General features: G+C 74.5%; 49 protein-coding genes and 1 riboswitch (1 of these 50 running past the window's edge). Of the genes, 18 read left to right on the plus strand and 31 right to left on the minus strand.

Annotation, left to right across the window (positions count from 1 at the left end):
* The 5 genes from GMA12_RS18995 to GMA12_RS14015 form a co-directional block, all read left to right on the plus strand.
* Window positions 1-786, plus strand: a 786-nt coding sequence (locus GMA12_RS18995; protein ID WP_240898851.1) for a peptide ABC transporter substrate-binding protein, incomplete at its 5' end; no start/stop codon positions are given.
* 123 nt (window positions 787-909) lie between these two features.
* Window positions 910-1,833 (plus strand): ABC transporter permease, encoded by a 924-nt coding sequence (locus GMA12_RS14000; protein WP_156270093.1) that lies wholly within the window; start codon window positions 910-912, stop codon window positions 1,831-1,833.
* The gene (locus tag GMA12_RS14005) at window positions 1,826-2,803 is read left to right on the plus strand and encodes an ABC transporter permease (protein WP_156270094.1); all 978 of its coding nucleotides are present in this window, start codon (window positions 1,826-1,828) and stop codon (window positions 2,801-2,803) included. The genes GMA12_RS14000 and GMA12_RS14005 overlap by 8 nt, the downstream gene beginning before the upstream one ends.
* Window positions 2,800-3,858 (plus strand): ABC transporter ATP-binding protein, encoded by a 1,059-nt coding sequence (locus GMA12_RS14010; protein WP_156270095.1) that lies wholly within the window; start codon window positions 2,800-2,802, stop codon window positions 3,856-3,858. The genes GMA12_RS14005 and GMA12_RS14010 overlap by 4 nt, the downstream gene beginning before the upstream one ends.
* Window positions 3,851-4,882 (plus strand): ABC transporter ATP-binding protein, encoded by a 1,032-nt coding sequence (locus GMA12_RS14015; protein WP_156270096.1) that lies wholly within the window; start codon window positions 3,851-3,853, stop codon window positions 4,880-4,882. Before GMA12_RS14010 ends, GMA12_RS14015 begins: the two co-directional genes overlap by 8 nt.
* A gap of 165 nt (window positions 4,883-5,047) precedes the next feature.
* On the opposite strand, the gene GMA12_RS14020 is transcribed toward GMA12_RS14015, so the two are convergent.
* Window positions 5,048-5,989 carry a DNA-3-methyladenine glycosylase family protein gene (locus tag GMA12_RS14020; RefSeq protein ID WP_206064705.1) on the minus strand — a complete coding sequence of 314 codons (942 nt, stop codon included), beginning with the start codon at window positions 5,987-5,989 and terminating at the stop codon, window positions 5,048-5,050.
* A 335-nt stretch (window positions 5,990-6,324) separates the two neighbouring features.
* Between GMA12_RS14020 and GMA12_RS14025 the strand changes: the two genes are divergently transcribed.
* Together GMA12_RS14025 and GMA12_RS14030 are read left to right on the plus strand one after the other, a co-directional pair.
* Window positions 6,325-7,578 (plus strand): NRAMP family divalent metal transporter, encoded by a 1,254-nt coding sequence (locus GMA12_RS14025; RefSeq protein WP_156270097.1) that lies wholly within the window; start codon window positions 6,325-6,327, stop codon window positions 7,576-7,578.
* Complete coding sequence (locus GMA12_RS14030; protein WP_370831622.1) at window positions 7,575-8,378, plus strand: putative hydro-lyase; 804 nt, start codon at window positions 7,575-7,577, stop codon at window positions 8,376-8,378. The genes GMA12_RS14025 and GMA12_RS14030 overlap by 4 nt, the downstream gene beginning before the upstream one ends.
* 8 nt (window positions 8,379-8,386) lie before the next feature.
* Here the strand turns inward: GMA12_RS14030 and GMA12_RS14035 are convergent, their stop codons facing one another.
* The 9 genes from GMA12_RS14035 to xylA all read right to left on the minus strand — a co-directional run bounded on the left by GMA12_RS14035 (window position 8,387) and on the right by xylA (window position 18,694).
* Window positions 8,387-9,082, minus strand: coding sequence for a GntR family transcriptional regulator (locus GMA12_RS14035; RefSeq protein ID WP_156270098.1), 696 nt, complete (start codon window positions 9,080-9,082; stop codon window positions 8,387-8,389).
* Window positions 9,083-9,157: 75 nt separating this feature from the next.
* The gene (locus tag GMA12_RS14040) at window positions 9,158-10,108 is read right to left on the minus strand and encodes a helix-turn-helix transcriptional regulator (protein ID WP_156270099.1); all 951 of its coding nucleotides are present in this window, start codon (window positions 10,106-10,108) and stop codon (window positions 9,158-9,160) included.
* Window positions 10,109-10,157: 49 nt separating this feature from the next.
* Entirely contained in the window at window positions 10,158-10,664 is a 507-nt protein-coding gene (locus GMA12_RS14045; RefSeq protein WP_156270100.1) for an AraC family transcriptional regulator, read from the minus strand.
* A gap of 285 nt (window positions 10,665-10,949) precedes the next feature.
* Window positions 10,950-11,525, minus strand: a complete 576-nt coding sequence (locus tag GMA12_RS14050) for a hemerythrin domain-containing protein (RefSeq protein ID WP_156270101.1) — start codon at window positions 11,523-11,525, stop codon at window positions 10,950-10,952.
* 172 nt (window positions 11,526-11,697) lie between these two features.
* On the minus strand, window positions 11,698-13,425 hold the full coding sequence (locus tag GMA12_RS14055) for an acetyl/propionyl/methylcrotonyl-CoA carboxylase subunit alpha (protein ID WP_162459885.1): 1,728 nt from the start codon (window positions 13,423-13,425) through the stop codon (window positions 11,698-11,700).
* A 4-nt stretch (window positions 13,426-13,429) separates the two neighbouring features.
* Window positions 13,430-15,049, minus strand: coding sequence for a 5-oxoprolinase subunit B/C family protein (locus GMA12_RS14060; RefSeq protein ID WP_370831626.1), 1,620 nt, complete (start codon window positions 15,047-15,049; stop codon window positions 13,430-13,432).
* Window positions 15,046-15,810 carry a LamB/YcsF family protein gene (locus GMA12_RS14065; RefSeq protein WP_156270103.1) on the minus strand — a complete coding sequence of 255 codons (765 nt, stop codon included), beginning with the start codon at window positions 15,808-15,810 and terminating at the stop codon, window positions 15,046-15,048. Before GMA12_RS14065 ends, GMA12_RS14060 begins: the two co-directional genes overlap by 4 nt.
* Window positions 15,811-15,904: 94 nt before the next feature.
* Window positions 15,905-17,299 carry a xylulokinase gene (gene xylB / locus GMA12_RS14070; protein WP_156270104.1) on the minus strand — a complete coding sequence of 465 codons (1,395 nt, stop codon included), beginning with the start codon at window positions 17,297-17,299 and terminating at the stop codon, window positions 15,905-15,907.
* Between the two features lie 171 nt (window positions 17,300-17,470).
* A complete protein-coding gene (gene xylA, locus GMA12_RS14075) occupies window positions 17,471-18,694 on the minus strand; it encodes a xylose isomerase (RefSeq protein ID WP_156270105.1) in 1,224 nt (407 codons plus the stop codon).
* A 151-nt stretch (window positions 18,695-18,845) separates the two neighbouring features.
* Here xylA and GMA12_RS14080 point away from each other — a divergent pair, with 151 nt between their 5' ends.
* The gene (locus GMA12_RS14080; RefSeq protein WP_162459886.1) at window positions 18,846-20,012 is read left to right on the plus strand and encodes an ROK family transcriptional regulator; all 1,167 of its coding nucleotides are present in this window, start codon (window positions 18,846-18,848) and stop codon (window positions 20,010-20,012) included.
* A gap of 108 nt (window positions 20,013-20,120) precedes the next feature.
* Here the strand turns inward: GMA12_RS14080 and GMA12_RS14085 are convergent, their stop codons facing one another.
* From GMA12_RS14085 to GMA12_RS14105, 5 genes are all read right to left on the minus strand, one after another.
* Entirely contained in the window at window positions 20,121-21,290 is a 1,170-nt protein-coding gene (locus GMA12_RS14085) for an endo-1,4-beta-xylanase (RefSeq protein ID WP_156270107.1), read from the minus strand.
* A gap of 176 nt (window positions 21,291-21,466) precedes the next feature.
* The gene (locus GMA12_RS14090) at window positions 21,467-23,854 is read right to left on the minus strand and encodes a glycoside hydrolase family 3 N-terminal domain-containing protein (protein ID WP_156270108.1); all 2,388 of its coding nucleotides are present in this window, start codon (window positions 23,852-23,854) and stop codon (window positions 21,467-21,469) included.
* Window positions 23,855-23,880: 26 nt separating this feature from the next.
* Window positions 23,881-24,810: a carbohydrate ABC transporter permease gene (locus tag GMA12_RS14095; RefSeq protein WP_156270109.1), complete on the minus strand. Its 930-nt coding sequence runs from the start codon at window positions 24,808-24,810 to the stop codon at window positions 23,881-23,883.
* 4 nt (window positions 24,811-24,814) lie between these two features.
* Complete coding sequence (locus GMA12_RS14100) at window positions 24,815-25,720, minus strand: carbohydrate ABC transporter permease (RefSeq protein WP_156270199.1); 906 nt, start codon at window positions 25,718-25,720, stop codon at window positions 24,815-24,817.
* Window positions 25,720-27,054 carry an ABC transporter substrate-binding protein gene (locus tag GMA12_RS14105; protein ID WP_156270110.1) on the minus strand — a complete coding sequence of 445 codons (1,335 nt, stop codon included), beginning with the start codon at window positions 27,052-27,054 and terminating at the stop codon, window positions 25,720-25,722. The genes GMA12_RS14100 and GMA12_RS14105 overlap by 1 nt, the downstream gene beginning before the upstream one ends.
* Window positions 27,055-27,247: 193 nt before the next feature.
* Here GMA12_RS14105 and GMA12_RS14110 point away from each other — a divergent pair, with 193 nt between their 5' ends.
* Window positions 27,248-28,264: a LacI family DNA-binding transcriptional regulator gene (locus GMA12_RS14110; protein WP_156270111.1), complete on the plus strand. Its 1,017-nt coding sequence runs from the start codon at window positions 27,248-27,250 to the stop codon at window positions 28,262-28,264.
* Window positions 28,265-28,268: 4 nt separating this feature from the next.
* Here the strand turns inward: GMA12_RS14110 and GMA12_RS14115 are convergent, their stop codons facing one another.
* From GMA12_RS14115 to gcvP, 7 genes are all read right to left on the minus strand, one after another.
* Window positions 28,269-29,498, minus strand: coding sequence for an MFS transporter (locus GMA12_RS14115; RefSeq protein ID WP_370831631.1), 1,230 nt, complete (start codon window positions 29,496-29,498; stop codon window positions 28,269-28,271).
* A 207-nt stretch (window positions 29,499-29,705) separates the two neighbouring features.
* Window positions 29,706-30,038, minus strand: a complete 333-nt coding sequence (locus GMA12_RS14120; protein WP_156270113.1) for a hypothetical protein — start codon at window positions 30,036-30,038, stop codon at window positions 29,706-29,708.
* Between the two features lie 169 nt (window positions 30,039-30,207).
* Window positions 30,208-31,638, minus strand: a complete 1,431-nt coding sequence (locus tag GMA12_RS14125) for an L-serine ammonia-lyase (protein ID WP_156270114.1) — start codon at window positions 31,636-31,638, stop codon at window positions 30,208-30,210.
* A gap of 105 nt (window positions 31,639-31,743) precedes the next feature.
* A complete protein-coding gene (gene glyA / locus GMA12_RS14130) occupies window positions 31,744-33,069 on the minus strand; it encodes a serine hydroxymethyltransferase (protein ID WP_156270115.1) in 1,326 nt (441 codons plus the stop codon).
* Window positions 33,066-33,446 carry a glycine cleavage system protein GcvH gene (gene gcvH, locus GMA12_RS14135; protein ID WP_156270116.1) on the minus strand — a complete coding sequence of 127 codons (381 nt, stop codon included), beginning with the start codon at window positions 33,444-33,446 and terminating at the stop codon, window positions 33,066-33,068. The genes glyA and gcvH overlap by 4 nt, the downstream gene beginning before the upstream one ends.
* Window positions 33,447-33,477: 31 nt before the next feature.
* Entirely contained in the window at window positions 33,478-34,599 is a 1,122-nt protein-coding gene (gene gcvT / locus GMA12_RS14140) for a glycine cleavage system aminomethyltransferase GcvT (RefSeq protein WP_156270117.1), read from the minus strand.
* 30 nt (window positions 34,600-34,629) lie between these two features.
* Complete coding sequence (gene gcvP / locus GMA12_RS14145) at window positions 34,630-37,527, minus strand: aminomethyl-transferring glycine dehydrogenase (RefSeq protein WP_156270118.1); 2,898 nt, start codon at window positions 37,525-37,527, stop codon at window positions 34,630-34,632.
* A gap of 154 nt (window positions 37,528-37,681) precedes the next feature.
* Window positions 37,682-37,782: riboswitch (glycine riboswitch) on the minus strand.
* Between the two features lie 182 nt (window positions 37,783-37,964).
* On the opposite strand from gcvP, the gene GMA12_RS14150 reads away from it, so the two are divergent.
* Window positions 37,965-38,840, plus strand: a complete 876-nt coding sequence (locus GMA12_RS14150) for a methylenetetrahydrofolate reductase (protein ID WP_156270119.1) — start codon at window positions 37,965-37,967, stop codon at window positions 38,838-38,840.
* The gene (gene purU / locus GMA12_RS14155) at window positions 38,837-39,712 is read left to right on the plus strand and encodes a formyltetrahydrofolate deformylase (RefSeq protein WP_156270120.1); all 876 of its coding nucleotides are present in this window, start codon (window positions 38,837-38,839) and stop codon (window positions 39,710-39,712) included. Before GMA12_RS14150 ends, purU begins: the two co-directional genes overlap by 4 nt.
* Before the next feature lie 84 nt (window positions 39,713-39,796).
* On the opposite strand, the gene GMA12_RS14160 is transcribed toward purU, so the two are convergent.
* On the minus strand, window positions 39,797-42,109 hold the full coding sequence (locus tag GMA12_RS14160; RefSeq protein ID WP_156270121.1) for a bifunctional anthranilate synthase component I family protein/class IV aminotransferase: 2,313 nt from the start codon (window positions 42,107-42,109) through the stop codon (window positions 39,797-39,799).
* A gap of 6 nt (window positions 42,110-42,115) precedes the next feature.
* Window positions 42,116-42,298 carry a GntR family transcriptional regulator gene (locus tag GMA12_RS19590; RefSeq protein WP_156270122.1) on the minus strand — a complete coding sequence of 61 codons (183 nt, stop codon included), beginning with the start codon at window positions 42,296-42,298 and terminating at the stop codon, window positions 42,116-42,118.
* Window positions 42,299-42,495: 197 nt separating this feature from the next.
* Here GMA12_RS19590 and GMA12_RS14170 point away from each other — a divergent pair, with 197 nt between their 5' ends.
* Window positions 42,496-42,816 carry a putative quinol monooxygenase gene (locus GMA12_RS14170; protein ID WP_156270123.1) on the plus strand — a complete coding sequence of 107 codons (321 nt, stop codon included), beginning with the start codon at window positions 42,496-42,498 and terminating at the stop codon, window positions 42,814-42,816.
* Between the two features lie 130 nt (window positions 42,817-42,946).
* Window positions 42,947-43,744: an IclR family transcriptional regulator gene (locus GMA12_RS14175; protein WP_156270124.1), complete on the plus strand. Its 798-nt coding sequence runs from the start codon at window positions 42,947-42,949 to the stop codon at window positions 43,742-43,744.
* Window positions 43,745-43,769: 25 nt separating this feature from the next.
* Here GMA12_RS14175 and GMA12_RS14180 read toward each other — a convergent pair whose 3' ends face one another.
* Window positions 43,770-45,371, minus strand: a complete 1,602-nt coding sequence (locus tag GMA12_RS14180; protein ID WP_156270125.1) for a GMC family oxidoreductase — start codon at window positions 45,369-45,371, stop codon at window positions 43,770-43,772.
* Window positions 45,368-45,982 carry a hypothetical protein gene (locus GMA12_RS14185; protein WP_156270126.1) on the minus strand — a complete coding sequence of 205 codons (615 nt, stop codon included), beginning with the start codon at window positions 45,980-45,982 and terminating at the stop codon, window positions 45,368-45,370. The genes GMA12_RS14180 and GMA12_RS14185 overlap by 4 nt, the downstream gene beginning before the upstream one ends.
* A gap of 144 nt (window positions 45,983-46,126) precedes the next feature.
* Here GMA12_RS14185 and GMA12_RS14190 point away from each other — a divergent pair, with 144 nt between their 5' ends.
* On the plus strand, window positions 46,127-46,564 hold the full coding sequence (locus GMA12_RS14190; RefSeq protein WP_156270127.1) for a GNAT family acetyltransferase: 438 nt from the start codon (window positions 46,127-46,129) through the stop codon (window positions 46,562-46,564).
* A 10-nt stretch (window positions 46,565-46,574) separates the two neighbouring features.
* Here GMA12_RS14190 and GMA12_RS14195 read toward each other — a convergent pair whose 3' ends face one another.
* The gene (locus GMA12_RS14195; RefSeq protein WP_156270128.1) at window positions 46,575-47,501 is read right to left on the minus strand and encodes a DUF5996 family protein; all 927 of its coding nucleotides are present in this window, start codon (window positions 47,499-47,501) and stop codon (window positions 46,575-46,577) included.
* A 129-nt stretch (window positions 47,502-47,630) separates the two neighbouring features.
* Between GMA12_RS14195 and GMA12_RS14200 the strand changes: the two genes are divergently transcribed.
* The 4 genes from GMA12_RS14200 to GMA12_RS14215 all read left to right on the plus strand — a co-directional run bounded on the left by GMA12_RS14200 (window position 47,631) and on the right by GMA12_RS14215 (window position 52,776).
* Window positions 47,631-47,978: a UBP-type zinc finger domain-containing protein gene (locus tag GMA12_RS14200; protein ID WP_156270200.1), complete on the plus strand. Its 348-nt coding sequence runs from the start codon at window positions 47,631-47,633 to the stop codon at window positions 47,976-47,978.
* Between the two features lie 31 nt (window positions 47,979-48,009).
* On the plus strand, window positions 48,010-49,599 hold the full coding sequence (locus GMA12_RS14205; protein WP_156270129.1) for an MFS transporter: 1,590 nt from the start codon (window positions 48,010-48,012) through the stop codon (window positions 49,597-49,599).
* Window positions 49,600-49,907: 308 nt separating this feature from the next.
* Window positions 49,908-51,371 (plus strand): alpha/beta hydrolase, encoded by a 1,464-nt coding sequence (locus GMA12_RS14210; RefSeq protein WP_156270130.1) that lies wholly within the window; start codon window positions 49,908-49,910, stop codon window positions 51,369-51,371.
* 217 nt (window positions 51,372-51,588) lie between these two features.
* The gene (locus tag GMA12_RS14215) at window positions 51,589-52,776 is read left to right on the plus strand and encodes a PQQ-dependent sugar dehydrogenase (RefSeq protein WP_156270131.1); all 1,188 of its coding nucleotides are present in this window, start codon (window positions 51,589-51,591) and stop codon (window positions 52,774-52,776) included.
* Between the two features lie 19 nt (window positions 52,777-52,795).
* On the opposite strand, the gene GMA12_RS19595 is transcribed toward GMA12_RS14215, so the two are convergent.
* The 4 genes in view from GMA12_RS19595 to GMA12_RS14235 are tightly spaced (at most 53 nt apart) and all read right to left on the minus strand, a layout consistent with a single transcriptional unit that may run on beyond the window.
* Window positions 52,796-53,857 (minus strand): siderophore-interacting protein, encoded by a 1,062-nt coding sequence (locus tag GMA12_RS19595; protein ID WP_370831639.1) that lies wholly within the window; start codon window positions 53,855-53,857, stop codon window positions 52,796-52,798.
* Complete coding sequence (locus GMA12_RS14225) at window positions 53,854-54,732, minus strand: ABC transporter ATP-binding protein (RefSeq protein WP_240898859.1); 879 nt, start codon at window positions 54,730-54,732, stop codon at window positions 53,854-53,856. The genes GMA12_RS19595 and GMA12_RS14225 overlap by 4 nt, the downstream gene beginning before the upstream one ends.
* 53 nt (window positions 54,733-54,785) lie before the next feature.
* Window positions 54,786-55,865: a FecCD family ABC transporter permease gene (locus tag GMA12_RS14230; RefSeq protein WP_162459888.1), complete on the minus strand. Its 1,080-nt coding sequence runs from the start codon at window positions 55,863-55,865 to the stop codon at window positions 54,786-54,788.
* On the minus strand, window positions 55,862-56,267 hold the 3' end of the coding sequence (locus tag GMA12_RS14235) for a FecCD family ABC transporter permease (RefSeq protein ID WP_162459889.1). 677 nt of this gene lie beyond the right edge of the window; 406 of the gene's 1,083 nt are visible here — the last part of the coding sequence; its start codon lies off the right edge, out of view — the gene reads right to left on this strand; its stop codon occupies window positions 55,862-55,864. Before GMA12_RS14235 ends, GMA12_RS14230 begins: the two co-directional genes overlap by 4 nt.

Genomic DNA, 56,267 nt, shown 5'->3' on the forward strand with positions numbered 1-56,267 from the left:
GAGGACCAGTTCGGTGAGCGGCTCAAGACCCAGCCCCAGGGCGACATCACCTCGCTCGGCTTCCCGACCTACGACGAGCGCTTCGCCGACCCGAAGGTCCGCCAGGCCTTCTCGATGGCGATCGACCGGGAGGCCATCACCGAGTCCATCTTCCAGGGCACCCGCACCCCGGCCGCCTCGTTCGTCTCCCCGGTGGTGGACGGCTACCGCGAGGACGCCTGCGAGGCCTGCGAGCTGAACGTGGAGGAGGCCAACCGGATCCTCGACGAGGCCGGCTTCGACCGCTCCGAGCCCGTGGACCTGTGGTTCAACGCCGGCGCCGGCCACGAGGAGTGGATGCAGGCGATCGGCAACCAGCTGCGCGAGAACCTGGACGTCGAGTACCAGCTGCGCGGCGACCTCCAGTTCGCCGAGTACCTCCCCCTGCAGGACGAGAAGGGCATGACCGGCCCGTTCCGCTCCGGCTGGGTGATGGACTACCCGGTCATGGAGAACTTCCTCGGGCCGCTGTACTCGACCTCCGCGCTGCCCCCGGCCGGGTCGAACGCCACGTTCTACAGCAACGAGGAGTTCGACGCCCAGGTGCGCGCCGGCAACAGCGCCGCGTCGATCGACGAGGCGGTCCAGGAGTACCAGAAGGCCGAGGACATGCTGATCGCGGACATGCCCGCGACCCCGCTGTTCTACCGCGTCACCCAGTACGCGCACTCGGAGAACGTCAGCGACGTCTCCGTGAACGCCTTCCAGCGCGTCGAGGTCGAGGACGTGGTCGTCGGCTCCGAGTGATCCGTCCCGGGCTCGGGGCGCCCCGACCGGGGCGTCCCGAGCCCGTTCCGTTCGCGCGACACCCTCGCGCACCACCCGCGCGGCACCCTCCGCGCACCCCTCCGCACACAACCAAGGAGACCCATGGGGCGGTACGTCCTCCGTCGTCTGCTGCTGACCATCCCGGTGCTGCTGGGCGCATCCCTGCTCATCTTCGCCATGGTCTACGCCCTGCCGGGCGATCCCATCCGAGCGCTGGGCGGGGACCGCCCGCTCTCGGCAGCGGTGCAGGCGCAGCTGCGCGCCGAGTACAACCTCGACGACCCGCTGCTGATCCAGTACGTGAAATACCTGGCCGGCCTGGTGCAGGGGGACTTCGGCACCGACTTCTCGGGCCGGCCCGTCCTGACCACCATCCTCGACCGGCTGCCCGTGACGATCCGGCTGGCCCTCGTGGCCGTCGGCTTCGAGATCGTCATCGGCATCCTCGCCGGCGTCCTGGCGGGCCTGCGCCGCGGCTCGTTCTTCGACAACCTGGTGCTCGTCTCGACCACGGTCGTGGTGTCCATCCCGGTGTTCGTCCTCGGCTTCCTGGCCCAGTACGTCTTCGGCGTGCGTCTCGGCTGGTTCCCGATCGCCGGCCTCACGGACGGCTGGTTCAGCTACATCCTGCCCGGGCTGGTGCTCGCGGCCCTGTCCCTGGCCTACGTGGCGCGGCTGACCCGCACGAGTCTCGCGGAGAACCTGCAGAGCGACTACGTGCGCACCGCGCGGGCCAAGGGCCTGAGCGAGACCACCGTGGTCGGCAAGCACGCGCTGCGCAACAGCCTCATCCCGGTGGTCACCTTCATCGGCGCCGACCTCGGCGCGCTGCTGGGCGGGGCCATCGTCACCGAGTCGGTGTTCAACATCCCCGGTCTGGGCCGGGCGGTCTACGACGCGGTGCTGCGGCAGGAGGGCGCCGTCGTCGTCGGGATCGTGACCCTGTTCGTGTTCTTCTACATCTTCTTCAACCTGGTGGTCGACGTCCTCTACGCCGCCCTCGACCCGAGGATCCGCTATGAATGAGTCCCGCACGGAAACGCTCGAGGAGCCCACGCACGAGGAGGGCGTGCACCGCGAGTCCTTCTCGGACCGCGTCGACGACCGCGCCGAGGAGATCGCCTCCGCGGCCGCCGGCGGCGACATCGAGCAGGCCGGCCTGTGGCGCGACGCCTGGCGGCAGCTGCGCCGCAACCCCTTCTTCATCGTGGGGGCGCTGCTGTTCCTCGTCTTCGCGCTGATGGCGGTCGCCCCGCAGCTGTTCACCTCCGTGGACCCGCGGGAGTGCAGCCTCTCCCGCTCCGGAGGCGCGCCGCAGGCGGGCGCGCCCTTCGGCTACGACGTGCAAGGCTGCGACTACTACGCCAACGTGGTCCACGGCGCCCGGGTCTCGCTGTCGATCGGCTTCCTGGCCGTGCTCGGCACCCTGGTGATCGGTGTGGTGGTCGGAGCGCTGGCCGGCTACTACGGCGGCTGGATCGACTCGGTGCTGGCCCGGGTCACGGACATCTTCTACGGGCTGCCGCTCATCCTGGGCGCCATCATCCTGCTGTCCGTGCTGCCCGAGCGCGGAGTCCTGGAGGTCTCCCTCGCCCTGATCGCGTTCGGCTGGATGACGGCGATGCGCCTGGTCCGCTCCAACGTGATCGGGGTCAAGGAGGCCGACTACGTCCAGGCGGCGCGGGCGCTGGGCGCGGGCACCGGCCGGATCATCACCAAGCACATCCTGCCCAACGCGATGGCGCCCGTGCTCGTGTACTCCACGATCGCCGTGGGAACGATCATCGCCTCCGAGGCGACGCTGACCTTCCTGGGCGTCGGTCTGCAGCTGCCCGAGATCTCCTGGGGCCTGCAGATCAACGCGGCGCAGAACAGGCTCCGGGACGCCCCGCACCTGATCCTGTTCCCGTCGCTCTTCCTGTCCCTGACCGTGCTCGCGTTCATCCTCATGGGGGATGCGCTGCGCGACGCCCTCGACCCGAAACTGCGCCGATGACACCCTCCCCCCCCGCACCCGCCCCGTCCCCGGCGGCCTCCGCGTCCGCGGCGCCGCCCGTCCTCGAGGTCGACGACCTCGCGGTGGAGTTCCGCTCCCGCCGCCGGACCGTCAACGCCGTCAACGGCATCAGCTACTCCGTCCGCGCCGGGGAGACCCTCGCCGTCGTGGGGGAGTCCGGCTCGGGCAAGAGCGTCAGCGCCCAGGCCGTGATGGGCATCCTCGACATCCCGCCCGCCCGGATCACCAGCGGGGAGATCCGCTTCCGCGGCAACGACCTGCTGGCGATGAGCCGCAAGGAGCAGCGCGCGGTCCGCGGCCCGGGGATCGCCATGGTCTTCCAGGACGCGCTGTCCGCCCTCAACCCCGTCTTCACGGTGGGGCACCAGATCGGCGAGCTGTTCCGGGCCCACCGCGGGGCCTCCCGCGGCGAGGCCCGCGAGAAGGCCATCGAGCTCATGGAGCGCGTGGGCATCCCTGCGGCCCGCGAGCGCGTGGACGCCTATCCGCACCAGTTCTCCGGGGGTATGCGCCAGCGGGTCATGATCGCCATGGCCATCGCCCTGGACCCGGACATCCTGATCGCGGACGAGCCGACCACGGCGCTCGACGTGACCGTGCAGGCCCAGATCATGGACCTGCTCAGGGAGCTGCAGCGCGAGACCGGGATGGGGATGATCCTCATCACCCACGACCTCGGCGTGGTCAACGAGGTCGCCGACCGGGTGGCCGTGATGTACGCCGGGAGCATCGTGGAGAACGGCACGGTGGACGAGGTCCTGGCCGAGCCGCTGCACCCGTACACCAAGGGGCTGATGGCGTCGATGCCCAGCCTCGAGTCCCACGGCGACCGGCTGCACCCGGTGACCGGGACCCCGCCCGACCTCTCCGCCGTGCCCAGCGGCTGCGCCTTCCACCCGCGGTGCCCCCTGGCCCGGTTCGGGCGGACGGCGGCGCCCGGCAAGGACTGCGCGGCGGACGTCCCGGTCCTGCGCGAGGTCGTCCCCGGCCGCACGGCCGCGTGCCACTACAGCGAGGAGCTCGAGCATGAGTGAGTCACAGCCCACGACGACGGACGCCCCGCTGCTGGAGCTGCGCGACCTCACCAAGCACTTCCCGCTCACCCAGGGGATCGTGCTCCGGAAGACCGTGGGGCAGGTGCGCGCCGTCGACGGCGTGAGCATGACGCTGCACCCGGGGGAGACCCTCGGCCTGGTCGGCGAGTCCGGCTCCGGGAAGTCGACGGTGGCCAAGCTGGTCATGGGCCTGGAGCGGCCGACGGCCGGACAGATCCTGTACAAGGGCCGGGACATCACCGCGATGTCCGCCCGCGAGCTGCGGGACTACCGCCGCAACGTCCAGATCATCTTCCAGGACCCGTACTCCTCGCTGAACCCGCGCATGACGGTGGGCGACATCGTGGCCGAGGCCTGGGAGGTGCACCCCAACTCCGTGGCCCGGAAGGACCGCGGGGCCCAGGTCCGGGAGCTGCTGGAGCGGGTGGGCCTGCGGGCCGACTACGCCAACCGGTATCCCCACCAGTTCTCCGGCGGGCAGCGCCAGCGCATCGGGATCGCCCGGGCGCTGGCCCTGCGCCCGGAGGTCATCATCTGCGACGAGCCCGTCTCCGCCCTCGACGTGTCCGTGCAGGCCCAGGTGATCAACCTGCTGCAGGACCTGCAGGACGAGTTCGGGCTGTCCTTCCTGTTCATCGCCCACGACCTCTCCGTGGTGCGCCACCTCAGCAACCGGGTGGCGGTGATGTACCTCGGCAGCGTGGTGGAGACCGGGGACCGGGACGCGATCTACGAGCAGGCCGCGCACCCGTACACGCAGGCGCTCCTCTCGGCCGTGCCGGTCCACGAGCCGGCCCTGCGCGGGTCCCGGGAGCGGATCATGCTCAGCGGCGACCTGCCCAGCCCGGCCAACCCGCCGTCCGGCTGCCGGTTCCGCACGCGCTGCTGGAAGGCCCAGGACGTCTGCGCCGAGAAGGCGCCGCCGCTCGTGGACCGGGGCCAGGGGCACCCCTCGGCCTGCCACTTCGCCGAGAGCCGCGACCTGATGGTCGGAACGGTGTAGCCGGCCGCAGCACGGGCAGGGCCCCGGCCGCACACCGCGGCCGGGGCCCTGCCCGTCCGCCCGCTTCTTGCCCTCCGCCCGTTACCCTCTGCCCTTTCCCCTCTGCCCTTTCCCTCCGCGTGCCCCGGCCCGTTCGGGTCCCCGGACGCTGCCGCGCCGGCGGCCTCACCCGGGTCCGGCGGCCGGGACGGGCGCGGCGGCCGAGCCCGGGAACGCCGCGCGGGCCCACAGCCGCATCACGGCGTAGCTGCGCCAGGGACTCCAGCCGGCGGACCGCTCCGCCGCGGCGGCGGCCCCGGTCACCCCGAGGGCCCGGCGCAGGACGAGGTCCTGCGGCAGGAAGACGTCGGGCTCACCCAGCACCCGCAGGGCGATCGAGTCCGCCGTCCACGGGCCGATGCCGGGCAGGGCGAGCAGACGCCGGCGCAGGCCGGCGGCCTCCTGCACGGTGCCCGGGCCCCCGGCCGGGGAAGCCAGGTCGAGGCCGTCGCCGACCGCAGCGGCCAGCGCGTTGACCGTCGCGGCCCGGCGGGTCGTGACCCCCACGTCCTGCCGCAGCCGGGACGGGTCGGCGGCGGCGATCCGCTCGGCCGACGGGAAGGCGGTGAGCCCGTCCGCCGCGGGGGAGCCGTAGTGGCGGAGCAGGCGTCCGGCGAAGGTGCGCGCCGCGGCGAGGGAAACCTGCTGCCCGAGCACCGTCAGGACCGCGGTCTCGAAACCGTCCGGCGAACCCGGCAGCCGGATCAGCGGCCAGGCGCGCACGCCGGGAGCCAGGGCGGCGTCGGACGCCAGGGCACGGTCCGCCGCGGGGGACTCCGTGCCGTCGCCCAGCCAGTGGCGCACCCGGCGCAGCACCGGTTCCAGGGCGTCGCCCGCCCCGGACCCGACGCGCACCGGGAGGCCGGCGGGCGTGAGCCGGTCCCAGCCCACGGTGACGGTGCGCGCGACCCCGCCCACGACGACGGGCCGCCGGTGCACGCCGCCGGCGAGGTCGTCGCAGCCCGGCACGGCCTGGGACGCCAGGAAGTCGCGGAGGAACCGCGCGGACGTGGGCGGCGGGAGCAGGACGTCCACGGTCCCGCCGGGACCGCCGTCGGGGCCGGTCACCGGCGGCACCCGCGCGGCACCGGACCCGTGTCGGGGCCCGGGCCGACCGCCCGGCCCGCCCTGGGGCCGGACCTGCGGCGGAACCCGGTGCTCCCCTCGGTGCTGTTCCCGGTGCTGTTCCCGGTGCGGTTCATGCGCTCCTCCCGACGTCCCGGGGCGGGCGCCCCTGAGGGCCACCCTGTCCCCTGGGCGCCGGGCTGTCCAGGTGTCGGTCCGTGACCACCCCTGGTCAGATTGTTCAACAATCACTACACTGGCGGGAAAGTGACCGCGGCCACATCCCGGGTGGTCGACGCCGTGCCCGGCGCAGGTCGCCCCCGTCCCGAGGAGGACGCATGTCCAGCTCCGCTCCCGCCCCATCCGCGCCCGAGGGCCACGGACCCGTCACCGGCCCCGCGGCCATGCGGGCCGTGAACCGCTCCGCGCTGCTGGGAGCCCTGTTCCTGATGGCCACGAGCGCCATCGGACCCGGCTTCATCACGCAGACCGCCAACTTCACCGTCCAGCTCGGCGCCGCCTTCGCGTTCGCCATCGTCATCTCCATCGTCGTCGACATCGCCGTGCAGCTGAACGTGTGGCGGATCATCGGCGTCTCCGGGCTCAAGGCCCACGAACTGGGCAACCGGGTGCTCCCCGGGCTCGGCTGGTTCATCGCCGGCCTGGTGGCCGTGGGCGGTCTCGTCTTCAACGTCGGCAACACGGCCGGCGGGGGCCTCGGCCTCAACGCGATGCTCGGCCTGGACGCCACCTGGGGCGGCATCCTCACCGCGCTCCTCGCCGTCGCCGTGTTCGTCAGCAAGCGCGCCGGCGTGGCCCTGGACCGCATCGTGGTGGTCCTCGGCGTGGTGATGATCCTGGTGACCGGCTACGTGGCGATCGTGTCCCGACCCCCGGTGGGCGAGGCGCTGCGCAACGTGGTGCTGCCCGAGGACGTGAGCTTCCTGGTCATCACCACCCTCATCGGCGGCACGGTGGGCGGCTACATCACCTACGCCGGCGCCCACCGGATCGTGGACGCGGGCATCACCGGTGTGGACAGCGTCAAGCAGATCTCCCGCAGCTCCGTGATCGGCATCATCGTGACCGGCGTGATGCGCTTCCTGCTGTTCCTCGCGATCCTGGGCGTGGTCGCCGGCGGCGCGCAGCTCACGGGCGAGAACCTGGCCGCCCAGGCGTTCCAGTCGGCGGCCGGCGAGGTGGGACTGCGCCTGTTCGGCCTCATCCTGTGGGCCGCCTCCATCTCCTCGGTCATCGGCGCGGCGTACACCTCCGTCTCCTTCGTCACCACGTCCCGGACCAGGGCCCGGACCCGGAACCTGCTCACCGTGGTGTTCATCCTGGTCTCCGCCGCCGTCTTCGTGTTCCTCGGCCAGGCGCCGTCCACCCTGCTCATCGTGGCCGGGGCGGTCAACGGACTGATCCTGCCGCTGGGCTTCGCCGTGCTGCTGTGGGTGGCCTGGCGGCGGCGGGACCTGCTGGGCGGCTACCGGTACCCGAAGTGGCTCGCGATCCTCGGCACCGTGATCTGGCTGCTCACCATCTACCTGGGATACCAGTCCCTCAGCGGCATCGCCGCGCTGTGGTCGTGAGCGCCGTGGCCGGGCCCGTGGAGCGCTCCGCCCTGCTCCCCGCACGTGCCCGTGAGCTGTTCCGCGGCGGACTGGTCACCCCGACGGCCGGGTGGTGCGACGGCTTCGCGCAGGCGAACCTCGTGGTCGTGCCCCGGGACTGGGCCTTCGAGCTCCTGCTCTTCGCCCAGCGCAACCCCAAGCCCTGCCCCGTGCTCGCGGTGCTCGACGCCGGTGAGGTCAGCGGCCCCGTGCTCGGGGACGGGGACGTCCGCACCGACCTCCCGCTCTACAGCCTCTACCGGGAGGGCGAGGCGGCGGGCACGCGCCAGGACGTCCTCGACGTGTGGCAGAACGACTTCGTGACCTTCGCCCTGGGCTGCAGCTTCACCTTCGAGGCCGCCCTGCAGGAGGCGGGGATCCCCGTGGCCCACATCGACCAGGGCGTCAACGTCCCGATGTACCGCACGAACCGTCCCTGCGAGCCCGCCGGCCGGCTCTCCGGCCCGCTGGTGGTCTCCATGCGGCCGATCCCGGCGGACCGGGTGGCCGACGCCGTGCGCATCACCTCCCGCTACCCCGCCGTGCACGGGGCGCCCGTGCACGTGGGCGCCCCGGGGGAGCTGGGGATCCGCGACCTCTCCGCCCCCGACTACGGGGACGCCGTGCAGATCCCGGCGGGGCACCTGCCGGTGTTCTGGGCCTGCGGGGTGACCCCGCAGGCGGCGGTGCTCGAGTCCGGGGTGCCGGTCGCGATCGGGCACGCCCCCGGCCACATGCTGGTCACCGACGCGCCCAACTGGCGCTACCAGGTGCCCTGAGGGGCCGGTCAGCGGGCGCCGGGACCCTCCAGGACGGTGAGCAGCTGCTGCCGGGAGTCCTCCAGGTACCGGTGCATCTGCACGGAGGCCTCCTCCCGGCAGCCCCGCTCGAAGAGCTCCAGGATCCGGGCGTTGCGCTCGATGTAGGGGGCGTGGAAGGACGGGTCCTGCCGCATGGAGAAGAAGACGAGCCGCATCTCGGCCAGGATCCGGGACATCAGCTCGTTCTGCCGCACCGAGCCGGCCAGTTCCACCACGGTGCGGTGGAAGCGCTGGTTCGCGTCCGCCATGCCGCTGACGTCTCCCTGCCGGTGCGCGGCGCGGCCCGCCGCCACGGCGGCGTGCAGGCCGGGCTGCGGGCCGGGGTCCGTCCAGCGCAGCGCCGAGGTCTCCAGCGCGAGCCGCACCCGGTAGATCTCGCGCACGTCGTCCGCGCCCGGCCGGGCCACCGAGACACCGCGGTTGGGGATCCGCTGCAGCAGGTTCTCGTTGCCCAGGACCGTGAAGACCTCGCGCAGGGTGTTGCGGGAGATCCCGAGCACCTCGCTGACCCGGGCCTCGGAGAGCCGGGTGCCCGGCGGGAGCCGGCCGGCCATGATGCCCTGGCGCAGGACGCCGGCGGCCCAGGAGGTGGCCTCGCCCTGCGGGGCGGGCCCGGCCAGGCCGACGGCGGTCAGCAGGAACTCGTTCTCCACGGTGTTCATCAGGACACCATCCTGACATCCCGGGCGGCGGCCGCGGCCCTGCGGGCGCGGGGCAGGACCGTGTCCCTGCCGACGTCAGCTGCCGAGCGTGCGCCGCGGCGGAACGCCGTAGACGGCGCGGTAGGCCGCGGCGAAGCGGCCGGGGTGGGCGAAGCCCCACCGCAGGGCGATCTCCCGGACGGTGGCGCCGGCGGTCGGGTCGGCGCGGAGCAGGTCGGTGTGGGCGGCCGCCAGCCGGGTGCGCCGCAGGTACTGCGTGGGCGTGAGCCCCAGCGGGTGGTTGGCGCGGAAGGCCCGCACCAGGGCGGGGGTGGTCGTGTCCGCGGCGCGGGCGGCGTCGTCGATGCTGATCGGCAGCGAGGCGTGGTCGTCGAGGAACTGCACCGCGATGCGGTACCGGCGGGTCTGGGCGGCCATCGACAGGGTCCGCTCCACCGGGTCGCCCAGCAGCGGGAAGCACTCGAGCATCGCCACGGCCAGGTGCCGGGTCAGGTCGGCCCGCACCAGGTCCGCGGCGAAGGCCTCGGAGGCCACGGTGTCGCGCACGAGCCCGGCCAGGCCCGTCCAGTACCGCCCCAGCCGGGGGGTCACCGGGGCGGCGGAGCCGAAGGCCACGGGCAGGTCCTCCGTGCCGTAGACCGTCTCGGCGACCGAGCGCAGCAGCGCGGGGGCGAGGTTGACGTTGGTGACCTCCAGGGCGCCGCCCATGATCAGCGCGGGGTGGCCGGGGCGGAAGAGCACCGGTCGGCCCAGCCCGCTGCCGCTCTCGTCGCTGGTCCGCCAGTCGTAGCGGGAGGCCGCGCGCACGTCGGCGACCCCGAAGACGTCGGTGTCGCCCCAGGAGGCGAACGGTCCGCCCAGGTCCAGCGCGACGACCGTGAGCTGCCCGTCGCCGTCGTGGCGCTGACGGTAGGAGAAGCCCGGAGCGGTCGGGTCGAAGGAGAACCGCACCCCGATCTCGTGGAACAGGGCGCTCACGGCGTCCGGCTCGGTCGCCGTGGCCTCGCGGTGGAACACCGGGCTCATGCGAACTCCCTCGGGGTCGGTGGACGGTGCGGCGCAGCGGTCACGGCGGTCACCGGTGCAGGGTGCGCGCCGGGTGCTCGCCGTGGACGGCCCGGTACTCGTGCGCGAACCGGCCCGGGTGGGCGAAGCCCCAGCGGGCGGCCACGGCGCGCACGGTGGTCCCGGCGAGCGGGTCGGCGGCCAGCAGGTCGGCGCGGGCCCCGGCCAGGCGGGCGCGGCGCAGGTACTGCGTCGGGGTCAGGCCGAGCTCGCGCACGAAGGCCCGCTGCAGGCCGCGGACGGACAGCTGGGCGGCGGCGGCCACTTCGGCCACGCCGATCGGCCGGCCCGCGTTGTCGTCGATGAAGGCCACGGCCCGGCGCACCGTCGCGGGGAGCGCTCCGGTCCCGTCGGAGCGGGGCTCCGTCGTGGCGTAGGTGGTGGGGAACGTCTCCAGCAGGGCACAGGCCAGGGACTCGAAGGCGGACCGGTGCAGCAGCGGGTTGCCGAGTGCGACCGGGTCCGGCAGCAGCGTCCGGCGGAACCAGGCCTCCACGCGGGTCCAGTGCTGGAGCATCGCCGCGGAGCGGGGAGCCGTGCCCGTGGGGACCAGCCGGAACCGGCGGCCCGTGAGCTGCTGGGCGAAGACCCCGGTGGCGGGCAGGTCCAGCAGGACCGCCGAGATGTCCAGGGACGTCCACCCGGCCCGCCACGGCCCGGGAGGATAGAGGAACGCGGCCGTCGCGGGGAGGGGCTCCCCGCAGCGGGCGGCCGGCGGACATGTCCTCCCCAGTGTAGGAACCCGGACGTGTCCACGACAGGGAGATCCCGGCGGGCACCGCACCGGTGCCCGCCGAGCGGGTCAGCCCGTGTGCCGCCCCGTGAGCTTGTCCCGGAGCCGGTCGACCATCCCGACGCCCGGTCCGATCGTCTTGTGGAACAGCTCCGAGTGCGGTGCGTGCGGGTGCGGCCGGGTCGGTGCGAGCTTCTTCGCGGTCTGCACCTTCTCGCCGAGCTCCACGAGCGTGCCGGCGGGGATGCCGGCCCGCAGCTTGGGGAACTGGTCGGACTCCTCGTCGTCGATGTGGTGGCGCAGCTGCGCCTCCAGCTCCCCGACCAGGTCCAGGAACGCCGGCCCAGAGGCGTCGGTGTCCTCCAGCTTCTTCATCACCTGCACGATCTCGTCGTGCTCGCGCTTGTCGTGCTCGACCTCCTCCGCGCCGTTGGGCACGTGCTTCTCCACGGCGGGGTAGACGTACATCTCCTCGGCGACGGCGTGGCGCATCACCTCGGCGATCACGGTGTCGGCCAGCTCCCGGCGCCGGGCGGGCTCGGGCGTGCCCTTAATCTGCCCGATCAGCTCGAGCATGTCCCGGTGGTCGGCGGTGAGGATGTCGACGACATCCGTGCTCTGTCCTGCGGCGGGGGTCTCGGTCATGGGACGTCTCTCCTTCGAGTCGTGGGTGGCCGGTCGCCCAGCCCCGGGGCCGGCGCCGGGGGCGGACCCCCGTGCCGTCCCCGCGCCGCCCCCGCGGGGCGACGTGCTGGGTGCTGTCGACGATAGGCCACCCGGGCGCCGGCCGACCAGGTCCGCCCGCGGATGACGGCGCTCAGTCGAGGCGGGCGAGCACCTGGTCGGCGGTCACGGCGTCCCCGGGGCCGGCCGAGAGCTCCCGGACGGTCCCGGCGCGGGGGGCGGTCAGCCGGGACTCCGTCTTCATGGCCTCGAGCACGGCGAGGTCCTGGCCGGCCTCCACGGCGTCCCCCTCGGCCACCAGCCACGAGACGAGCGTCCCCGCGAACGGCGCGGTGACGGCGCCGTCGTCGGCCGCGGGGACGGGGCCGGGGACGCCCTCGCCCGCGGGGGCGGAGCTCAGGGCGGCGGCGAGGGCGTCGGGGATCCCGATGCGCATCCGCCGCCCGTCCACGTCCACGGTGAGGCGGGTGCGTCCCTGCTCGCCCGCGCGGGCGTAGCCGGTGTCCGGGGTGAGCCGGTCGGCGAACTCCTCCTCGATCCACGTGGTCCACACCCCGAGACCGTCGCCGCCGGCGAAGGCGGGGGCGTCCAGCACCGCGCGGTGGAAGGGGATCGTGGTGGCCACCCCGTGCACCTGCAGCTCCCGCAGCGCGGTGCGGGCCCGCACGAGGGCCTGCTCACGGGTGGGGGCGCTGACCACGAGCTTGAGCAGCAGCGAGTCGAAGGAGGTGGCCACCCGGGTGCCGCGGTGCACCCCCGAGTCCACGCGCACCCCCGGGCCCGTGGGGGTGTCCACGGCCTCGACCGTCCCGCCGGAGGGCAGGAAGCCGCGGCCCGGGTCCTCGGCGTTGATCCGGAACTCCAGGGCGTGCCCGCGGGCCGGCGGGGTCTCGAGCACCGGCAGGGGGTCCCCGGCGGCGACGGCCAGCTGGGCGCGCACGAGATCCACGCCGTAGACCTCCTCGGTGATCGGGTGCTCCACCTGCAGGCGCGTGTTGACCTCCAGGAACGAGATCAGCCCGTCCTGGGCCACGAGGAACTCGGCGGTACCCACCCCCACGTAGCCCGCCTCCCGGAAGATGCCCTCGGCGGCGGCGGCGATGCGCTCCCGCTGCCCGTCCGTGAGGAACGGCGCGGGGGCCTCCTCGACGAGCTTCTGGTGGCGGCGCTGCAGGGAGCAGTCCCGGGTCCCCAGCACGACGACGTGGCCGTGGGCGTCGGCCATGACCTGCGCCTCGACGTGCCGCGGCCGGTCCAGGAACCGCTCCACGAAGCACTCGCCGCGCCCGAACGCGCTCTGCGCCTCGCGGGCGGCCGAGACGAAGGCGTCCTCGACCTGCGCCAGCTCCCGGACCACCCGCATGCCGCGGCCCCCGCCGCCGTGGGCGGCCTTCACGATCACGGGCAGCCCGTGCTCCTCGGCGAAGGCCCGGGCGTCCGCGGGGGACTCGACCGGCCCGTCGCTGCCCGGGACCAGCGGGGCGCCGGCCCGCCGGGCGATCTCCCGGGCGGCGACCTTGTCCCCCAGCAGCACGATCGTCTCGGGCGAGGGGCCGATCCAGGTGAGGCCGGCCTCGATCACCGCCCGGGCGAAGTCGGCATTCTCGGAGAGGAACCCGTAGCCGGGATGCACGGCGTCGGCCCCGCACCGCTCGGCGACGGCGAGCACCGCCTGCGCGTCCAGGTAGGTCTCGGTGGCCGAGACGCCCTCGAGCGCGTAGGCCTCGTCGGCCAGCAGGACGTGCGGGGCGTCGGCGTCGGGGTCCGCGTAGACGGCGACCGAGGTCAGTCCCGCCTCCGCGCAGGCGTGGACGACGCGGACGGCGATCTCCCCGCGGTTGGCGATCAGGATCTTGCGCACGGTGCTACTCCAGAGGGTTCTCGGTGGCGGGACGGTCGGTGGCGGGGCGCCCGGCGGCAGCCCCGGAATCGGACGGGACGAGCTCCGGCGCCGGGACCCGGCGGAAGCGCAGCCGGGCGCCCGGGGGCAGCTGGGCCAGCACGGCCAGGTCCTGCGGGTGCACCACCCCGATCACGGGGTACCCGCCGGTGGTGGGCGCGTCCTGCAGCAGGACGACGGGCAGGCCCGAGGGCGGGACCTGGACGCAGCCCGGCACGGTGCCCTCGCTGGGCAGCTCGTCGGTGCGGGTGCGCTCGAGCGGCCGCCCGTCGAGCCGGGCGCCCACGCGGTCGGAGGAGGTGGCGAGCGCCCACTCCTGGGCGAAGAACGACTCCACCGCGGAGGCGGGGAACCAGTCGTCGCGCGGGCCCGGCACCACCCGCACCTCCGGCACCCCGGCCGACTCGGGCAGCGGCTCGGGCGGCCGGACGGCCGTGCCCGGGGCGGGGCCGACGGGCAGGGCGTCCCCGGGGCCGAGCGGATCCGGGCCCAGCCCGGCGAGGGTGTCGGTGGAGCGGCTGCCCAGCACGGGCGGGACCGCCACGCCGCCGCGCACCGCCACGTAGGCGCGGGCGCCCGACACGGTGGCGCCCACGGCCAGGCGTTCGCCGTCCCGCAGGGCGAACGGCGTGCCGGGCGCGGGGCGCCAGGGGGCCGGGCCCTCGACGGCGAGGGGCGCGGTCGCGCCGGTGACCGCCAGGACGTGGTCCCCGTGGGCGGTGAGCTCGAGGCGGCCGAGCAGGTTCTCCAGCACGGCCGCCCCCGCGGGGTTGCCGACGAGCCGGTTGGCGGTGGCCGCCGCGGCGGCGTCGAGGGCGCCGGAGGGGGAGACCCCCAGCGCCGCCGAGCCGGCGCGGCCGGCGTCCTGGACGAGGGTCTGCAGGCCCGGCCGGTCCACGACCAGGTGGGCGCCGCGGACCGGCGCCGGCGCGGCCGTGCGGGCGGCGACCTCGACGAGCTCGCGCACGGGCCGGTACCGCACGCGGTCCCCGGGGCGCAGCAGGGCGGGGTCCTCCCGGTCGAGGTCGAACATCCGGGCCGCGGTGCGCCCGATCAGCTGCCAGCCGCCGGGGGAGCGCCGGGGGTAGACCGCGGAGAACCGCCCGGCCAGGGCCACCGCTCCCGCCGGGACCGCGGTGCGCGGGCTGTCCCGGCGCGGGACGTCCGGGACGTCCTCGGCCGCGCAGTAGAAGAAGCCGGGAGCGAAGCCCGCGAAGGCGGCCGTCCACTCCTGCTCGGTGTGGGCGCGCACGACCCCGGCCGCGCCCAGGCCCGTGAGCTCGCCGACCGCGTCCAGGTCCTCGCCGTCGTAGACCACGTCGATGGTCACGGTCCGCGCCTCGCCCGTCCCCGCGACCCCGCGCGGGGCCGCCAGGGCGGCGCGGACGACGTCGCGCAGGGCGGCGGGGGTGCTCGCGCGCACCACCACGGTCCGCGCCCCCGCGACGCAGTCCACCAGGCCGGGGAGGTCCGCGGCGGCGAGCCGGGCGTGCAGGGCCACGGCGTCGTGCAGGTCCGCGCACTCCACGACGGCCGCCTGCGGTCCCAGCGGGCGGACGGAGCGCTCGGCGGCGGGCGTGCTCACAGGAAGCTGCCGACGCGCAGGCCGGCCTCCTCGAGGGCGTGGCGCACGCGCTCGGCGATGGCCAGGGCGCCCGGGGTGTCCCCGTGCACGCAGATGCTCTCCGCGTCCACCGCCACGACCGAGCCGTCGACGGTCTCGACCACGTGCTCGGTGGCCATCCGCACCACGCGCGCGGCGATCTGCTCGGGGTCGTGCAGCACCGCCCCGGGCTCGGAGCGCGGGACCAGGGTGGCCTGCGGGGTGTAGCCGCGGTCGGCGAAGGCCTCGCGGACGGTGCGCAGCCCGGCCGCGCGCGCCTGGCGCTCGATCTCGGAGCCCGGCAGCACCAGCAGGGGCAGGGTCTCGTCGACGTCGCGCACCGCGTCGACCACGGCGCCCGCGTGCTCCTCGTGGTGGACGATCGCGTTGTACAGGGCCCCGTGCGGCTTGACGTAGCGCACCCCCGTGCCGGAGACGCGGGCCAGGGCCTGCAGGGCGCCGATCTGGTACACCAGCTGGTCGGTCAGCTCCGCGCGGGGCACGGCGATGAAGCGGCGGCCGAAGCCCTTGAGGTCGTCGTAGGAGACCTGGGCGCCCACGGTGACCCCGTGCTCGGCGGCCACGGCGCAGGTGCGGCGGGCGACCGTCGGGTCCCCCGCGTGGAAGCCGCAGGCCACGTTGGCGCTGCTGACCACGCGCAGGACGGCCTCGTCGCCGTCCATGGCCCAGGCGTGGAGGGACTCGCCGCAGTCCGCGTTGAGGTCGATGTCGGAGGGGGACATGGTGTGCTCCTTGTCACGTCGGTCCCTCCAGCATGCGCCTTCCCGGCGGATTGTTCAACAATTCTGGCGTGCGGATTTTTCGGCACGTGCGCGCCTAGGACCAGGCGCCGGTCCGGTCGCGCAGCAGCCGGTACGCCTCCAGCACCTGGGGCGTCGGGTCCGCGGTGAGCTCCTGCACGCCGGGCAGCGCCCAGGCCGGGGGCTCCTCGGCGCCGGAGAGCGCCCAGGCGGCCTGCCGCGCCGCGCCGAGGGCCACGTACTCGCCCGGGGCGGGCACGAGCACGGGCCGGCCGAGCACGGCGGGGGCGAGCCGGCGCACGGCCTCGGACTGCGCGCCGCCGCCGATCAGCACGATCCGCCGGGCGGGGACCCCGGTGGCGCGCTCGAGGGCGTCCACGCCGTCGGCCAGGGAGCAGAGCAGGCCCTCCACGCAGGCCCGGGCGACGTCCTCGCGGGTGGTGGCCGAGGACATCCCGTGCAGGGTGGCCCGGGCCTCGGGGCGGTTGGGGGTGCGCTCGCCGTCGAGATAGGGCAGCAGGGTGGTGCCGCCGGCCCCGGGGCGGGCGGCCAGGGCCAGGGCGGAGAGCCCGGCGTGGTCGACCCCGAGCACCCGGGCCCCGAACTCCAGGATCCGCGCGGCGTTGAGCGTCGTGGCCATGGGCAGGTACCGGCCGGTGGCGTCGGCGAAGCCGGTCACCAGCCCGGTCGGGTCGGCCGTGCGGGTCTCCGAGACCATGGCCGCGACCCCCGAGGTGCCGACCGAGAGGGAGACGTCGCCGGGCCCGAGCGTGACGCCGAGGGCGGCGGCCATGTTGTCGCCGGTGCCGGCGGCGAGCTGCGCCCCGCCGGGCGTGCGGCCCAGCACGGCCCGGGGGTGCGGGGCGAGGTCGGGCAGCGCCACGTCGTGGCCGAGGGCCCGGCGGACGAGGTCGTGGCTCCACTGCTCCGTGCGGGTGGAGTAGTAGCCGGTGCCCGAGGCGTCACCGCGGTCGGTGAAGAAGGAGGTCGTCTCGGCGTTCAGGTGCCAGGAGAGGTAGTCGTGGGGCAGCAGCACCCGATGGGTGCGGGCGGCGTGCTCCGGCTCGTGCTCGGCCATCCAGCGCAGCTTGGTGGAGGTCATGGAGGCCACGAGCACGCTGCCGAGCTCCTCGGCGCACGCGGCCGGGCCGCCCATCTCCTCGACGAGCTCGCGGGCCTGGGGCGCCGAGCGGGTGTCGTTCCACAGCAGGGCGTCGCGCACCACGGCGTCGTGCTCGTCGAGGGCCACCATGCCGTGCTGCTGGCCGCCGACGGCCACGGCGGCGGCCTCGTCGAGGAACGGTCCGGCGGCGTCGTCGAGGGCGGCGAGCCAGGCGCGCGGGTCGACCTCGGTGCCGGCGGGGTGGGGCGCCCGGCGCTGCCCGAGGACCTCCCCGGTGGCGGCGTCGACCAGGAGCGCCTTGGTGGACTGGGTCGAGGAGTCGATGCCCAGGACGGTGGTGCGTGCCATGAGGAACCTTCGGGACGGGAGCGGGACGGGACGGGAACGGACCGGGAACGGACCGGAACGGGGCGGCGGTGCCGCCGGAGGGGCCGGCCCGGCGCAGGGGGGACGTGCGCCGGGCCGGGCCGGGGAAGGAGGGGCGGCGCCCGGAGGGGGAGGGGCCGCCCCTCGGGCGGGTCAGCCGCGGGCGCCCATGAGGTGCTCGACGGCGAGCTGGTGCAGGCGCACGAAGCCGTAGTTGCGCTCCGAGGGGCCGGTGAGGTCGAGGTCCTCGTAGGCGCTGCGGTCGGCCAGGAAGGCGGTCAGGTCCTCGCCCTCCGCCAGCGTCGGCTCCGCGAGCTCGAGGACGCCGGACTGCGCCATGGCCTCCTGGACCTCGGGGTCCTGGCGGAACGCGACGGCGCGCTGCTTCAGCAGCAGGTACATCTGCATGTTGGCGGCCGCTGAGTCCCAGACGCCGTCGAGGTGCTCGGTGCGCGAGGGCTTGTAGTCGAAGTGCCGGGCCCCCTGGTAGGCGCCCGGCTTCGACGGGAAGCCGTTCTCCAGCAGGTCGACCGTGAAGAAGGCGCTGATCAGGTTGCCGTGGCCGAAGACCAGGTCCTGGTCGTACATCGGCCCGTTCTGCCCGTTGAGGTCGATGTGGAACAGCTTGTCGCACCACAGGGCCTCGGCGAGCCCGTGGGTGTAGTTCAGGGTGGCCATCTGCTCGTGGCCGGTCTCCGGGTTCACGCCGACCACGTCGCCGTTGTCCAGCCGGTCGATGAACGCCAGCGCGTGCCCGATGGTCGGCAGGAAGATGTTGCCGCGGGGCTCGTTGGGCTTGGGCTCGAGGCCGATGCGCATGTCGTAGCCCTGGGACTTGATGTAGCCGGCCACGGTGTCGATGCCCTCCGCGTAGCGGTCCAGGGCGGCGTACAGGTCCTTGGAGGAGTCGTACTCGGTGCCCTCGCGCCCGCCCCACATCACGAAGGTGGTGGCGCCGAGCTCGGCGGCGAGGTCGACGTTGCGCAGCACCTTGCGCAGGCCGTAGCGGCGGACCCGCCGGTCGTTGGAGGTGAAGGCCCCGTCCTTGAAGATCGGCTCGGCGAAGGTGTCAGTGGTGACCATCTCGCAGACCGTGCCGGTCTCGTCGATCGTCTGCTTCAGCCGCCCGACCAGCCGCTCGCGCTCGGCCTCGGAGGCGTCGAAGGGAATGAGGTCGTTGTCGTGGAAGGTGAAGCCCCAGGCGCCGAGCTCCGCGAGCTTGCGCACGGACTCCAGGGGGTCCAGGTCCGGCCGGGAGGCCGTGCCGAACTGGTCGCGGGCCGCCCAGCCGACGGTCCACAGGCCGAAGGAGAACTTGTCCTCCGGCGAGGGGGCGACGGAGGCGGCGAGCGAGCTCGCAGGTGAGGTGACGGACATGGCAGGTCCTTTCCCAGGTTGGTTAGTTACCGTTACTTACTATAGGTCGTGGAGTACCGTGGAACCAGACCGGCGGCCGCTTTTTTCTTTCCCGCCGCACGACCGCGCCCGCCCCCGGCCCGGTCCCGCCAGCAGCGAAGGAGAGCCGTCCGTGCAGTCGAGCCACCTGCGGGAGCACAACCTCTCCACCGTCCTGCGCGCGGTGGCCGGGGCGGGGGAGCCGGTCTCGCGCGCCGCCCTGGCCAAGCGCACGGGCCTCACCAAGCCCACCGTCTCGAAGCTGGTGCAGGAGCTGCTGGACGCCGGCCTGCTGGTGGAGGGACAGCAGCCGGCCGTGCGGGCCTCGGGCCGGCCGATGATCCCGCTGGGCATCGCCCGGGGCAGCGTGCTGGGCGTGGGGCTGGAGATCGCCGCCGACCACCTGGCGTGCCTGGTCACCGATCTCGGGGGCCGGGTGCTCCACGAGGACGCCCGGTTCGGGGCGTACGCGGGGGCGTCCGTGGACGACGTCGCCGCCGCGCTGTCCGAGCTGCTCGACGACGCCCTGTCCCCCCGCCCCGACGTGCCCGTGGCGGGCATCTGCGTCTCGGTCCCCGGCCGGCTGGGCCCGGACCGGGCCACGGTGCTCTCCGCGCCGAACCTGGCCTGGCGGGACGTCCCGCTGGTCGAGCGGCTCGGGCGGCTGCCGTCCTTCCGGGGGTTCGCGCTGACGGCCGGCAACGACAGCATGCTCGCGGCGCGCACCGAGGTCCTGCGCCGGCCCGGCGAGTCCTTCCTGTTCCTGCACGGTGAGACCGGGATCGGCGGCGCCGTGGTCCTGGAGGGACGGATCCACGGCGGCGAGCACGGCTGGGCCGGGGAGCTGGGCCACGTCACGATCAGCCCCGGCGGGGAGCTGTGCCGGTGCGGGCGGCGGGGCTGCCTCGAGGCCTACGCCAGCTACCACGCCCTGCGCGGGCGGACCGGGCTGCCGGAGGACGTCCGGATCGAGGACCTCGTGGCGGCCACGGCCGAGCGGCTGCGCAGCCGGGAGGCGGTGATGGAGATGATCGGGCGGCCCCTCGGGGTGGTGCTGGCGAACTCGATGAACGTCCTGGACCTCTCGACCGTGGTGCTCTCCGGGTACTTCGCCCCGATCGCCGCGGAGCTGGAGCCCGTGCTGCGGGAGGTCGTCGAGGCCCACGCGCTGACCGCGGAGGTGGGCCCGATCGAGATCCAGCGCTCGGCGGCGGACGCCCACCCGGCGCTCAGCGGCGCGGCCGCCACGGCCCTCGAGCCGATCCTGACCGCACCGGCCCGGTGGCTCGACCGGCGCTGAGACGCCCGCCCATGCGCGACGGGCCCGCTCCCCGGGAGGAGCGGGCCCGTCGTGCGTGCACAGCCGGCGGCTGCGTCCCGATCAGGTGGTCCGATCAGGGCGGTCCGGTCAGCGGAACGCGGGGTGGTGCTTCCACTTCGCCTCGCCGCCCGGCTGGGACCGGACCAGGGTCTCCTGCAGGGCGTCGTAGGCGGGCTTGCGCTCGTAGTCGCCCTCCATGGTCAGGGCGTCCCCGTAGCCGGGGAAGGTGTTCGGCACCCAGGAGTGCTCGTCGAGCACGCCCCACACGGTGAAGGAGTTGCAGTCCTCCACGGCCAGGCACGCCTCGAGGGCCATGCGGTACCAGTCGGCCTGCTTCTGCCGCAGCTCCGGGCTCATCTGCCCGTCCGCGCCGACCGGCCCGCGCACGTCGATCTCGGTGACGGCCGTCTCCAGGCCGAGGTCGTCGAAGCGCTGGAGGTTCTGCTGCATCCGCCCGTCGAAGCCGTACTGGAGGCCGAGGTGGGTCTGCATCCCGAAGCCGTGGACGGGCACGCCCTGGGCGAGCAGGTCCTGGATCAGGGCGTAGTAGGCGTCGGACTTCGCGTTGAGGCCCTCCACGTTGTAGTCGTTGAAGAACAGCTGGGCGTTCGGGTCCGCGTCGTGGGCCCAGCGGAAGATGTCGGCGATGATCCCCGGCCCCAGCTCGCGCAGCCAGATGTTGTCCTCCGTGCGCAGCCTCCCGCTGTCGTCGAAGATCTCGTTGGCGACCTCCCACTGCTGGATCCGGCCCTCGTAGCGGCCGACCACCGTGTAGATGTGCTCCTTGAGGATGGCGCGCAGCTCCTCCGGGGTGTGGTCCCCGTTCTCCAGCCAGTCGGGGTTCTGGCTGTGCCAGAACAGGGTGTGGCCGCGCACGACCTGGCCGTTGGCCTCGGCGAAGTCGACGATGTCGTCCGCGGGGCCGAAGTCGTACACGCCCTCCTCGGGATGGATGAACTCCCACTTCATCTGGTTCTCGGGGGTCAGGGAGCTGAACTCCCGGGCCAGCACCGAGCGGTACTCGGGGTCGGAGGGGAAGGGCTCGGGGTAGTCGGCCGAGGTGTGGTGCCCGCCGCCGGCCACCGCGCTGCCGATGCGGAAGTCCTTCGGGGTGTTCCAGCGCAGGGTGTCCTGCTGGGCCAGGCCGGGCGGCGTGGCGGGGGGTGCGGCGCTCGCGGCCTGGGGGACCGCGGTGAGGCACAGGGCGGCGACGGCGCTCGCGGCGCCGATCCGCAGGACGGGGAGTCGTCGGCTCATCTCGGGGGTTCCTTTCGGGGGTCGTGCACGGGGAACTGCAGGGGGTCTCGGGCGGAGGGGACGGGGGAGGCCGAGCGGGCCGGCCTCGGGGGCCGTCCCGCGGCGTCCCCGGGCAGGCGGGGGATCCGGGAGGGGGTGGACGGGGCGCGGGCCGCGCGGCGGCCCGCGCCCCGGGCTCAGGAGGCGCCGGCGGCGAGCGCGCGGTCGGCGATCTCGACGTCGACGGGGGTGGTGAGGACGCGCTCGACGTCCTCCACGTCGCGCACCGGGCCGGTGACCACGAACCGGTCCTCCAGGGGGAGGTCCTCGCTGGAGGGCCCGGCGCGCAGGACGAACTCGCCCGGCTCGACGATCCGCCGCATGGCGCGCCCGGTGAACGCGGTGCGGTCGGCGTGCAGGTGGAAGACGACCCGGGCGCTCTGCCCGGGCTCCAGGGCGATCTTGGCGAAGCCGACGAGCATCTTCACCGGCCGGACCACCTGGGCCACCGGGTCGCTCAGGTACAGCTGGACGACCTCCTGCCCGGCCCGCTCGGACGTGTTGGTCACGGTGACGGCGGCGTCCACGGTGCCGTCGGCGCCGATCCGCCCGGCGGAGAGCTCCAGGGCGTCGTAGGAGAACGTCGAGTAGCCGATGCCGTGGCCGAACGGGTACAGCGGCCGCGGGTCCAGGTTGGAGATGCCCTCCGCGTACCCGCCCAGGGTGGGGGTCAGGTAGGTGCCGGGCTGCCCGCCCACGTGCCGGGGGATGCCCACGGGCAGCCGCCCGGAGGGGTTCACCCGGCCGGAGAGCACCCCGGCGACGGCGTGGCCGCCCTCCTCGCCCGGCATGAAGGCCTGCACCACGGCGGCGCAGCGGTCGTCGAACGCCCCGAGGCTGTAGGGGCGGCCGGTGACGAGGACGAGGACCACCGGGGTGCCGGTGGCCAGCACCGCCTCGACGAGCTCGGCCTGCCGGCCGGGCAGGGACAGGTCCACCACGTCGCAGCCCTCCCCGGAGGTGCCCGTGCCGAACAGTCCCGCGAGGTCGCCCACGGTCACGACCGCGAGGTCGGCCTCCTCGGCGGCGGCCACCGCCTCGGCGATGCCGCTGGTGTCCGGGTCCGTGAAGTCGACGCCGCGGGCGTGGCGGAACGTGGTGTCCCGGCCCGCGAACTCCTCGGTGAGGGCGTCCACGATCGAGGTGATCTCGATGCCCGTGCCGGACTCGCCGAACCGGGACAGGACGTGGTTGGTGAAGCTGTAGCAGCCCAGGAAGGAGCGGGGCTGGGCGGCGCTGGGGCCGATGACGGCGACCGTCCGGGCGGTGTCGCCGGCGAGGGGCAGCACGCCGTCGTTCTTCAGCAGGACGATGGACTCCTCGGCCATGCGCCGGGCCAGCCGGCGGTTGCCCTCGGAGTCGAGGTCCACGGCCCCGCCGGCGGTGCCGGGGTCGAAGCCCTCGTCGAGCAGGCCGAGCTCGACCTTCTGGGTCAGCACCCGGCGCACCGCGCGGTCGAGCAGGGACTCCTCGAGGGCGCCCTCCCGCACGGCCGCGGCGAGGTCGGCGAAGCAGCCGGTCTCGGGCAGCTCGACGTCCATCCCGGCCGCGAGCGACTGCACGCCGGCGTCCCGGGGGTCGGTCGCGACGTGGTGCATGGACTCGAGGAAGCTGACGGCCCAGTAGTCGGAGACGACCGTGCCCTCGAAGCCCCACTCGTCCCGCAGGAGCGTGGTGAGCAGCTCCGGGTCGGCGGCCGGCGGGACGCCGTCGACGTCCGCGTAGGAGTTCATCACCGCGCCGACCCGCCCGATCCGCACCGCCATCTCGAAGGGGACGAGCACGACGTCGCGCAGCTCCCGCGGGCCGATCGAGACGGGGGCGTGGTTGCGCCCGGCGCGGGAGGTGGAGTAGCCGGCGAAGTGCTTGAGGGTGGCGATCACGCCGGCCTCCTGGAGCCCGCGCACGTACTCGGTGGTCAGGGAGCCCACCAGGTAGGGGTCCTCGCCGACGGTCTCCTCGACACGGCCCCAGCGGTAGTCGCGCACGACGTCGAGCACGGGGGAGAGGCCGAGGTGGACGCCCACGCCCTTCATGTCGTCGCCGATCCGCCGGGCCATGGTGCGGACCAGCTCGGGGTCGAAGGCGGCGCCCCAGGCGATCGCAGCCGGGTAGCAGGTGGCCCCGAGGGTGGTGAAGCCGGTGAGGCACTCCTCGTGGGCGATCGCGGGGATCCCCAGCCGGGAGGTGCCCACGACCTGGCGCTGCAGGGTGCGCAGGTGCTCCACCCCGTCCGCCGCGGAGATCGGGGCGCTGCCGAAGGCGCGGGTGATGTGGCCCAGTCCGTGGGCGATCGCGGCCTCGAAGGTGGAGCGGTCGTTGGCGAAGGCGGACTCCATGGGGGCGGCCCCTCCGGTGGCCTCCTCCGGGTCCGGGCGCAGCCAGTAGCTGCCGAGCTGGCCGGCCTTCTCCTCGAGGGTGAGCTCCTGCAGGAGGGCGTCGACGCGCTCGCCGACGGGGCGGGACGGGTCGTTCCACACCGAGGTGCCGGGCGGGGTACTGGGCGGGGTGCTGGGCGAGGTCATGGGGTTCCTTCGGGTTGGTGGGCGCGTCACTTGCCGAAGCCGGCGGTGAGCCCGGCGACGAGCTGGCGGCGCCCGAAGACGTAGAGGACGAGGATCGGCAGCGCCGAGAGGACGACGGCGGCCAGGACGGCGGGGATGTCCGCCTGGAACTCCCCCTGGTAGGTCCACAGGGACAGCGGCAGGGTGCGCTTCTCGGAGCTCTGGGTGAGGATCAGGGGGAAGAGGAAGTTGTTCCAGCTGTTCAGCGCGTTGTAGACGCCCACGGTGGTGACGGCGGGCATGCTCAGCGGCAGGACGAGCGTGCGGAACACCTTCCAGTCCCCGGCCCCGTCGAGGGTCATGGACTCGTAGAGCTCGTTGGGGATGTCGCGCATGAAGTTGGTCAGGATCAGGACCGTGATCGGGATCCCGGAGGCGATGCCGGGCAGGATCAGCGCCGCCAGGGTGTCGTAGAGGCCCAGCTGCACGATGATCAGGTAGATCGGGATGATCGTGGCCTGGATCGGGATGGCGATGCCCAGCAGGAACAGCCGGTTCGAGAACACGGCCAGCCCGGTGCGGCTGCGCACGATCACGTAGGACGCCAGCAGGGACAGGAACACGATCCCCGCCACCGTGCCGACGACCACCACCACGCTGTTCAGGAAGTACTGGACGAACTGGTTCTGCAGCACCGTCAGGTACGGCGTGAACGTCGGCGCCGAGGGCACCAGGGGGTTGGTGGAGTAGTAGTCCTCCCGGGGCTTCGTGCTGGTGATCGCGATGTAGTAGATCGGCACGATGATGACGGCCAGCCACAGCCATCCGCCCACGGCCGCCGGGATGTTGGGGACGCCCCGGCGCCGGCGGGCGGGAGCGGCGCCCGCGGGGCGGGGATCCGCCGGGCGCGGGGCCGTGGGGCGGGTGCCCGTGCTGCCGGTGCTGTGGGGACGGGTGTCCGCAGGACGTGTGCTCATGGGGCTACGCACCTTCCGCCTGGCTCTCCATCTTGTCGGCCCCGGTGAGCCGTTGCAGGCCGAGGGCGAGCGTGAGCCCCACGGCGACGAGGATGACCGCCAGGACACTGGCCTCGCCCATCTGGTTGCTGCGGAAACCGGTCAGGTACATGTCCAGGGGCAGGATCCGGGTCGCGGTGCCCGGTCCGCCGCCGGTGAGGCTGAAGACCAGGTCGAAGTAGGTCAGCGACCCGACCAGCATCAGCGTCGAGGACGTGACGATCGTGTACTTCAGCTGCGGGAGCGTGATCGAGAAGAACTTCCGCACGGTCCCGGCGCCGTCGAGCGTGGCGGCCTCGTACATGCTCTGCGGGATCTGCCGCACGCCCGCCTGGTAGAGCAGCGAGTGGAACGGGATGAACGACCACGAGATGACGACCACGACCACGGAGAACGCCAGGTCCGGCCGGCCGAGCCAGTCCTGCCGGAGCACGGCGGCGTCGAAGGCCTGGGACAGCCCGAAGTTCGGGTCCAGCAGGGCCTTGAAGGCGATGCCGATCGCGGCGGCCGAGAAGAGCATCGGCAGGAAGTACAGCACCGAGAGGAACTCGCGGTAGCGCTGCCGGCCGGCCATGAACACCCCGAGCAGCAGGCTCAGCGGGAACTGGACGGCGTAGCTGAGCAGGGTCAGCTTCACGGTCAGCCACATCGCCTGGCGCGAGACCGGGTTCTCGAGCACCGACACCCAGTTCCCGCCCCCCGCCCACTGCGGGGTGCCGAGCCCGTCCCACTGCATGAAGGACAGCACCAGCACGCCCAGCAGCGGGCCGATCGAGAAGACGCCGAAGAAGGCCAGGGCGGGGGCCAGCAGCCAGTTGCTGGGCCCCGCGCCCGCCCGGGCCCTGCGCCGGGCGGGCGCGCGCAGGAGCATCACAGCGTCCCGTTCATCGCGGTCTGGAACTGCTCCGGGGTCATCTCACCGGCGAAGACCTGGCTGAGGTTGGTCAGCAGGGCCTGGCCCTGGTCGGCCGGCAGCGCCTGGTCCCAGGAGAGCTGGAAGTGCGGCGCGTCCTGGACCATCGAGTAGGCGAAGTCGAGGTACTCCGGGTGCTCGGTCTCGGCGATCTTGTCCTCCACGCCGTCCACCGCCGGGATCAGGCCGGCGTCGAAGAGCGTGTCGACGGCCGTGTCGTCGAGGTTCGTCTGCTCGAGGTACTCGAAGGCCGTCTGCTGCTCCTCCTCGCTGGCGTCCGCGGACACGGCCCAGAAGTTCGCGGGGTTGCCCACGATGTTCTGCGGGTCGCCCTGTCCGCCCTCGATCTCGGGGAAGGCGGTGTAGCCGAGGTTCCCCTCCGCGGTCCACTCCGGGGCGTCGGTGAGGAAGCTGGAGTACACCCAGCTGCCGTGCAGCATCATGGCCGCCTGGTCGGTGTGCACCAGGGCGACGTCGGCGCCCGCGTCGGCCACCACCGAGCCGTAGGCGTCGCCGAAGCCGCCGGCCTCCACGAGCTCCTGGATCTTTTCGAGCGCCTCCGTGATCGCGGGGTCGGACCAGGCGTTCTCCTCGCCGTCCACGATCGCCTGGAAGACCTCCGGGCCGCCGATCCGGTCGGTGAGGTACTGGATCCACATCAGGTAGGGCCACTGGCTGGAGCCGGCCACGGAGATCGGCGTGACGCCCTCGGCCTTGAAGGCCTCCACGGCGTCCAGCATCTCCTCCCACGTGGTGGGCACCTTCACCCCGGCCTGCTCGAAGAGCTTGGTGTTGTAGTACAGGATCACCGGCTGGGTGTTGTTGTTCGGGACCGCGTAGAGCTTCCCGTCCACCGTGCCGGTCTCCAGGACGGAGTCGAGGGCGCGCTCCTCCATGCCCGGGATCTTGCCGGTCAGCTCCACCACGTTGCCGTTGTCCACGTAGCTCTCGAGGTTGTCCCCGCCCCAGTTGTAGATCAGCGTCGGGGCGTTGCCGGAGCCCACGCTGGTGCGGATCTTCTCCTTGAACGCGTCGTTGGCGAAGTACTCGGCGGTGATGGGCTCCTCGGCGTGGGCGTCGTTCCACTCCTGGAAGGAGGTGCGGAAGGTCTCCTCCGCGCCGCCGGTGAGGGTCCAGGCGGTGGCGCCGTCGGCCTGGCCCGGCTGCGCGCCGCCGCCGCACCCGGCCAGGGTCAGGGCCGCGGCGCCCACGAGCGCGACGCGGGACAGCGACCGCCGGGAGAAGGGGGTCCACGGGGCGGGGGCGGGGCGGCGGGTGCGGTCGGTGGTCATGGCGTGCTCCTCAGCGTCGAGTGATGCATTGCGCTTACGAAACTTTTCGTATAGCGTTTCGTTGCGAGAAGGGTAAGTGGCGGATTTCACAGCCGTCAAGCCCTTGGTGTGAGCGAGACCACTACATGCGGCGTAACGAAACGTTTCGCCGCACACCGGCAGGATGCCCGACGTCCGAGGAGACCGTCCCGACATGAAGAGAACGACGCTGAGCGAGGTGGCGGCGCAGGCCGGGGTGTCCAAGGGCACCGTCTCGAAGGTGCTCAACGGGCGTCCCGACGTGGGGGAGGACACCCGGGAGAGGGTCCGGGCCGCGGCCGCGGCGCTGGGCTACACGGGCTCCGCCGCGCGGCGCCCCCGCCCGGCGATCGTGCTGGTGTTCGACACCCTGGAGAGCAACTACTCGCTGCAGGTCATGGCCGGTGCCGTGGACGCCTGCGGCCGCGCCGACGCCGACCTGCTGCTGAACACCCTGCCCGCCCTGGAGCAGGGCGACCTCCCGCCCTTCTCCGACGACTGGTTCGCGGTCTGCGGCCGGAAGGGGGAGACGGCGGTCGTGGCCGTGACCACGCCGCTGACCGCGGAGCAGGTGGCGGCGGCGGCCCACGCGCAGGTCCCGCTGGTGGCCATCGACCCCGTCAACAGCCTGCCCTCCACGGTGCCGAGCATCGGCTCCACGAACTGGGCCGGCGGCTACGCGGCCACCACCCACCTGGCCGAGCTCGGGCACCGCCGGATCGGCCACCTCGCCGGCGCGGGCGGATCGGTCCCGGCGCGCGAGCGCCTGGCCGGGTACCGCAGCGCCCTCGAGAGCGCAGAGCTCCCGCGCGAACCCCTGCTCGTGGCCGGGGACGGCTTCAGCTACGAGGCCGGCTTCGCCGCCGCCCAGCAGCTGCTCGAGCTCGAGGACCCGCCCACCGCGCTGTTCGCGGCCTCCGACGAGGCCGCGCTGGGCGCGTTCGAGGCCGCGCGGCAGGTGTCCCTGCGGGTGCCCGAGGACCTGAGCGTCGTGGGCTTCGACGACACGCTGATCGCCCGCTGGGCCTCGCCGAAGCTGACCACGGTGCGCCAGCCCCTGCACGCCATGGGGGAGATGGCAGTGGAGCAGGCGCTCGCCCTGCTGGCCGGCGCGTCCCGCCGCACCCACCCGCTGCAGCTGCAGACCTCGCTGGTCGAGCGCTCCTCGACCGCGCCGCCCCGCCCGGCCTGAGCGCTCAGCGCTCCTGCACCGCGCGGTCCCGCCCGGCCTGCCAGCCGAAGACCGCGGCGAGGGCGCCGACCACGGCGAACATGACGCCGGCGGCGGCGAAGCCGCCGGTGGCGTGCAGCAGCTGCCCGACCAGGAACGTGCCCGAGGAGCCCAGGCCGTAGCCGACGCCCTGCATCATCCCGGACAGCCGCACGGCCATGGCGGCGCTGCGGGTGCGCAGGGCGATCATGGTCAGGGCCACGGCGGTGAGGGCGCCCTGGCCCAGCCCCAGCAGCCCGGTCCAGACCCAGATCAGCTGGAGGGGGCCGAAGATCGAGAGCACGAACCCGCCGCCGGCCATCAGCGCCACCACGGCGTTGAGGACCCGCTGGTCGGCCAGGCGCACCGCCAGGGCCGGGGCGAACAGGGAGCCGGTCATCTGCAGCAGGATGGACACCGCCACGATCACCCCCGCGGTGGCCCCGTCGACCCCCCGGTCGCGCAGGATGGGGGCGAGCCAGGCGAAGACGCTGAAGGACATCATCGCCTGGAAGACCATGAACCCGGTGATCTGCCAGGCCACTGGCGACCGCCAGGGGCTGTCCCCGGCGGCGCCCGCGGCCGGGGCCGGGGACACGGGGCTGCGGTGGCGGGCCGCCACCGGGAGCAGGAGCAGGACCACCAGCGCGGCCGGCGCCGCCCACCCGGCCAGGCCGGCCCGCCAGGACCCCGTGGCCTGGAACAGCGGGTAGGTCAGCCCCGCCCCGAGCGCGGCGGAGGCGGCGATGGCGGTGGTGTAGAGCCCGCTCATCAGCCCGAGGCGGTGGGTGAAGTCCCGCTTCACGATCGAGGGCAGCAGCACGTTGCCCACCGCGATCGCCGCCCCGCACGCGAGGGTCCCGGCCAGCAGCAGCGGCACGGTGGCGCCCGCGGGCAGCGGCAGCCCACGGGCGGCCAGCCCGGCGGCGAGCAGCACCATGGCCCCCAGCAGCACGGCCTCCGCCCCGTACCGGCGGGCCAGCCGCGGGGCGAACGGGGCGAAGACCCCCAGCAGCGTCACCGGGGCCGTGGTCAGCACGGTCACCGCCCAGGAGGGCAGTCCGGCCGCCGCGGTGATCTCCGGCAGGATCGCCGAGAAGCTGGAGAAGACGGTGCGCAGGTTCAGCCCCACCAGCACCACGCAGACCCCCAGATAGACCAGGGCCCGGCGCGACGTCGGGGCGGGGGCCTGCTGCACGGCGGGCGGGGTGGGCACGGGGCGGTCTCCTCGGGCGTCAGGGGCTGGTCCCGGCGCCACGAGGCCCGGGCCGGGTCCCAGGGTACGACGAAAGTGGTCTGACCTCTTGTGCGTCCCGTCATCCGGTCCGTCGCCGTGGCCTGCCGCAGGCGCTGGGCGGCTGCGCTCCGGGCCGGTCCCGAGGGGGGTGGTGCGGCGCCGACCGCGATCCGCGGCGGAGGGTGCTCAGCAGGAGCCGGCGGCGGGCGGGGCCGACCGGGCGCGCGGCAGGTCGCCCGCTGAGCCGGTCGGCCCGGGAGCGCCGGGGGCGACGGCGGTGCGCCGGGCCTGCTGCCGGGCCCGCAGTAGCGCGTCCGTCTGGCTCGCCCAGCCGAGCCGGTGCTGCTCGAAGCGGGGCACCAGGCCGGCGATCGTGAGCACGACGCCGAGCACCACCGTGCCGACGAGCAGGTCGTACGAGGCCCGGCCCCCGAGCAGCGTGAGCCCCATGCCGGCCATCGCAGGGGCCGTCACCAGCACGCCGAGAGCGGCCACCACATCCGTCAAGGTCGTTCTCATATGCAAACCTCCTCTGCACGAGGCTAGACCTTTGTCCAGTCCGCGGCACAGTGTTCCCCTGCATGACGTGTCGGCCGCGGAGACGACCCCGGTCGGGCGGTTCCCGGCGGCCGCAGCGGCGAGGACGCCGGTCGAGCGGTCCCTCCGTCGCGGGACGAGGCGCCGCCGGTCAGCACTCCACGACGTTGACGGCGAGCCCGCCCAGGGCGGTCTCCTTGTACTTGTGGCTCATGTCCTTGCCGGTCTCCCGCATGGTCACGATGACCTCGTCGAGGCTCACCCGGTGCGTGCCGTCGCCCCACATGGCCATCTTGGCGGCGTTGATCGCCTTGGCCGCGGCGATCGCGTTGCGCTCGATGCACGGGATCTGCACCAGGCCGCCGATCGGGTCGCAGGTCAGCCCGAGGTTGTGCTCCATGGCGATCTCGGCGGCGTTCTCCACCTGGGCGGGCGTGCCGCCGAGGACCTCCGCCAGCCCGGCGGCGGCCATCGAGGAGGCGGACCCCACCTCGCCCTGGCAGCCGACCTCGGCCCCGGAGATCGAGGCCTGCTCCTTGTAGAGCACCCCGACCGCCCCGGCCGTGAGCAGGAACCGGACCACGATGTCCTGCCGTGCGGCCTCGAGCGCCTCCGGGCCCTCGGCGGCGGCGGCGCGGGCCGCGGGGGAGTAGTGGGTGGCGTAGAAGAGCACCGCCGGGATGATCCCGGCCGCCCCGTTGGTGGGGGCGGTGACCACTCGCCCCCCGGAGGCGTTCTCCTCGTTGACCGCCAGGGCCACCAGGTTCACCCACTCCGGCCAGAAGCCCGGGTCCCGGTCCGGGTCCTCGGTGCGCAGCCGCCGGTGCCACTCCGGGGCGCGCCGGGCGACGTTCAGCCCGCCCGGCAGCGGGCCGGTGCGCCGGAGGCTGGAGTCCTTGCACTCCTCCATCACGGCCCAGATGTGCAGCAGCCGTTCCCGGACCTCGTCCTCGCCGCGCCACGTCCGCTCGTTGGCCAGCATCACCTCGCTGATCGGCCGGCCGGTGCTCGCGCAGTGGCCCAGCAGCTCCCGGGCGGTCCGGAACGGGAGGGGCACCTGGGCGCTGGCGGCCTCCAGCTCGGCCGCGGCGGTGTCCTCCTCGCCCTCCTGGACGATGAACCCGCCGCCCACGGAGAACCAGGTCTGCTCGGCCAGCACGCCCCCGGCGCCGTCCAGCGCCTGGAAGCGCATGCCGTTGGTGTGCCGTTCCAGCACGGTCAGCGGGTGCTGCACCATGTCCTCCACGCCGTAGCGGACGTCCTTGCGGTGCCCGAGGGCGGCGCCCAGCCGCAGCGTTCCCGTGCCGGCGATGTCGGCCAGCCGCTCCTCCACCTCGTCGGGGCGGACCTGTTCCGGGTCGTAGCCCTCCAGGCCCAGCAGGATCGCGGTGAACGTGCCGTGGCCGCGGCCGGTGGCGGACAGCGACCCGTAGACGTCCACGCGCAGGTCGGCAGTGCGCTCCAGGAGGTCCTGGGCGAGCAGGGTGCCGGCGAAGCGCCGGGCGGCGCGCATGGGGCCGACGGTGTGGGAGCTCGAGGGACCGATGCCCACGGAGAAGAGGTCGAAGACGCTGATGGCCATGATGTGCTCCAGACGAGAAAGAGATCCGTGGCGGCGCCGGGCGCGCGGACGGGGTGTCCCGCCGCGCACCCGCCGCCGCCCGATGGGGAACCGGTGCTCCGGTCCTCAGCGGCCCGCGGTCAAGGGGGCCAGGCCGGGGTAGAGCGGGTGCGCCGAGGCCAGTGCCCGGACGCGGGCCCGGAGGGCGGCCAGCACCTCCGGGTCCCCGCCCTCGGCGCCGGCCACGAGGGCCTCGGCGATGATGTCGGCGACCTCGGTGAAGGCCTCCGTTCCGAAGCCGCGGGTGGCCAGCGCGGGGGTGCCGATGCGCAGCCCGGAGGTGACCATCGGCGGGCGCGGGTCGAAGGGCACGGCGTTGCGGTTGACCGTGATGTCGACCCGGGCGAGGAGGTCCTCGGCTCGCCTGCCGTCCAGCTCCGAGCTGCGCAGGTCCACGAGCACCAGGTGCACGTCGGTGCCGCCGCTGACCACGGAGATCCCGGCCTCGGCGACGTCCGGGGCGAGCAGCCGCTCGGCGAGCAGGCGGGCGCCCTCGAGGGTGCGCCGCTGGCGCTCGCGGAACTCCTCCCCGGCGGCGATGCCGAAGGCGACCGCCTTGCCCGCGATCACGTGCTCCAGGGGACCGCCCTGCTGGCCCGGGAAGACCGCCGAGTTGATCTTCTTGGCGATCTCGGCCTCGTTGGACAGGATGATCCCGCCCCGGGGGCCGGCCAGGGTCTTGTGCGTGGTGGAGGTGACCACGTGGGCGTGCGGCACGGGGCTGGGGTGCAGCCCCGCCGCGACCAGCCCGGCGAAGTGGGCCATGTCCACCATCAGGTAGGCGCCCACCTCGTCGGCGATGCGGCGGAACTCGGCGAAGTCCAGCTGACGCGGGTACGCCGACCAGCCGGCGACGATGAGCTGGGGGCGGTGCTCCCGGGCCAGGCGGGCGACCTCGTCCATGTCCACCGTGCAGGTGGCCTCGTCCACGCCGTAGGGCACGACCTGGTAGAGCCTGCCGGAGAAGTTCAGCTTCATCCCGTGGGTCAGGTGCCCGCCGTGGGCGAGGTCCAGGCCCAGGATCGTGTCCCCGGGAGTGAGCAGGGCGTGCATCACCGCGGCGTTGGCCTGGGCCCCGGAGTGGGGCTGGACGTTGGCGAAGGCCGCGCCGAAGAGGTCCTTGACCCGGTCGATCGCCAGCTGCTCGATCACGTCGACGTGCTCGCAGCCGCCGTAGTAGCGCCGGCCCGGGTAGCCCTCGGCGTACTTGTTGGTCAGCACGGAGCCCTGCGCCTGCATCACGGCGACGGCGGTGTGGTTCTCGGAGGCGATCATCTCCAGCCCGTCCTGCTGGCGGCGCAGCTCGGCGTCGATGCGCTCGGCGACCTCGGGGTCGAGCAGGGCGAGGTCCTGGTCGAGGGCGGAGGTCAGGGCGCCGGCGTCCGCGCTCATGCGAGCTCACCCCCGTTGGCGTCGGCGTACTCCTGCGCGGAGAGCAGCGGGCCCTCCTCGGAGACCTCCACCGCGAACAGCCAGCCGGCGCCGTAGGGGTCCTCGTTGAGGACGGCGGGATTGTCCACGGCCTCGGCGTTGACCTCGACCACGGTGCCGGTCACGGGGGAGAACAGCTCGGAGACGGACTTGGTCGACTCGACCTCGCCGCAGACCTCGCCGGCGGTGACGGTGGAGCCGGCCTCGGGCAGGTCGAGGTAGACGACGTCGCCCAGGGCGTCCACGGCGACCTGGCTGATGCCGATCCGGGCGGGGGAGGCGGAGTCGATCCACTCGTGCTCCGCGGAGTAGCGGAGGTCGGGCAGGACGGTGCTCATGGTGGGGTCCTTTCGGTGCAGGGTGAAGGGTCTACTGCTGGCGCCGGTAGAAGGGCAGGGGGACGACGTCGAAGGCCTCGGGCTTGCCCCGCAGGTCCACCTCGAGGACGGTGCCCGGCTCGGCGAACGCGGTCTCCACGTAGGCGAGGGCCACGGGGTGGCCGAGGGTGGGGCTCGGCGCCCCGGAGGTGACCTCCCCGACGGGTCGGCCCCCGGCCAGGACCGGGTAGTGGCTGCGGGCGGAGCGCCGTCCCCGGCCGCGCAGGCCGACGAGGGTGCGGGCGACGCCCTCGGCCCGGCGGGCCTCGAGAGCGGCGCGGCCGACGAAGTCCTCCGTCTTCTTGAAGGACACGACGGGGCCCAGCCCTGCCTCGAACGGCGTGACGTCGCGGGTGAGCTCCTGGCCGTACAGGGGCATGCCGGCCTCCAGGCGCAGGGAGTCGCGGCTGGCCAGCCCGCAGGGGACCAGCCCGTGCTCCCGGCCGGCCGCCAGCAGGGCGTCCCACAGGGCGCCGGCCTGCGCGTCCGGGACGTAGAGCTCGAAGCCGTCCTCGCCGGTGTAGCCGGTGCGGGCCAGCAGCACGGGGGTCCCGGCGACCGTGACGGTTCCGGCGGCGTAGTACTTCAGTTCCGTGACGGCTCCGTGCTCGGCGGCGGGGACCAGGCCGAGCAGGATCGCCTCGGCGGCCGGTCCCTGCACCGCGACCAGGGAGGTCTCGGCGGACTCGTCGGCGACGACGACGTCGAAGCCCGCCGCCCGCTCCCGGAGGGCGGCGACGACGGTGGCCGCGTTGCCGGCGTTGGGCACGACCAGGAACTCGTCCTCGGCGAGCCGGTAGGTGATCAGGTCGTCGACGATCCCGCCCTCGGGGGTGCAGAGCAGCGAGTACTTGGCCCGGCCCACGGCGACCCCGGCGAGGTTGCCGACCAGCGCGGTGTTCAGGAACGTGCCGGCGTCGGGGCCGGAAACCCGGACCTCGCCCATGTGGGAGAGGTCGAAGAGCCCGGCCGCGGAGCGCACCGCGCGGTGCTCGGTGAGCTCGGAGCCGTACTTCAGGGGCATGTCCCAGCCGCCGAAGTCGGTGAAGGACGCGCCGAGGGCGGCGTGCCGGTCGTGCAGGGCGGTGTGCCGGGAGGTGGTGCTGACAGTCATGGTCTCGGTGCCTTTCGTGGCCGCGCCGGGTCAGTTCTCGAAGGCCTCGGGGGCCGGGCAGGAGCAGATCAGGGTCCGGTCCCCGGCCGCGCCGTCGATGCGGCCCACGGGCGGGAAGTACTTGTCCTGCCGCAGGGAGGGGACGGGGAAGGCCGCCTGCTCGCGGGAGTAGGGACGGTCCCAGTCCGTGGCGGCGACGGCGACGGCGGTGTGCGGGGCCCGCCGCAGCGGCGAGTCCTCCACCGGGCAGTCCCCGGCCAGGACCTGGTCGATCTCGCCCTTGATGGAGATCATCGCCTCGACGAAGCGATCCAGCTCGGCCAGGTCCTCGGACTCGGTCGGCTCGACCATCAGGGTCCCCGCCACCGGGAAGGACAGGGTGGGGGCGTGGAAGCCGTAGTCGATCAGGCGCTTGGCCACGTCCTCGGCGGTGACCCCGCTGCGGGCGGTCAGCTCGCGCAGGTCGAGGATGCACTCGTGGGCCACGAGGCCGCGGTTGCCGGTGTAGAGCACCGGGAAGTGCTCGCCCAGGCGCGCCGCCACGTAGTTGGCGGTCAGCAGGGCGTGCTTCGTGGCCTCGGTGAGGCCCTCCCCGCCCATCATCGCGATGTAGGCCCATGAGATGGGCAGCACCCCGGCCGAGCCGTAGGGGGCCGCCGTCACCGGCGTGCCCGTGCGGCCGTTGGACTCCCCGGCCGCGACGCCGGGCAGGAATGGCACCAGGTGCTCGGCCACGGCCACCGGTCCGACGCCGGGCCCGCCGCCGCCGTGGGGGATGCAGAAGGTCTTGTGCAGGTTCAGGTGGGAGACGTCCCCGCCGAAGCGGCCCGGCTGGGCCAGGCCGACCAGGGCGTTGAGGTTCGCCCCGTCGATGTAGACCTGCCCGCCGGCGGCGTGGACCTTGTCGCAGACCTCGCGCACGTCGGCGTCGTAGACCCCGTGCGTGGAGGGGTAGGTGATCATGATGGCCGCCAGCCGGTCCCGGTGGGCCTCGAGCTTCGCGTCGAGGTCGGCGGCGTCGATGGTGCCGTCGCCGGCCGTCCTCACCACCACGACCTTCAACCCGGCCAGCACGGCGGAGGCGGCGTTGGTGCCGTGCGCCGAGGCCGGGATCAGGCAGACGGTCCGGTCGGTGTCGCCGTTGGCCAGGTGGTACTGGCGAATGGCCAGCAGTCCGGCGTACTCGCCCTGCGAGCCGGCGTTCGGGGCGATGGACACCCCGGCGTAGCCGGTGATCGCGCACAGGCGGGCCTCGAGGTCGGCGATGAGTTCACGCCACCCGGCGGTCTGGTGGTCCGGGGCGAACGGGTGGATCCCGGCGAACTCGGGCCAGGAGATGGACTCCATCTCGGCGGTGGCGTTGAGCTTCATGGTGCACGAGCCCAGCGGGATCATGGTGCGGTCCAGGGCCAGGTCGCGGTCGGAGAGCCGGCGCAGGTAGCGCAGCATCTGGGTCTCGGAGCGGATGGTGTTGAACACCGGGTGCGTCAGGTACTCCGAGGTGCGCACGAGGGTCTGCGGCAAGGCCAGGTCCTCGCCCCGGAGCCGGTCCTGCGCGGCGGCCACCGCGCCCTCGGCGCGGGCGACGCCGAAGGCCTCGGCCACCGCGACCAGGTGCTCCACCGTCGTGGCTTCGTCGGCGGAGACCGAGACGGTGTCCGCGTCGACCAGGCGCAGGTTCACGCCCAGGGCCTCGGCGGCCTCGACGACGGCCTTGGCGCGGCCGGGGACCCGGGCGGCGACGGTGTCGAAGAAGGTGTCCGCGACCAGCTCGATGCCGGCCTCGGTCAGGACGGCGGCCAGGGTGCGGGCGTGGCGGTGCACGCGCTGGGCGATCGCCTTGAGCCCGGCGGGGCCGTGGTGGACGGCGTACATGGAGGCCACCACCGCGAGCAGCGCCTGGGCGGTGCAGATGTTGGAGGTCGCCTTCTCCCTGCGGATGTGCTGCTCGCGCGTCTGCAGCGCGAGCCGGTAGGCCTGGGCCCCGGCGTCGTCGGTGGAGACCCCCACGAGACGGCCGGGCAGGGAGCGCTCCAGGCCCTTGCGCACGGCCATGTAGGCGGCGTGCGGGCCGCCGAAGAACAGGGGGACGCCGAAGCGCTGGGTGCTGCCGACGGCGATGTCCGCGCCCTGCTCGCCCGGGGGGACGATGAGGGTCAGGGACAGGATGTCGGCGGCCACGGTCACCATGGCCCCGCGCTCCTTGGCCGCGGCGACGACCGCGGCGTGGTCGACCACGGCGCCGTCGTCGCCCGGCTGCTGGAGCACGATCCCGGAGATCTCGCCCTCGGGGAGCCCCGCCGAGAGGTCCGCGACCTCCACCTCGAAGCCGAGGGCGCGGGCGCGGCCCTGCACCACGGCGAGGGTCTGCGGGAAGAGGTTGGCGTCGAGGACGGTGCGGGCCTCGGCGCGGGCCTTGTTGGTCCGGCGCATCAGCAGCACCGCCTCGGCCACGGCGGAGGCCTCGTCGAGCAGGGAGGCGTTGGCCACGGGCAGCCCGGTCAGGTCCGCGACCATCGTCTGGTAGTTCAGCAGCGCCTCCAGCCGGCCCTGGGAGATCTCGGGCTGGTAGGGGGTGTAGGCGGTGTACCAGGCGGGGCTCTCCAGCACGTTGCGCAGGATCACCGGCGGGGTGAGGGTGTCGGAGAAGCCCTGGCCGATCATCTGGGTCCTGAGGACGTTCTTCGCGGCCATCCGCCGCAGCTCCGTGAGGGCCTCGGCCTCGGAGCGCGCGGCGGGCAGGTCCAGGGGCGCGTCCTGGCGGATGTCGGCGGGCACGGCCGTGTCGACCAGGTCCTGGACGCTGGCGTAGCCGAGCGCGTCCAGCATCGTGGCGGCGTCGTCGGGGCCCGTGCCGATGTGGCGGTCGGCGAAGACGTGCTCGCCGGTCTCAGCGGTCGTGGTGGGAGGTGCGGAGATGATCGTCATCGAGGAACTCCAGGATTCTGCGCGGTCGGCCCGCGCGGTCTGTGGGTTCCTCCCCGATCTGTTGCACAGCCTGAGAGTTTCCGCCGCACCCGGACGGGGTGGGGCTTGCTCCTTCGGCGAGCGCGGAGCACTCCGCGCTACTTTCCAGATGTGCCTCGGTGCGACGGTACGTGGGCCTGAGAGTTTCCCGGGGAGGAAATTGCTCCTACGGCGCCCGATCGGTGTGGCAGAGCGGGACTCTCCCGCCGCACGTCGATGGCTGCAGCTCTGTGACTACGACCACAACCGTAGAGGAGATGTCCGCGGAAAGCAACGGGGTCCCCATGACACCGACGTGCCACGGGCCCGGGGGCTGCTGTGCATACTGGTGGCACCTGCCGTGCGCGGGCGCCCGTGCGCGGCGCCCGCCGGTCCGGCGCCGTGGAGAGGACGGGACCATGCCGATCAGCACGCCCACCGGGAGCCCGGCCGCCGTGGAGATGCTCACGGACTTCTCGCTGGAGATGACGGGCCGGGACGTGCCCGCCCTGCACGAGGCGGCCCCGATGATCCCCCCGGGCACCCGGGTCAACGTCACCTTCCTGGGGCACGAGGACCCGGCGCTGCGCGTGGCCGCCGCCCGGGCCGTGCGCGAGCACGGGTTCGTGCCGGTCCCCCACGTCTCGGCCCGGCGGCTGCGCTCCCCGGGCGAGCTCGACGCCTTCCTCGCGCACCTCGCGGAGGCCGGCGCCGCCGAGGAGGTGCTCGTGGTGGGCGGTGACCCGGCAACCCCGCAGGGACCCTACGAGGACGCCCTCGCGGTCATCCGCAGCGGGGTGCTCCAGCGCCACGGCGTGCGGGGCGTGGGCATCGGCGGCTATCCGGAGGGCCACCCCGCCGTCGACGACGACGTCCTGTGGTCGGCGCTGGCGGCCAAGACGGCCGCCCTGCGCGAGCAGGGCCTCGAAGCCACGGTGATCACCCAGTTCGGCTTCGACACCGCGCCGGTGCTGTCGTGGCTGGCCGAGGCCCGCCGCCGCGGGATCGACGCCCCGGTGCGGATCGGCGTGCCGGGCCCGGCGGGGGTCCGCCGGCTGCTCGGCCACGCCCGCCGCTTCGGCGTGGCCACCTCGGCGGGGATCGCGCAGAAGTACGGCTTCTCCCTCACGCACCTGCTGGGCACCGCGGGCCCCGACCGTTTCCTGCACGACCTCGCCGCGGGCTGCGACGCCGGGGTCCACGGGCCGGTGCGGCTGCACTTCTACACCTTCGGCGGGCTGGGGGCCACGGCCGGCTGGGTCCGGCAGTTCGGCGGGGAGCGGGTGGCGTCATGAGGCCCCCGCAGCAGTCCGCGCTCCGCCCCGACCACGCCAGCCTCGTGGTGCACGGCCGGGACCAGCCGGGCATCGTCGCCGTCGTGACCTCCGTGCTGGCCCGGCACGGGGCGAACATCGTGGCGCTCGACCAGCACTCCGACGACCCCGAGGGCGGGGCGTTCTTCCAGCGCACGGTCTTCCACCTGCCCGACTACACGGCGCTGCGGCCCGCGCTCGAGCAGGACCTCGCCGCGGCCCTCACGGGCGGCTTCAACCTGCAGTGGCGGTTCACGGACCTCTCGGTGCCGCGGCGGGTGGCGATCTTCGCCTCACGGGCCGACCACTGCCTGCTGGACCTCATCTGGCGCCAGCGTCGCGGCCAGCTGCCGGCGACGATCTCGATGGTCGTCTCCAACCATCCGGACCTGGCGCAGGACGTGCGGGGCTTCGGCATCCCCTTCTTCCACGTGCCCACCGAGGACAAGGCCGCCGCCGAGGCGGAGCACCTGCGGCTGCTGGACGGCAACGTCGACCTCGTGGTGCTGGCCCGCTACATGCAGATCCTCTCCTCACCGTTCCTCGAGGCCGTGGGCGTGCCGGTGATCAACATCCACCACTCGTTCCTGCCCGCCTTCGTGGGCGCCGAGCCCTACCGCAAGGCCAAGGAGCGCGGCGTGAAGATCATCGGCGCCACGGCGCACTACGTCACCGAGAACCTCGACGAGGGCCCGATCATCGAGCAGGACGTGGTGCGGGTCTCCCACCGGGACACCGCCCAGGACCTCGCCCGGCGCGGCGCCGACGTGGAACGGCAGGTGCTCGCCCGCGCGGTGCTGTGGCACTGCCAGGACCGGGTCGTCCGCCACGACCGCCAGACCATCGTCTTCTGACCCCTCCTTCCGCTCCCCGCACCTCCCCGCCGAGGTTGCGGGTGACAGTGACCGAGCACGGGTGGGCCGCCGTCAGCCGCGACCTCAGCGGGCGGTGAGGGAGCCCAGGGAGTGCACGACCGGGCCCGGCTGCCAGCGGGCCAGGCCGTCCACGGAGCCGACGGGGTGGGCGCCGGCCACCGAGTTGGTCACGAACACCTCCGTGGCCGCGGCGAGCTCCTCGAGCCGCAGCGGCCGCTCGTCGACCGGGCGCCCCGATCGGCGCAGCGCCTCCAGGGCGCGGGCCCGCACCACCCCGGGCAGGATGCGGCCGTCCGCGGGCGGGGTGACCACGGTGTCGTCCAGCACTGCGAAAAGGTTGGCGCGACCGGTCTCCAGGACCGTGCCGTCGGTGTCCACGAGCAGCGGGTCGCAGCTGCGCGACCACAGCCCGGGCTCGGGCTCGTGGGCGAGCGCCCGCCGGTCCGCCCACTTGTGCCCGCCCAGGCCGCCGGGCAGCCGCACGGGGACCAGCCGCCACGGGGGCACCGGTCCCGGCGGCAGCGCCGTGGCGGTCACCCGCACGTCCAGGGCACCCTCCGGGGTGGGCGCCGCCGTGATCCGCAGCCGGTGGGGGCCGGGCAGCGCGGCGGCGTGCTCCAGCACCTCCTCGCGCACGCCCCGTGGCAGCGCCGTCCCGCAGCAGGCGAGGCAGCTGGCGCCGAGGCGGCGCAGGTGGGCGTCGAGCTGGGCGGGCTCGCCCTCCTCCACGAGGAGAGTGGTGAACACGCCCTCGGCGCGCAGCGGGACCCGGGCCGGCAGCTCGAACAGCGGGCCCGGCAGCACGGGCAGCGCGGTGGAGGTCGGGACTGCGGAGGTCGAGACCGGGGAGGGGACGTCCGGGGCGGGCGGCGCGGCCGGGGCCGGCCCGTCGTGGGAGTCCCAGTCCTGCCGCAGAGGGGTGTCCAGCTCCGCCTCGACGGCGTCGAGCAGGGGCACCGCCTTGACGAGGGTCTCGTGGGCCTCGTCGGCCGGGTCCGAGTCGGCCACGATCCCGCCGCCCACGCCGAGCCGGACCCGGTTCCCGGTGAACTCGAACGTGCGGATCGCCACGTTGAGCACCAGGCCGCCCGGACCGGCGCAGCCGACCGCGCCCGTGTAGACCTCGCGGCCGGCCGGCTCGAGCGCGTTGATGATCTCCATGGCCCGGATCTTGGGGGCGCCCGTGCAGGAGCCGGGCGGGAACGTTGCCCGCAGCAGGTCGCCGTCGCCGAGGCCCGGACGCAGCAGGCCCCGCACGTCCGCCACGAGATGGTGCACCCCGGTGTGCGGCTCCACCCGGGGCGCGGCCGGGGCCCGCACGGACCCGGGCACGCACGCCCGGGAGAGGTCGTTGCGCATCAGGTCCACGATCATGACGTTCTCGGCGCGGTTCTTGGCCGAGGCGTGCAGCTCCGCCGGGTCGGTGACGGCCGGCGCGGTGCCCTTGATGGGGGAGCTCAGCACGGCACGCCCGGTGCGGCGCAGGAACAGTTCCGGCGACAGGCTGGCCACGGCGCCGCCGGGCAGCCGCAGGAAGGCCGCGAAGCGCGGGGCCAGCCGTTCGTGCCCGGCGCAGAAGAGGTCCAGGGCGTCGCCCTCGAAGGAGGCCTCGAGGCCGCGGCAGATGTTGGCCTGGAAGATGTCACCGTCCCGGATGTGCCCGAGCGCCGCGGTCACGGCGGCGGCGTGCTCGGCCGCGGAGGCGTCCGCGCGGAAGGGCCCGCACCGGTAGGCCTCCGGGCCGCTCGGGCCCGCCAGGGCGTCGCGGACGATCCCGCGGGCCGCGGCCGTCCGGGCCGGGTCGGCCCCGGGCCACCGCTCGAGCACCCAGTCCCCGCGGCCGGCCCGCCGGCGCAGCACGTGGTCGTAGAAGCCCAGGTGGTGCTCCGGCAGCCGCGCCGGGCGCGGCGGGGGCGCGGGGAGGCGCTCCAGCCGCCGGGACAGCTGGTAGCCGAGGTACCCGATCCAGCCCGGGCCGGCCGCCGCGGCGCCGGGCCCGTCCGCCGTCGCCCCGGCCGGTCCGGGGGGCGCCGTGTCCGAGGCCGCGCACGGGGGCGCCGCGTCCGGGGCCGCGCACGGGGGCGCCGCGTCCGGGGCCGCGCACGGGGGCGTCCCGTCCGGGTCGGCGAGCGGGGGCACCGCGTCCGGTGTCGTGGGCGGAGGCGCCGTGCCCGGGGCGGCCGCCGGGGGCACCGTGTCCAGGGCGGCGAACGGGTCCTCTCCCGGGGCCAGCACGTGCACGGGCCGGAAGCCGATCAGGTCGTCCCCGCCGTCCCAGTCCCCGAACAGGGCCACCAGCCCGGGCTGGTCCCGCAGGGCCCGCAGCATCTGCACCGGCGACACCGCTGTGCCGGCGACCACCTCGATCTCGCGCATCCCGGCTCAGCCCTCGCCCGCGGCGGCCGTGCGGCTCACGGGGCTGCCCGCCGCGGCCCCGGACTCCGCCCCGGTGCGGAAGGCGAGCAGGCTGCTCTCGCTGGGCAGGCGCTCGCCGGGGGCGATGCGCCCGTCGACGATGCGTGCCCGTAGGTCGTCCTCGAGGGCGGTGGTGAGGTCGCGGGTCATGCGTCCATGATCTCACCCGGGCGGCGCCTCCTGCCGCCCGGGCCCGGGGCCGGAGCCGCCGGACCCCGCAGCGCGCGGGCGTCCCGCGGTTATCGGTCCGCGATAACCTGCCTTGGCGGGCCGGGCCGCGGACCGCGACACTGACCAGGAGAGCACCGGGACCCGTGCCCGGGGCGTCCGCCGAGAAGGGAGCAGGGATGATCTTCATCGTCGTCAAGTTCAAGGTGAAGCCGGAGTGGTCGGAGCGCTGGATCGACTTCTCGCGGGACTTCACGGAGGCCACCCGCCAGGAGCCGGGCAACCTGTGGTTCGACTGGTCCCGCAGCGTGGACGACCCGAACGAGTTCGTGCTCGTCGAGGCCTTCCAGGACGACGCCGCCGGGCCGCACGTGAACAGCGAGCACTTCCGGAAGTTCACGGCGGAGGCGCCCCAGGCGCTCGTGGAGACCCCGCAGATCATCAGCGAGACGATCTCCGCCCAGGGCTGGAACCGGATGGGCGAGATCACGGTCGAGTGAGTTCCCGCCGGGACGTGCACCGGGGCGTCCGCCGAGGCCCCCGGTGGCACGCCCGGTGGACCGTCCGTGGCCCGGGAGCGACGCTCCCGGGCCATTGGCACTTGCAACGCCGACCGCCACAATATGAGGCATGACCACACGTGACGCCGGCATGGCCTCCGTCCAGAAGGCCTTCGCGCTGCTCGACGTCGTGGCGCGGGACCCCCGGGGTGCGACGGCCAAGGACATCAGCGCCGCGCTCGGGATCCCGCTGCCCTCGGTCTACCGGCTGCTGCAGACGCTCGTGGCCTCCGAGCACGTGGTCCACCTCAAGGACCAGCGGCGCTACGGGCTGGGCTACAAGGTGCACGCCCTCGACACGTCCCTGCGCCAGCAGGTCGGCACGCCCGGCACGGTCCGGCGCGCGGTCCGCGACCTGCACGCCACGGCCGACGCCGCCGCCTACTTCGCGGTGTACCGCGGGGACGCCATCGTGGTGGCCCACGTGGTCGACTCCCCGCGCCGGCCCCGGCTCGACCCCCTGGACTTCGGGTTCACCGACGCGGCCCACGCCACGGCCTTCGGCAAGATCCTGCTCGCCCGGATGGACCGCGACGAGGTGGCGGAGTACCTCCAGCGCCACGGCATGCCCGGCCTGACGGACCGGACGCTCCGCACACCGGAGGCCCTGCACCAGCAGCTCCGGCGCGTGCGCGCCGAGGGCATCGCGGTGGAGCGGGAGGAGTTCGTGCCCGGCGCCTCCTGCCTGGCCGCGCCCGTGCTCGACGCCGCGGGCCGCACCCTCGGCTCCGTGGCGGTGTCCCTGCGGCCGCCGGACTTCGAGCGGCGGCACCGGGCGATCGCCCCGGTGCTCCGGGACGCCGCCGACCGGGTGGGCCGCGCCCTGCGCGCGGCGGAGGACTGCCCAGCCGGCCGCCTGGCCGACTGAGCGGTCCTCCGCCGCGGGGCGGGCGCTACAGGTGCCGGCCCGCCAGCTGCTCGGCGATGTAGTCGGCCTGGCGGGTGGCCAGCGCCACGATCGTCAGCGTCGGGTTCGCCGCCGCCCCGGTGGTGAACAGCGAGCCGTCGGAGACGAACAGGTTCGGCACGTCGTGGGTCTGGCCGAACGCGTTGGTCACCCCGTCCTCGGGCCGCTCGCTCATCCGCGCCGTGCCCATGTTGTGCGTGGCCGGGTACGGCGGGGTGCGGTGCGTGGAGACCGCGCCCACGGATTCGTAGAGCAGGGAGCCCTGCTGGTAGCCGTGGTTGCGCATCGCGACGTCGTTCGGGTGGTCGTCGAAGTGCACGTTGGGCACGGGCAGCCCCAGGTGGTCGGTCACCGTGGTGTTGAGCGTCACCCGGTTGGTCTCCTGCGGCATGTCCTCGCCCACCACCCACATCCCGGCGGTGTTCTCGTAGCCGTCGAGCAGGGCGGTGAAGTCCGGTCCCCACGCACCCGGGTCCCCGAAGCTGGCCAGGAAGGCCGGCCCCAGGGAGATCGTCTCCATGTAGTAGCCGCCGGCGAACCCCCGGTCCACGTCGTGCCGGGACTCGTCGGCGACGAGCCCGGCCATCGTCTCGCCCCGGTACATGTGCACCGGGCGGTCGAACTGGGCGTAGACCGACCCGGTGGTGTGGCGCATGTAGTTGCGGCCCAGCTGCCCCGACGAGTTGGCGAGCCCGTCCGGGAACAGGGGGGACGCCGAGAGCATGAGCAGCCGCGGCGTCTCGATCGCGTTGCACGCCACGGCCACGAGCCGAGCCCGCTGCCGCTGCACCTGGCCGTCCCCGTCCACGTAGACCACGCTGTCGACGAGGCCCTTCTCCGTGTGGGTGATCTGCACGGCGTGGCACTGCGGGCGCAGGTCGAGGCAGCCGGTGCGCAGGGCCTTGGGGATCTCCGAGACGAGCGTGGACCACTTGGACCGGTTCTTGTCGCCCTGGAAGTTGAACCCGTCCTGGATGGAGGCCGGGCGCCCGTCGTACGGTTCCGCGTTGGTCCCGTACGGGCCGGTCGCGTAGTGCCGGTAGCCGAGCTTCTGCGCGCCGGCCGCGAGCACCTTGTAGTTGTTGTTCGCGGGCAGCGGGGGACGGCCGTGGCGGTGGGTGCTGCCGATCTTCCGCTCGGCGCGGTCGTAGTACGGGGCCAGGTCCTCGAGCGTGATCGGCCAGTCGAGCAGGTTGGCGCCGTCCACGCGCCCGTAGACGCTGCGCGTGCGGAACTCGTGGGCCTTGAACCGCGGCGTGGCCCCCGACCAGTGCGTGGTGGTCCCCCCGACGGCCTTGACCAGCCACGCCGGGAGGTTGGGGAAGTCCCGGGCGATCCGCCAGGACCCCGTGGTGGTCCGGGGGTCCAGCCAGGCCATCTGGTGGAAGGCCTCCCACTCGTCGTTGACCCAGTCCTCGCTGGTCAGGTGCGGCCCGGCCTCGAGCAGGACCACCTTGATGCCCTTCTCGGTCAGCTCGTGGGCCAGTGTTCCTCCTCCGGCGCCGGAGCCGATGACGACGACGGCGGAGTCGTCGTCCAGCTCGATCCGGGCGGAGCGCTGCTGCTGGTCCTGGGGCGTGGTGGTCATGCGGTCTCTCCCGGCTCGACGACGTCCGACCCCTTGAAGAGGTCGCTGAAGGGCTGCTCGGTGGTCTCGGAGGCGCCCTGCTGGTCCAGGTTCCACCCCTCCTTGGGGGCGGCGGTCACCACCGCGTAGCCGAGGCGGCCGCACTCGGGCAGCTCCTCCTCGGACTCCTCGACCCGCGGATCGGGCAGCCAGTCGAGGTCGTCGAAGCCGCGGTGCAGGTAGCCGCCCTTCGAGAACGACTCGCCCTCGTAGCCCAGGGCCTCCCACACCTCGTGGTCGTCGTAGAAGTGCAGCACGGTGGTGCGGCGGACGAACCCGAAGAACTCGAGGTCGGCGATCCGCTTGAGCACGTTCAGGGCGGCCTCGTCGGGGAGGTCCACGAACCGCTCCTCGCTCAGCGAGTCGAGGGTCAGCAGCCCCTGGGTCAGGGCCATCCGGAACCAGGTGGAGTTCTCGGCCTCCGCCACGATCTTCTCGGTCATCCGTTCGTACGGGCCGTCCGGGATCTGCGGGTGCGGGAACGCGACCCGCACGACCCGCGTCAGGGTGCGCTTCGCCTCGTCCGTCAGAGCGAGGGCGTTCAGGGCGGAGTACTTCGCGGGATAGACCATGGGTCTCCTCCTCGTCGGCGCTGCCGGGTGTCATCACCGAGTGTGAAGCAGATCACCACCGCGGGCCAGACGCATTATCGCAGGGCGAGAACGCCCGCTCGGCGCGGCGACGCATGAGAGCATGGGCCGGTCGAAGGAGGCCGCATGATCGTCGACCGACTGCCCGAGCACCTCTGCGAGGACGCCGTGGCCCTGTGGGAGGACGCGGGGCTGACCCGGCCGTGGAACGACCCGCGGGCGGACCTGGCCCGGGCCCTGGCGGGGCCCTCGTCCACGGTGCTGGCCGCCGTCGAGGAGGACGGGCTCGTGGGCACCGCGATGGTCGGCCACGACGGGCACCGGGGCTGGGTGTACTACGTGGCGGTGCGGCCCTCCCACCGGGGCAGAGGCCTGGGCCGGGCGCTGATGGCCGCGTGCGAGCAGTGGGTGGCCGAGCGCGGCATCCCGAAGATGCAGCTGATGGTCCGCACCGGCAACGCGGGCACGCGCGACTTCTACGAACGGCTCGGCTACGCCGTGCAGGACACCGTGGTGCTCGGGAAGTTCTTCGACCCGCAGCGCCAGGCCCAGCAGAGCGGCTGAGCGCCGTCCCTCAGACGCGGGGGTCCGTGATTCCGCCCGGGCAGTCGTAGCGGGTGAAGTCCCAGCCGCTGCGGCGCGCCCCGGCCCGGTAGGCGCTGTCCCAGAACTCGAGGACGGCGCCGTGCGGGTCGGCCAGTTCCCGGACGTCGTCGTAGCGCAGGACCGCCAGGTGGCTCCCGCCGCGCTCGGTCCACCGCGCGGTGTCCGGGCGCAGGGGCTCGGCGGCCAGCCCGTCCGGCTCCGGGGCGGTGTAGGAGTAGAAGGCCGGCTCGGGGAAGGCGTCGTCGCCGAACCAGAACCCGGAGCTGATGACCTCCCGCGAGTACGCCTCGCCGGTCACCGGGTCCGCGCCGGGCGGGACGTCCACGGCCGTGTCGGCGAAGCGGGTCACCGCGATGTCGAACGTGTGCCAGAAGTGGTGGACCGGGCTGGTCTTGCCGGACCACTCGCCGGCGAACCGCTCGAGCAGCAGGTTCACCTGCCCCAGCACCTGCCAGTACCGGGTCACGGCGGCGGGGTCGTAGGCGGCGTGCTCGGTGTCCTCGGCGAACGGGCGCCCGGAGTCGGGCAGGTCGAAGGGGCGCGGGTCGGCGATGGTGACGTCCACCCCGGCGGCCTCGAGGGCGTGCAGCAGGCGGGCGTGGAACGCCGCCACGGACAGCCCCGGGAGGGCGAAGGAGTGCCGTACCCCCGTGGCGGTGCTGAGGTCCAGGCGGTGGTCGAGCAGGTCCAGGTCGATCGCGAAGACCGGGTCGCGGCCCATCGGGCGGGTCGTGAGGCCACGACCGGTGACGTGGAACGGCACGTTCCACCAGTGGTTGCGGCGGGGCGCGGCCGCCAGCCGCACCTTGCCGACCACCTGCAGGAACCGGTGGACGGTCTCCCGGGTCTCCCGCCAGGGCTCGTAGGGCATCTCGGGGAAAGCGGCGTGGTTCATGGCGTCCTCCTCGGCCCAGTGTGCGGCCGTCCCCCCGGGAAATCCAGGGGTGGTCGAGGATCCGCCGGCGTGGGACAGTGGTGCCGGGCGCCGCGCAGTGCGGCGGCCCGCGACGCGGGGGTGGTCGGCATGGCCGAGGACGACATCGACGTGGGCGCCGGCCCGAGCGGGACCGGGTGCGCCGAGTGCCTGGCGGACGGCGGCTGGTGGGTGCACCTGCGCCGGTGCGCCCGGTGCGGGCACATCGGGTGCTGCGACACCTCCCCGGCCCAGCACGCCACCGCCCACCACCGGCGGACGGGCCACCGGTACGTGCGCAGCTTCGAGCCCGGGGAGTCCTGGTGGTGGGACTACGCCACCGGCACCTTCGTGGAGGGCCCCGAGCTCGCCCCGCCGCAGCACCGCCCGGAGGACCAGCCGGTCCCCGGCCCGGCGGGGGCCGTTCCCGCCGACTGGCGCCGGCACATCCACCGGTGACGCCCACCGGGAACGACCTGGTCCTGCCGCGATGAACGACTCCGCCGCCCGCGCCGCTGCCGGTCCGGCCGGCGGCCCGGCGGCGCCGCTGACCTGGGGGCAGGCCCGCGCCCGGTGGGTGCTCACCGCGACGGTCCTGGGCTCGGCGCTGTCCTTCCTCGACGCGACGGTCGTCAACATCGCCCTGCCCTCCCTCGGGGCCGACCTCGGGGCGGGAACGGCCGGGCTGACCTGGGTCGTCAACGCCTACGCCCTGACGCTGGCCGCGTTCGTGCTCCTGGGCGGCGCGCTGGGGGACCGGTACGGCCGGCGCCGGATCTTCCTCGTCGGGGTGACGATCTTCGCCTCGGCGTCCGTGCTGTGCGGCCTGGCCCCGGACACCACGGTCCTCGTGCTCGCCCGCGCCGTGCAGGGCGTGGGCGGGGCGCTGCTGACGCCGGCCGGCCTCGCGATCCTGCAGGCCTCGTTCGCGCCCGAGGACCGGGCCCGCGCGATCGGCGCCTGGTCGGGTCTCACGGGGGTCGCCGCGGCGGTCGGCCCGTTCCTCGGCGGATGGCTGGTGCAGGCCGTGAGCTGGCGCTGGGTGTTCCTGATCAACCTGCCGCTCGCGCTGGCCGTGGTCGTCATCAGCCTGCGCTGCGTGCCCGAGTCGCGGGATCCCGGGGCCGCCGCACGACCGGACGTGCCCGGCTCCGCGCTGCTGGTGCTGGCCCTCGGGGCGCTCACCTACGGGCTCACCGCGGCGGCCGAGGCGGGCCCGGGCGCCCCCGTTCCGCTCGGCCTGCTCGCGGGGGGCCTGGTGCTGCTGGCCGGGTTCCTGCTGTGGGAGCGGCGCTCGCGCGCCCCGGTCCTGCCGCCCGCGGTGCTCCGGGTGCGCCTGTTCGTGGTCGTGAACGTCATCACGCTGCTGGTCTACGCGGCCCTGGGGGCGGTGTTCTTCGCCCTGGTCGTGGCCCTGCAGGTGGGTGCGGGGTTCTCCCCGCTCGCGGCCGGGCTGTCCCTGCTGCCCGTCACCCTGCTCATGCTGGTGTTCTCGGCGCCCGTCGGCGCCCTCATGAGCCGGACCGGCCCCCGGCCCCTGATGACGCTCGGGCCGCTGGTCGCCGGGCTCGGGGTGGCCCTGCTGGGCCGCGTCGGGCCCGGGGCCGACTACGTGCTCGACGTCCTCGTGCCCACGACCGTGTTCGGGGCCGGGCTGACCCTGATCGTCACGCCGCTGACCGCCACCGTCCTCGCGGCCCTGCCCGAGGAGCAGGCGGGGCTGGCCAGCGGGGTCAACAACGCGGTGGCCCGCACCGGTGGCCTGCTCGCCGTCGCCGCGCTGCCGCTGCTCGGCGGGCTCGGCGACGGAGGCCTCGCCGAGCCCGAGCGGGTGCGCGACGCGTTCGTGCTGATCACCCGGGTCTGCGCCGGGACGCTGGTCGTAGGCGGGCTGCTGTCCGCGCTGCTCGTCCGGACCCCCGCGGAGCAGGCCGCCTCCCGCGCAGGACCCCCGGCCGGCCGGGCGGCTCCGCCGCGGGCGGCGGTCGCGCCGACGCACTGCGCCGTGGGCGGGCCCCCCGCCGCGCTGCCTCCCGCGACGGATCCGGGCGCACCGGGGACGGCCCCGACACATCGTTGACCCCCGCCGCACGGCGCATCTACTCTGAAGCCCCTCGTCACCGCACAGTTGGTCGCGAGCGCTCGGACACGGCGGCGCACCGGGACGTCCGGTCGTCCGGGCGCCCGCGAGACCGGTGGGCACCGGTCGGCCCGCGCCGTCGCGCGCGATCCCGATCCGCATCCCGGTCGTTCGTCCCGAGGACGTGATGTGCCGTGCACCGCTGCCAGCCCACCGCCATTCCCGCTCCGCCGCGTGCCCGTGCGCGGCGGCTCCGCCGCGCACGGGCACGCGGCGGAGCGTCCGCGCTCGCCCTCACCGTCCTCCTCGTGGGCGCCCCGGCCACCGGGGCGGCCGCGGTCCCGGGCACCGCGGCCGCGGTCGCCGCCCAGGCCCCTCCCGGGCTCGAGCGGTTCTACGCCCAGGAGATCGCATGGACCCCGTGCGGGGCGGCCGCCGAGTGCGCCACGGTGCGCGCCCCGCTGGACCACGCCGACCCGGCCGCCGGGGAGATCGACCTCGCCCTCGTCCGGGTGGCGAGCACCGGCACCGCCGCGCGGCAGGGCTCGCTGCTCGTGAACTTCGGCGGCCCGGGCGGTTCCGGCACCGCGAGGATCGAGGACTGGGCGGCCGGCCTGGACCCGAGCGTGCGCGCCGCCTACGACGTGGTGGGCTTCGACCCCCGGGGCGTGGGCGCCTCCACGGCCGTGGAGTGCGTGGACGGGCCCACCGTCGACGCCTGGCGCGCCGACCCGGTCGATCCGGACACCCCGGAGGGGCTGGCCGAGCGCACCGCACGCGCCGAGCAGTTCGCCGCCGCCTGCGCCGCCACCACCGGTCCGCTCCTGGGGGAGGTCGACACCGACAGCGCCGCCCGGGACCTGGACCTGCTGCGCGCGGCGCTGGGGGACGAGCAGCTGAGCTACCTGGGCTACTCCTACGGCACCCAGCTCGGGGCCGCCTACACCGAGCTGTTCCCCGAGCGCACCGGCCGGTTCGTCCTGGACGCCGCGGTCGACCCGGCCCTGGGCAACGCCGAGATGACCGTCCAGCAGGCCGCCGCGTTCGAGCGGTCCCTGCGGGTCTTCGCCGCCTCCTGCCTGCCGCAGGACGGCTGCCCGCTCGAGGGGACCGTGGACGAGGCCGTGGCGCAGATCGACGCCCTGCTGGAACGCCTCGAGACACAACCCCTGCCCACCGCCGACGGCCGGCCGCTGACCGTGGAGGACGCCTTCGCCGGCATCTACACGCCCCTCTACGACTCCCGGATCTGGTGGTTCCTCGGCCAGGCGCTCGACCGGGCCCTGCACCACGGGGACGGGACGGCGCTGATGTTCCTGGCCGACGCGGCGTACGGGCGCAATCCCGACGGCACGTACAGCAACGCCGACGAGGCGAACACGGCCGTGAACTGCCTGGACTACCCCGTGGACGACAGCCCCGCGGCCATGGCGGCCCTGGACGCGCGGCTGCAGGAGGTCGCGCCCACGCTCGGGGACCACTTCAGCCACGACGAGGTCACCTGCGGGGTCTGGCCCTACGAGCCGGTCTCCCCGCCGGCACCGGTCGACGGGGCCGGGGCCGGGCCCGTCCTCGTGGTCGGCGGCACGGGAGACCCGGCCACGCCCTACGCCTGGTCCCGGGCGCTGGCCGCCCAGCTGGAGGGCGGGCACCTGCTCACCCGGGAGGGAGAGGGGCACGGCTCCTACCTGCGGGGCAACCTCTGCGTGGACGAGATCGTCAACGGCTACCTGCTCCGGGGCGTGCTCCCGGCGCAGGAGAGGACCTGTTGAGCCGGGGCGCCGGCACGGCTCATGAGCGGGCCGGCGCGAGATCGTCCCCGCACCGGCCCAGCCACCAGGGAAATCAGGAAGATCCGGTGGCTCCGGCCCATCCTACTGAGCCCCCGGTCACGGTTCAGCACTTGATTTTTCCAGCAGAACGTGACCTTGCGCGGGGTACCGGGCGGGCGCCGGGGGGAGGATGCTGGACGGTGGAGAGGAGCAGAGCATGGGGGACCGGGACGAGCTGCGGCCGTGGGGCGTGGTGGGAGCGGCTGCGGCGTGCGCCGCGCTGCTGCTCACCGGGTGCGCCGCGGGCGGCCTCGGACCCGTGAGCGAGCAGCTGGGCGCCCCGGCCGCCGCCCCGGACCTGGAGGTGCAGACCGTCGTCGACGGGCTGAGCAATCCCTGGGACGTGGCCCTGACCCCCGAGGGCACCGCCCTGGTCACGGAGCGCGGCGGCCGGCTGCTGGCCCACGACGCGCAGGGCACCCGCGAGGTCGCCGCGGACCTGGACGACCTGTTCGTGGGCAGCGAGGCGGGGCTGATGGGACTGGCGGTGTCCCCGGAGTTCGACCGGACCCGGGAGTTCTTCCTGTGCCACGCGACGCGGGCGGAGGACGGCGGGCCGCGCGACGTCCGGGTCACCCGCTGGCGGCTCGACGGGTCCGCCCGGGCGGCCGAGCGCACCGGGACGGTGGTCGACGGGCTGCCCATCAGCTCCGGCCGGCACAGCGGCTGCCGGCTGCGCTTCGCCCCGGACGGCACCCTGCGCGTGGGCACCGGGGACGCCGCGCAGGGCGAGAACCCGCAGGACCTCGGCTCGCTCGGGGGCAAGACGCTGCGGCTGCACCCCGACGGCACGGTCCCGGACGACAACCCGTTCGCCGACCGGCCGGGCAGCGCCGCCGCCGTGTACACCCTGGGCCACCGCAACGTGCAGGGCCTCGCGGTGCAGCCGGGCACGGACACCCTGTGGTCGGCGGAGCACGGCCCCGGCCGCGACGACGAGATCAACGTCCTGCGCCCCGGCGGCAACTACGGGTGGGACCCGGTGCCCGGCTACGACGAGTCCACCCCGATGACCGACCTCGGGAAGTTCCCGGACGCGGTCGAGGCCGCATGGTCCTCCGGCCGCCCGACCGTGGCCGTCAGCGGCGCCGCCTTCCTCGAGGGCCCGCAGTGGGGGGCGTGGGACGGGGCCCTCGCCGTGGCGGAGCTGAAGAACACCGGCGTGGGGGTCTACCGGGTGGAGGGCACCGGGATCACGGGCACCACGCGGATGGAGGAGCTCGAGAACGACCACGGCCGCCTGCGCTCGCTGACCCTCGCCGAGGACGGCGCGCTGTGGGTGACCACCTCCAACGGCGACGACGACGCCGTGCTGCGCGTCACGGCCCGCGCCGAGGAGGGCTGACCCCCGGCGCGGACCGGGCTCAGGACTCGGCCTGCCCCTGCCGCCAGTAGCCCATGAAGGAGACGTTGTCCTTGGGGATGCCCGCGGCGTCCACGCACAGCCGGCGCAGCGCCTTGACCGTGCCGGACTCCCCGGCGAGGAAGACGTAGGGGACGTCGGCGCGCCCGGGGGCCGCCACCGACCAGGCCCGCGGCTCCTCGGGCCGCTCGCCGACCCGCAGCGGCACCGGCGCGTGCTCCCCGCGCTGCGGACGCCGGCCCGCCAGGACGTCGTCCACGGCCCCGCCGGGCAGCCCCAGCAGGCGCGCGAGCCGCGCGGCGGCCCGGTGCCCGTGCCCCGCGGGCGCCCCCCTGCCGGCGCGGGGCAGGACGTGCAGGCGCACGTCGGGCAGCTCGGCGGCCAGCCGGTGGGCCGCCACGTCGTCGCGGTGCGGCACCTCCAGCACCACGTCGAGGCGGGGACGGGACCCGTCGGCGGCGCCCGTGTGCGGGGCGTCGGCGAACTCCTCGGCGAACTCCTCGGCGACGGACATGAGGGCCGGCGCCGCGGTCTCGTCCCCCACGGCCAGCACGTGCCGCGCGCCGCCGTGGTCCCAGGCGGCCCACGGCCGCTCCTCGGGGCCGGGGCCCAGCAGGTAGACGCGCTCGCCGGGGGCCGCGGCCGCCGCCCACCGGCTGCCGGGCCCGTCCTGGCCGTGCCCGTCGTGCACCACGACGTCGATCACCAGCTCCGGCACCACGATGCCGCAGAAGGTGGTGCGCCGGACGCCGCGCACGGTGTAGGTGCGCATCCAGCCGCGCTCCTCGGCGGGGCGGGCGAACCAGCCCTCGCGCAGGCCCAGGGAGAGGTCCGCCCGCTCGGGTGCCCGGCCGGGCGGCGGGACGAGCAGCTTGATGTACGCGTCCCGGCACCGGGTCAGGTCCCCGGCCCCGAGCAGGGCGGGGGAGAGACCGGCGAGCTCCGGGCCCGCCAGGGTGATGCGGCGGAACGAGGGGCACAGCTGCGTCACGGACGTCACGGCGGCCTCGACGCAGAGCACGGGGGCGGCGGGGGCGGTCCCCGGGATGCTGGTGACGGTCACGGCAGGTTCCTCACGGTCTCGGCGGCGGGGCGGGCGCCCGCCGCGGGGATCGGGACCGGGGTCCCGGCGGACGGAGCGGGGTGGGCGGCCTCCCGGGCCCGCCCGCGCGGCAGGACGACGGGGCGCCCGCCCACGGGGTCGGGCACCACGTCGGCGCGCAGGCCGAAGACCTCGGCCAGCAGCTCCGGGGTGAGCACCTCGGCCGGCGGGCCCACGGCCACGATCCGGCCCGCGGCCATCGCCACGAGCCGGTCGGCCACGCGGGCGGCCAGGTTCAGCTCGTGCAGGACGGCCACCACGGTGGCCCGGCCCCGGCCCGGTCCCTCCGGGTGCTCGAGCCCGCGCAGCATGTCCAGCAGGTCCACCTGGTGGGCCAGGTCGAGGTAGGAGGTGGGCTCGTCGAGCAGCATGGTGCGGGCCCGCTGGGCCAAGGTCAGGGCGATCCAGACCCGCTGGCGCTGCCCGCCGGAGAGCTCCTCCACCGGGCGCCCGGCGAGCGCGGTGAGCTCGGTGAGCTCCATGGCCCGCGCCACGGCCGCGTCGTCGTCGGGGGAGGGGGCGCCCCACCAGCGGCGGTGGGGGTGCCGGCCGCGCTCCACGAGCTCGGCGACGGTCAGCCCCTCCGGCACCACCGGGGACTGCGGCAGGAGGCTGACGAAGCGGGCGTACTGGCGGGAGTGCCACTCGCGCACCCCGCGGCCGTCGGCCTCGAGGGTTCCGGCCAGCGGCCTGAGCTGCCGGGACAGGCCCTTGAGCAGCGTCGTCTTGCCGCACCCGTTGGCGCCGATGAGCACAGTGGTGCCGCCGTGCGGGATGTCCAAGTCGACCTCCCGCACCACGGTGCGGTCGTCGTAGCCCAGGCACAGCCCGCGCATCCGGAACGCCGGGACCTCGGCCTCCGGGTCCGCCACGGCGTGCAGGTCGGGTGTCACGCGGTTCCTCCTCTCCGCTGCCGCACGAGCAGCCACAGCATCACGGGCGCGCCCACGGCCCCGGTGACCACGCCGGCCGGCAGCTGCGTGCCCGTCAGCAGGTCCGATCCCAGCGAGTCGGCGACCACCACGACCACCGCGCCCACGAGGGCGCAGGCCAGGATCGAGGTCCGGCCGCGGGTCAGGGCGGTGGCCACCGGGGTGGACATCAGGGCCACGAAGGCCAGCGGGCCGGTGGCGGCCGTCGCGGCGGCGGCGAGCAACACGCCCAGCCCCAGGGCGAGGGCCCGGCTGCGGCCCGGGTGGGCGCCCAGTCCCGCGGCGAGCTCGGGGCCGAGCTCGGCGGGCTCGAGGGCCCGGTGCACGGCCACGGCCGCGGGCACCGCCAGCAGCAGGCAGGCGCCGAGCACGGTGATCCGCTCCCACGTGGCCGCGCTCAGGGACCCTGCGGTCCAGACCGCGGCGTCCTGGGCGGAGTTCAGGGCCAGCCGCGTCAGCAGGGCGGCGGTGACCGCCTGGGCCAGGGCGGCCACGCCGATCCCGGCGAGCAGGAACCGCTCGCCCACGATCCCGCCGCCGCGCAGGCGCACCGAGGCGGTGGCGATCAGGGCGGCGGCGAGCAACGCGCCGACCAGCGCCGTCCAGGACACGGCGGTGCCGCGCAGGCCCCACAGTGCCGTGCCCGCCACGGCGCCGGCCGCGGCCCCGTAGGTGATGCCCAGGATGTCTGGGCTGGCCAGCGGATTGCGCAGCACCCGGCGGAACAGCGCCCCGGAGCAGCCGAGGGCGGTCCCGGCCAGGGCGCCCAGCACGGCGCGCGGCAGCTTCTCCTGCAGGACGATGAAGCTCGCCCCGGGGATCTGCTCGCCCGCGAGGATCGCGAAGAAGTCGGGGATCGTCACCGTGTAGCGCCCCAGCAGCACCCGCACGGCGAGGGCCGCCAGCAGGGCGAGGGCGAGCAGGGCCACGGCCCGGCGGGTGCGGCGGGCGCGGGTGCGGCGGACCGCCCGCAGCGCCTCGGCGGCCCCGGTGTCCTCGGGGGCGGCGGGGGCGGGGGCGAGCACGGTGCCGGTCACAGCGTCACGCTCCGTCCCCGGCGCAGCAGCGCCAGCAGCACGGGCACGCCCAGGACCACCGTGGTGATGCCCACGTGGATCTCCTGCGGCGGGGTGAGCACGCGCCCGAGGACGTCGGCCAGCAGCAGCAGCGCGGGCCCGAGCACCGCGCTGAACAGCACGATCCAGCGGTAGTCGCCGCCCAGGAAGCGGCGCACGGCGTGGGGGACGAGCAGGCCCACGAAGGCGATGGGCCCGGCCAGGGCGGTCGCGGAGCCCGAGAGCAGGACCACGCCCACGAAGACGAGCACGCGCTGCAGGCCCAGGTCCACGCCGAGGCCGCGCGCGAGCTCGTCGCCCAGGGCCATGGCGTTGAGCCCGGAGGCGCCGCCCAGCACGAGCAGCACGCCGAGGAGCACGAGG

The organism is Kocuria sediminis, assembly GCF_009735315.1.
GTDB lineage: Bacteria > Actinomycetota > Actinomycetes > Actinomycetales > Micrococcaceae > Kocuria > Kocuria turfanensis.

Coding starts and splice junctions, on each gene's coding strand:
- GMA12_RS14000 (WP_156270093.1), top strand. CDS start 910: ATGGGGCGGTACGTCCTCCGTCGTCTGCTGCTGACCATCCCGGTGCTG.
- GMA12_RS14005 (WP_156270094.1), top strand. CDS start 1,826: ATGAATGAGTCCCGCACGGAAACGCTCGAGGAGCCCACGCACGAGGAG.
- GMA12_RS14010 (WP_156270095.1), top strand. CDS start 2,800: ATGACACCCTCCCCCCCCGCACCCGCCCCGTCCCCGGCGGCCTCCGCG.
- GMA12_RS14015 (WP_156270096.1), top strand. CDS start 3,851: ATGAGTGAGTCACAGCCCACGACGACGGACGCCCCGCTGCTGGAGCTG.
- GMA12_RS14025 (WP_156270097.1), top strand. CDS start 6,325: ATGTCCAGCTCCGCTCCCGCCCCATCCGCGCCCGAGGGCCACGGACCC.
- GMA12_RS14035 (WP_156270098.1), bottom strand. CDS start 9,082: ATGAACACCGTGGAGAACGAGTTCCTGCTGACCGCCGTCGGCCTGGCC.
- GMA12_RS14040 (WP_156270099.1), bottom strand. CDS start 10,108: ATGAGCCCGGTGTTCCACCGCGAGGCCACGGCGACCGAGCCGGACGCC.
- GMA12_RS14045 (WP_156270100.1), bottom strand. CDS start 10,664: ATGCTCCAGCACTGGACCCGCGTGGAGGCCTGGTTCCGCCGGACGCTG.
- GMA12_RS14050 (WP_156270101.1), bottom strand. CDS start 11,525: ATGACCGAGACCCCCGCCGCAGGACAGAGCACGGATGTCGTCGACATC.
- GMA12_RS14065 (WP_156270103.1), bottom strand. CDS start 15,810: ATGTCCCCCTCCGACATCGACCTCAACGCGGACTGCGGCGAGTCCCTC.
- xylB (WP_156270104.1), bottom strand. CDS start 17,299: ATGGCACGCACCACCGTCCTGGGCATCGACTCCTCGACCCAGTCCACC.
- xylA (WP_156270105.1), bottom strand. CDS start 18,694: ATGTCCGTCACCTCACCTGCGAGCTCGCTCGCCGCCTCCGTCGCCCCC.
- GMA12_RS14085 (WP_156270107.1), bottom strand. CDS start 21,290: ATGAGCCGACGACTCCCCGTCCTGCGGATCGGCGCCGCGAGCGCCGTC.
- GMA12_RS14090 (WP_156270108.1), bottom strand. CDS start 23,854: ATGACCTCGCCCAGCACCCCGCCCAGTACCCCGCCCGGCACCTCGGTG.
- GMA12_RS14095 (WP_156270109.1), bottom strand. CDS start 24,810: ATGAGCACACGTCCTGCGGACACCCGTCCCCACAGCACCGGCAGCACG.
- GMA12_RS14100 (WP_156270199.1), bottom strand. CDS start 25,720: ATGCTCCTGCGCGCGCCCGCCCGGCGCAGGGCCCGGGCGGGCGCGGGG.
- GMA12_RS14105 (WP_156270110.1), bottom strand. CDS start 27,054: ATGACCACCGACCGCACCCGCCGCCCCGCCCCCGCCCCGTGGACCCCC.
- GMA12_RS14110 (WP_156270111.1), top strand. CDS start 27,248: ATGAAGAGAACGACGCTGAGCGAGGTGGCGGCGCAGGCCGGGGTGTCC.
- GMA12_RS14120 (WP_156270113.1), bottom strand. CDS start 30,038: ATGAGAACGACCTTGACGGATGTGGTGGCCGCTCTCGGCGTGCTGGTG.
- GMA12_RS14125 (WP_156270114.1), bottom strand. CDS start 31,638: ATGGCCATCAGCGTCTTCGACCTCTTCTCCGTGGGCATCGGTCCCTCG.
- glyA (WP_156270115.1), bottom strand. CDS start 33,069: ATGAGCGCGGACGCCGGCGCCCTGACCTCCGCCCTCGACCAGGACCTC.
- gcvH (WP_156270116.1), bottom strand. CDS start 33,446: ATGAGCACCGTCCTGCCCGACCTCCGCTACTCCGCGGAGCACGAGTGG.
- gcvT (WP_156270117.1), bottom strand. CDS start 34,599: ATGACTGTCAGCACCACCTCCCGGCACACCGCCCTGCACGACCGGCAC.
- gcvP (WP_156270118.1), bottom strand. CDS start 37,527: ATGACGATCATCTCCGCACCTCCCACCACGACCGCTGAGACCGGCGAG.
- GMA12_RS14150 (WP_156270119.1), top strand. CDS start 37,965: ATGCCGATCAGCACGCCCACCGGGAGCCCGGCCGCCGTGGAGATGCTC.
- purU (WP_156270120.1), top strand. CDS start 38,837: ATGAGGCCCCCGCAGCAGTCCGCGCTCCGCCCCGACCACGCCAGCCTC.
- GMA12_RS14160 (WP_156270121.1), bottom strand. CDS start 42,109: ATGCGCGAGATCGAGGTGGTCGCCGGCACAGCGGTGTCGCCGGTGCAG.
- GMA12_RS19590 (WP_156270122.1), bottom strand. CDS start 42,298: ATGACCCGCGACCTCACCACCGCCCTCGAGGACGACCTACGGGCACGC.
- GMA12_RS14170 (WP_156270123.1), top strand. CDS start 42,496: ATGATCTTCATCGTCGTCAAGTTCAAGGTGAAGCCGGAGTGGTCGGAG.
- GMA12_RS14175 (WP_156270124.1), top strand. CDS start 42,947: ATGACCACACGTGACGCCGGCATGGCCTCCGTCCAGAAGGCCTTCGCG.
- GMA12_RS14180 (WP_156270125.1), bottom strand. CDS start 45,371: ATGACCACCACGCCCCAGGACCAGCAGCAGCGCTCCGCCCGGATCGAG.
- GMA12_RS14185 (WP_156270126.1), bottom strand. CDS start 45,982: ATGGTCTATCCCGCGAAGTACTCCGCCCTGAACGCCCTCGCTCTGACG.
- GMA12_RS14190 (WP_156270127.1), top strand. CDS start 46,127: ATGATCGTCGACCGACTGCCCGAGCACCTCTGCGAGGACGCCGTGGCC.
- GMA12_RS14195 (WP_156270128.1), bottom strand. CDS start 47,501: ATGAACCACGCCGCTTTCCCCGAGATGCCCTACGAGCCCTGGCGGGAG.
- GMA12_RS14200 (WP_156270200.1), top strand. CDS start 47,631: ATGGCCGAGGACGACATCGACGTGGGCGCCGGCCCGAGCGGGACCGGG.
- GMA12_RS14205 (WP_156270129.1), top strand. CDS start 48,010: ATGAACGACTCCGCCGCCCGCGCCGCTGCCGGTCCGGCCGGCGGCCCG.
- GMA12_RS14215 (WP_156270131.1), top strand. CDS start 51,589: ATGGGGGACCGGGACGAGCTGCGGCCGTGGGGCGTGGTGGGAGCGGCT.
- GMA12_RS14225 (WP_240898859.1), bottom strand. CDS start 54,732: ATGCGCGGGCTGTGCCTGGGCTACGACGACCGCACCGTGGTGCGGGAG.